At 44.5% G+C, this 57,671-nt stretch carries 41 protein-coding genes (1 of these 41 running past the window's edge); 21 read left to right on the top strand and 20 right to left on the bottom strand.

Going from position 1 to position 57,671, the window contains the following annotated elements:
• The 6 genes from L2717_RS13495 to L2717_RS13470 all read left to right on the top strand — a co-directional run.
• Nucleotides 1-949, top strand: the 3' portion of a protein-coding gene (locus L2717_RS13495) for an HlyD family secretion protein (RefSeq protein ID WP_220774735.1). 110 nt of this gene lie to the left of the window's left edge; only the last 949 of its 1,059 coding nucleotides appear in the window; its start codon lies beyond the left edge, outside the window; its stop codon occupies nucleotides 947-949.
• Between the two features lie 207 nt (nucleotides 950-1,156).
• The gene (locus L2717_RS13490) at nucleotides 1,157-2,185 is read left to right on the top strand and encodes a DUF2955 domain-containing protein (RefSeq protein ID WP_220774741.1); all 1,029 of its coding nucleotides are present in this window, start codon (nucleotides 1,157-1,159) and stop codon (nucleotides 2,183-2,185) included.
• A gap of 173 nt (nucleotides 2,186-2,358) precedes the next feature.
• Nucleotides 2,359-2,982, top strand: a complete 624-nt coding sequence (locus L2717_RS13485; RefSeq protein WP_220774736.1) for a c-type cytochrome — start codon at nucleotides 2,359-2,361, stop codon at nucleotides 2,980-2,982.
• Nucleotides 2,983-2,992: 10 nt separating this feature from the next.
• On the top strand, nucleotides 2,993-4,063 hold the full coding sequence (locus L2717_RS13480; protein WP_220774737.1) for a c-type cytochrome: 1,071 nt from the start codon (nucleotides 2,993-2,995) through the stop codon (nucleotides 4,061-4,063).
• Nucleotides 4,064-4,680: 617 nt separating this feature from the next.
• Nucleotides 4,681-5,898 (top strand): class I SAM-dependent methyltransferase, encoded by a 1,218-nt coding sequence (locus L2717_RS13475; RefSeq protein ID WP_220774738.1) that lies wholly within the window; start codon nucleotides 4,681-4,683, stop codon nucleotides 5,896-5,898.
• Between the two features lie 170 nt (nucleotides 5,899-6,068).
• Nucleotides 6,069-6,395 carry a cysteine-rich CWC family protein gene (locus L2717_RS13470; protein WP_220774739.1) on the top strand — a complete coding sequence of 109 codons (327 nt, stop codon included), beginning with the start codon at nucleotides 6,069-6,071 and terminating at the stop codon, nucleotides 6,393-6,395.
• Between the two features lie 16 nt (nucleotides 6,396-6,411).
• On the opposite strand, the gene L2717_RS13465 is transcribed toward L2717_RS13470, so the two are convergent.
• Nucleotides 6,412-7,524 (bottom strand): energy transducer TonB, encoded by a 1,113-nt coding sequence (locus tag L2717_RS13465; protein ID WP_248938072.1) that lies wholly within the window; start codon nucleotides 7,522-7,524, stop codon nucleotides 6,412-6,414.
• 204 nt (nucleotides 7,525-7,728) lie between these two features.
• Complete coding sequence (locus L2717_RS13460; protein WP_220774714.1) at nucleotides 7,729-8,535, bottom strand: hydratase; 807 nt, start codon at nucleotides 8,533-8,535, stop codon at nucleotides 7,729-7,731.
• 336 nt (nucleotides 8,536-8,871) lie between these two features.
• Here L2717_RS13460 and L2717_RS13455 point away from each other — a divergent pair, with 336 nt between their 5' ends.
• Both L2717_RS13455 and L2717_RS13450 read left to right on the top strand, forming a co-directional pair.
• The gene (locus tag L2717_RS13455; RefSeq protein WP_220774713.1) at nucleotides 8,872-9,846 is read left to right on the top strand and encodes a DMT family transporter; all 975 of its coding nucleotides are present in this window, start codon (nucleotides 8,872-8,874) and stop codon (nucleotides 9,844-9,846) included.
• A gap of 34 nt (nucleotides 9,847-9,880) precedes the next feature.
• A complete protein-coding gene (locus L2717_RS13450) occupies nucleotides 9,881-10,495 on the top strand; it encodes an HAD family hydrolase (RefSeq protein WP_220774712.1) in 615 nt (204 codons plus the stop codon).
• 176 nt (nucleotides 10,496-10,671) lie between these two features.
• Here the strand turns inward: L2717_RS13450 and L2717_RS13445 are convergent, their stop codons facing one another.
• The 4 genes from L2717_RS13445 to uvrA form a co-directional block, all read right to left on the bottom strand.
• Complete coding sequence (locus tag L2717_RS13445) at nucleotides 10,672-11,046, bottom strand: DUF6677 family protein (protein ID WP_220774711.1); 375 nt, start codon at nucleotides 11,044-11,046, stop codon at nucleotides 10,672-10,674.
• Nucleotides 11,047-11,182: 136 nt separating this feature from the next.
• Nucleotides 11,183-13,117: a DEAD/DEAH box helicase gene (locus L2717_RS13440; protein ID WP_220774715.1), complete on the bottom strand. Its 1,935-nt coding sequence runs from the start codon at nucleotides 13,115-13,117 to the stop codon at nucleotides 11,183-11,185.
• Nucleotides 13,118-13,311: 194 nt separating this feature from the next.
• A complete protein-coding gene (locus L2717_RS13435; protein WP_220774710.1) occupies nucleotides 13,312-14,442 on the bottom strand; it encodes a M28 family peptidase in 1,131 nt (376 codons plus the stop codon).
• A 511-nt stretch (nucleotides 14,443-14,953) separates the two neighbouring features.
• Nucleotides 14,954-17,836: an excinuclease ABC subunit UvrA gene (uvrA, locus tag L2717_RS13430; protein WP_220774230.1), complete on the bottom strand. Its 2,883-nt coding sequence runs from the start codon at nucleotides 17,834-17,836 to the stop codon at nucleotides 14,954-14,956.
• Between the two features lie 426 nt (nucleotides 17,837-18,262).
• Here uvrA and L2717_RS13425 point away from each other — a divergent pair, with 426 nt between their 5' ends.
• Nucleotides 18,263-19,630 carry an MFS transporter gene (locus L2717_RS13425; protein WP_220774229.1) on the top strand — a complete coding sequence of 456 codons (1,368 nt, stop codon included), beginning with the start codon at nucleotides 18,263-18,265 and terminating at the stop codon, nucleotides 19,628-19,630.
• 108 nt (nucleotides 19,631-19,738) lie between these two features.
• The gene (ssb, locus tag L2717_RS13420; RefSeq protein WP_220774228.1) at nucleotides 19,739-20,449 is read left to right on the top strand and encodes a single-stranded DNA-binding protein; all 711 of its coding nucleotides are present in this window, start codon (nucleotides 19,739-19,741) and stop codon (nucleotides 20,447-20,449) included.
• A gap of 171 nt (nucleotides 20,450-20,620) precedes the next feature.
• Here ssb and L2717_RS13415 read toward each other — a convergent pair whose 3' ends face one another.
• From L2717_RS13415 to aspA, 6 genes are all read right to left on the bottom strand, one after another.
• The gene (locus L2717_RS13415) at nucleotides 20,621-21,676 is read right to left on the bottom strand and encodes a porin (protein WP_220774227.1); all 1,056 of its coding nucleotides are present in this window, start codon (nucleotides 21,674-21,676) and stop codon (nucleotides 20,621-20,623) included.
• Between the two features lie 226 nt (nucleotides 21,677-21,902).
• Nucleotides 21,903-22,628: a fumarate reductase iron-sulfur subunit gene (locus tag L2717_RS13410; protein ID WP_076499102.1), complete on the bottom strand. Its 726-nt coding sequence runs from the start codon at nucleotides 22,626-22,628 to the stop codon at nucleotides 21,903-21,905.
• On the bottom strand, nucleotides 22,625-24,634 hold the full coding sequence (locus L2717_RS13405; protein WP_220774225.1) for a fumarate reductase flavoprotein subunit: 2,010 nt from the start codon (nucleotides 24,632-24,634) through the stop codon (nucleotides 22,625-22,627). The genes L2717_RS13410 and L2717_RS13405 overlap by 4 nt, the downstream gene beginning before the upstream one ends.
• Nucleotides 24,635-24,791: 157 nt before the next feature.
• Nucleotides 24,792-25,517, bottom strand: coding sequence for a fumarate reductase cytochrome b subunit (locus L2717_RS13400; RefSeq protein ID WP_220774224.1), 726 nt, complete (start codon nucleotides 25,515-25,517; stop codon nucleotides 24,792-24,794).
• A 137-nt stretch (nucleotides 25,518-25,654) separates the two neighbouring features.
• Nucleotides 25,655-26,956 (bottom strand): anaerobic C4-dicarboxylate transporter, encoded by a 1,302-nt coding sequence (locus tag L2717_RS13395; RefSeq protein WP_220774223.1) that lies wholly within the window; start codon nucleotides 26,954-26,956, stop codon nucleotides 25,655-25,657.
• A gap of 116 nt (nucleotides 26,957-27,072) precedes the next feature.
• Nucleotides 27,073-28,515: an aspartate ammonia-lyase gene (gene aspA / locus L2717_RS13390; RefSeq protein ID WP_220774222.1), complete on the bottom strand. Its 1,443-nt coding sequence runs from the start codon at nucleotides 28,513-28,515 to the stop codon at nucleotides 27,073-27,075.
• Nucleotides 28,516-29,075: 560 nt separating this feature from the next.
• Here aspA and ansB point away from each other — a divergent pair.
• A complete protein-coding gene (gene ansB / locus L2717_RS13385; RefSeq protein ID WP_220773593.1) occupies nucleotides 29,076-30,134 on the top strand; it encodes an L-asparaginase 2 in 1,059 nt (352 codons plus the stop codon).
• A gap of 596 nt (nucleotides 30,135-30,730) precedes the next feature.
• Nucleotides 30,731-32,389 (top strand): methyl-accepting chemotaxis protein, encoded by a 1,659-nt coding sequence (locus tag L2717_RS13380; protein WP_220773592.1) that lies wholly within the window; start codon nucleotides 30,731-30,733, stop codon nucleotides 32,387-32,389.
• Nucleotides 32,390-32,532: 143 nt separating this feature from the next.
• Here the strand turns inward: L2717_RS13380 and L2717_RS13375 are convergent, their stop codons facing one another.
• A complete protein-coding gene (locus L2717_RS13375; protein WP_220773591.1) occupies nucleotides 32,533-33,972 on the bottom strand; it encodes a LysM peptidoglycan-binding domain-containing protein in 1,440 nt (479 codons plus the stop codon).
• 187 nt (nucleotides 33,973-34,159) lie between these two features.
• On the opposite strand from L2717_RS13375, the gene L2717_RS13370 reads away from it, so the two are divergent.
• From L2717_RS13370 to L2717_RS13350, 5 genes are all read left to right on the top strand, one after another.
• The gene (locus tag L2717_RS13370; RefSeq protein WP_220773590.1) at nucleotides 34,160-35,485 is read left to right on the top strand and encodes a leucine-rich repeat-containing protein kinase family protein; all 1,326 of its coding nucleotides are present in this window, start codon (nucleotides 34,160-34,162) and stop codon (nucleotides 35,483-35,485) included.
• Between the two features lie 297 nt (nucleotides 35,486-35,782).
• Complete coding sequence (locus L2717_RS13365; protein ID WP_220773589.1) at nucleotides 35,783-37,042, top strand: efflux RND transporter periplasmic adaptor subunit; 1,260 nt, start codon at nucleotides 35,783-35,785, stop codon at nucleotides 37,040-37,042.
• Entirely contained in the window at nucleotides 37,042-40,113 is a 3,072-nt protein-coding gene (locus L2717_RS13360; protein WP_220773588.1) for an efflux RND transporter permease subunit, read from the top strand. Before L2717_RS13365 ends, L2717_RS13360 begins: the two co-directional genes overlap by 1 nt.
• 332 nt (nucleotides 40,114-40,445) lie before the next feature.
• Nucleotides 40,446-41,447, top strand: coding sequence for an NAD(P)H-quinone oxidoreductase (locus L2717_RS13355; protein WP_220773587.1), 1,002 nt, complete (start codon nucleotides 40,446-40,448; stop codon nucleotides 41,445-41,447).
• A gap of 327 nt (nucleotides 41,448-41,774) precedes the next feature.
• A complete protein-coding gene (locus L2717_RS13350) occupies nucleotides 41,775-42,179 on the top strand; it encodes a hypothetical protein (RefSeq protein ID WP_220773586.1) in 405 nt (134 codons plus the stop codon).
• A gap of 237 nt (nucleotides 42,180-42,416) precedes the next feature.
• Here L2717_RS13350 and galK read toward each other — a convergent pair whose 3' ends face one another.
• The 4 genes from galK to cutA all read right to left on the bottom strand — a co-directional run bounded on the left by galK (nucleotide 42,417) and on the right by cutA (nucleotide 47,867).
• A complete protein-coding gene (galK, locus tag L2717_RS13345; protein ID WP_220773585.1) occupies nucleotides 42,417-43,562 on the bottom strand; it encodes a galactokinase in 1,146 nt (381 codons plus the stop codon).
• A gap of 282 nt (nucleotides 43,563-43,844) precedes the next feature.
• Nucleotides 43,845-45,509, bottom strand: coding sequence for a cation:proton antiporter domain-containing protein (locus L2717_RS13340; RefSeq protein ID WP_220773584.1), 1,665 nt, complete (start codon nucleotides 45,507-45,509; stop codon nucleotides 43,845-43,847).
• Between the two features lie 208 nt (nucleotides 45,510-45,717).
• Entirely contained in the window at nucleotides 45,718-47,547 is a 1,830-nt protein-coding gene (locus L2717_RS13335; protein ID WP_220773583.1) for a protein-disulfide reductase DsbD, read from the bottom strand.
• Nucleotides 47,544-47,867, bottom strand: coding sequence for a divalent-cation tolerance protein CutA (cutA, locus tag L2717_RS13330; RefSeq protein WP_220773594.1), 324 nt, complete (start codon nucleotides 47,865-47,867; stop codon nucleotides 47,544-47,546). Before cutA ends, L2717_RS13335 begins: the two co-directional genes overlap by 4 nt.
• A 225-nt stretch (nucleotides 47,868-48,092) precedes the next feature.
• On the opposite strand from cutA, the gene L2717_RS13325 reads away from it, so the two are divergent.
• Entirely contained in the window at nucleotides 48,093-48,680 is a 588-nt protein-coding gene (locus L2717_RS13325) for an FxsA family protein (RefSeq protein ID WP_220773582.1), read from the top strand.
• Between the two features lie 211 nt (nucleotides 48,681-48,891).
• Nucleotides 48,892-49,869, top strand: coding sequence for a LysR family transcriptional regulator (locus L2717_RS13320; RefSeq protein ID WP_220773581.1), 978 nt, complete (start codon nucleotides 48,892-48,894; stop codon nucleotides 49,867-49,869).
• A 19-nt stretch (nucleotides 49,870-49,888) separates the two neighbouring features.
• Here the strand turns inward: L2717_RS13320 and L2717_RS13315 are convergent, their stop codons facing one another.
• A complete protein-coding gene (locus L2717_RS13315) occupies nucleotides 49,889-51,244 on the bottom strand; it encodes an MATE family efflux transporter (RefSeq protein WP_220773580.1) in 1,356 nt (451 codons plus the stop codon).
• Nucleotides 51,245-51,469: 225 nt separating this feature from the next.
• Between L2717_RS13315 and L2717_RS13310 the strand changes: the two genes are divergently transcribed.
• Both L2717_RS13310 and groL read left to right on the top strand, forming a co-directional pair.
• Nucleotides 51,470-51,760 (top strand): co-chaperone GroES, encoded by a 291-nt coding sequence (locus L2717_RS13310; protein ID WP_006086113.1) that lies wholly within the window; start codon nucleotides 51,470-51,472, stop codon nucleotides 51,758-51,760.
• 57 nt (nucleotides 51,761-51,817) lie between these two features.
• Complete coding sequence (gene groL / locus L2717_RS13305; RefSeq protein WP_248938071.1) at nucleotides 51,818-53,455, top strand: chaperonin GroEL; 1,638 nt, start codon at nucleotides 51,818-51,820, stop codon at nucleotides 53,453-53,455.
• A gap of 712 nt (nucleotides 53,456-54,167) precedes the next feature.
• Here the strand turns inward: groL and L2717_RS13300 are convergent.
• Together L2717_RS13300 and L2717_RS13295 are read right to left on the bottom strand one after the other, a co-directional pair.
• Nucleotides 54,168-55,352: a hypothetical protein gene (locus L2717_RS13300; protein WP_248938070.1), complete on the bottom strand. Its 1,185-nt coding sequence runs from the start codon at nucleotides 55,350-55,352 to the stop codon at nucleotides 54,168-54,170.
• A 570-nt stretch (nucleotides 55,353-55,922) separates the two neighbouring features.
• On the bottom strand, nucleotides 55,923-56,729 hold the full coding sequence (locus L2717_RS13295) for an NYN domain-containing protein (protein ID WP_248938069.1): 807 nt from the start codon (nucleotides 56,727-56,729) through the stop codon (nucleotides 55,923-55,925).
• Between the last annotated feature and the right edge of the window lie 942 nt (nucleotides 56,730-57,671).

Raw genomic sequence — 57,671 nt, 5'->3', positions numbered from 1 at the left:
GGCTATGGCGACTCGTGTAGTGACAAAAGTCACGCCACAAATTAATGGTAAAATTCAAACAATAGCGGTAACTAATAATCAGACCGTCGTGAAAGGGGATTTATTATTCGAGGTCGATCCTGCGCCTTATTTATTGGCAGCATCCCAAGCTAAGTTAGCATTAGAGCAAGTTTGGCAAGATAACGCAGAGTTAGATGCTTCACTTTTAGCCGCTAAAGCGGATGTGAATGCCAGTATGACGACGGCGCAGCAAAAACGCAGTGAAGCTAAACGTCTTGATACCTTATATGTCACCCACGGTATTTCTTTACAGCAACGCGATCAGGCCAGTAGTGATGCTGCTACCGCGGAAGCGAATTTACTCGCGGCGCAAGCCCGTTTAGAAAAGTTAAAAGTGAGCCGTGGCGTTTATGGTGACGGCAATCTTAAAGTGCGCCAAGCACAAAATCACTTAGAACAAGCTGAACTTAACTTATCCTATACGCAAATCCATGCTGATCAGGATGGTGTGGTAACGAATCTACAACTTGAAGTGGGTAGCTTTGCTTCTGTTGGACAGCCACTTCTCGCATTGGTATCAGATAAAGTTGATATTATTGCTGATTTTCGTGAAAAAAGTTTACGCGGTATTACAGCTTCTTCTATTGCTTTGATTGCTTTTGATGGTGAGCCTGGCCGACTTTATCGTGCGCAAGTGAGCAGTGTTGATGCTGGGGTGAGTGCAGGGCAGTTTGATGCGAATGGTCGTTTAGCTGCGCCACAAGAATCAGATCGTTGGGTACGCGATGCGCAACGTTTAAGGTTGCACTTAGTATTAGAGGGTAATGCATTGAATAACTTACCCGCCGGAGCGCGCGCGACGGTACAGCTACTACCTGAAAATAGTCTATTTAGCCTGTTAGCTAAGCTACAAATAAAAGTCATTAGTGTGCTGCATTATATCTACTAAATTTATGCTTCATGTTGGCCGCGGAAATAGGTTATTTCTAAAAAACTGACCTAATTAATGGGTTCAGCTTTCCCCTAAATGCAGGGGGTTACCCCAAGCATGATCAATTTAAATGAGTTGTAATGTAGATGAGTACCAATCTAGGTAAGCTGCACTGTGGATATAGATTTACGATGAAAATAAATTTAATACAAGGCGAGCTGTATGTTGTTATTACGCCATAGTCCACTGACTGCCAACGATTTACGCCAGTGCTTGCGCATTGCAACCGGAGGCACCATTGGTTTTACCCTGTGCAAAATTTTTGGCTGGAGTAATGGCGTATTTTTTACGGTCACACCTATGCTATTGCTTGGATTAGTGCCGGTGATGAGCGGCCATGCTATGCGTCAGCTATTAGCTTCATCGGTAATGGCGGGTATTGAAGTCGGATTACTCGGTGGTTTTTTTGGTAGCCATCCAGGATTAATGACGCCGATTGTTTTTTTACTGTTTTTATATCGTTTTGCCGCCATGTCACGCGGCAGTTTATTTCTATTTGGTGCCAATGGTGTGCTGAGTTTGAGCATTATGCTGCATTTCTCCAGTTATCCTAATACCGATTTAAATGACTTAGTATTCAGTAATTTCTGGGCCACGGTACTCTCAGTGGTGATAGCTTATTTAATGATGGCACTTTGGCCAGATGTAGAGCCCAGAGTGCCTTATAAGCCCGGACCTAAGGCGCCACACCGGATGCGACATGAGGCGTTGCTTGGGGCCAGTATTGCGACGGCTTCCTTTCTAATATTTCAAATATTCGATTTACGAGACTCTATGTCAGCCCAAGCGACAACTTTATTATTGTTGTTTCCTATGCACTGGGATGGCGCCTTAGATTATGCCCGTAAACGTGCCATTGGTACGTTACTTGGCGTGTCATTTGGGGTGTTAGTACAGTTTTTTCTTTATGATTGGTCTGGGTTATTGCTATTGATTGTGCCCTTGTTGTGGATAGGATTAATGCTATTTAGCCAAGCACACGTTAGGGAAGCCAATGGCTCAGGAGTGGGGTTTGGCGCGCTGACAACCTTAGGTATTTTATTTGGGCAATATCTTACCCCAGGCAATGATCTTATCTTTAGCGCCCTTTATCGGGTGAGCAGTATTTTTATTGCCATCGTCGCCACATTATTTATGTGTTATTTAATCCATAAAATATTGAATCGTTTTGAATCAACTCGTTTTGGTTATTAGTGTGTATTAAACTAGTGAGACTATTTTGCAGTTGATGACTGCAAAAATAAATCAATTCGGTTTTTACTGCATAATAAATAAGACGTAATTGTACTTTATGCTTAGCTGAAAATAAGCATAAACAATAATAACCACCTATGCTTTAGAGCTTCACCCCTTTTAAAGGAACGCAAATGAAGATTAACACATTGGTCATTAGCCTGACGCTTGTCAGTGGCTATGCTGCCGCCTCGGATACTCCTGTGCAACCCACAGGCGCTATGCCTCCATCAGCACAACTTTGTGTGAGCTGTCATGGCGCACAAGGTGAGGGTATTGAACCGCTTGGCCCACGATTGGCTGGACTCTCATCGGAATACATTTCAACGCAGCTACACCATTTTCAAAAGGGCATACGCCAAAATGCCACTATGATGCCAATGGCTATGACGCTTCAAGGCGACGGGATTGAGCAAGTCGCCAGCTATTTTTCAGCCCAGCAAGTTAAGACCCAGGTTACGCCATTGATCCGCGGTAAACAGGTTACTTTTGCTGACGATACTGCACGTTTAGCTTACCAAGGTGATTGGTCTCGTGGTTTACCAGCCTGCGTGACATGTCATGGCCCTTCGGGATTAGGCGGTGGTTTATTTCCTCGCTTAGCAGGTCAACAAGCCAGTTATATCAAAACACAGTTATTGGCATGGCAAGATGGCGCGCGTAAAGGTGATGTTGATGGCATGATGGCGAATGTTGCCAACAAGCTTACCGCTGCTGAGGTTGACGCTTTAGCAACTTACTTTGCCAATTTGAAATAAGGAACCGGCCATGAAATATTCTGCAATGTTATTACTGGCTGCGACGGGATTATTTACCCTTCAGGCGCAAGCATCTTCAACGGAACAGGCACCGGAGCGTCCTGATAAACAAGCACCGTTACCTTCTTTCCCTAAAATGCCAGAGCAAACCTATTTAACGCCTAGACCTTTAAGTGCAATCCCTGATGGGGCTTTTGGCGATAAGGTGCGTTTAGGTTATCAACTGTTTGTTAATACGCAGCAGCTGCGCGACAAGTATGTGGGTAATGAACTTAACTGTACTAATTGCCATATGGATGCTGGCCGCAAGGCTAATGCCTCACCGTTATGGGGCGCTTATTTTGCCTATCCGGCTTATCGTAAAAAAGACGATAAAGTCAGTAGCTTTGAAGAGCGCATCCAAGGTTGCTTTAACTATTCTATGAATGGCAAAGCCCCAGCTTCGGGTAGTCCTGAGTTAGTGGCACTTTCTGCCTACGCTTATTGGTTAGGTATGGGCGGCTTGATGGATGAAGCCAAAATCAGTGGTCCAGTCCCTGAGCTGAGTGATACTGAACTGCTTAAAGGCGCCAAACGTGAAGATTTCCCACTACCAGAGGGATTAGCTAAGGTGATGACCGTTGAGCAGCGTGCCAACTTGCCGGGTCGAGCTTATCCTGAAATACCAAAACCTGAACTCGCCTATTCGCCAGAACGGGGTAAAGAGGTGTATGTAGCCCATTGCCAAACTTGCCACAGTGTTGATGGTCAAGGTCAAGCGATTGCTGGCGTGTATGCACTACCGCCGCTGTGGGGACCTAAAAGTTACAACTGGGGTGCGGGTATGCACAGAGTCAACACCGCTGCATTTTTCATTTATGAGAATATGCCCTTTGGTAAGAGCATGCAGTTGACTCACCAACAAGCTTGGGATGTTGCCGCTTATATCAACTCTCACGAGCGTCCACAGGATCCGCGTAGCAAAGGTGATGTCAAACAGGCTCAAGAGAAATACCATAATGACAGTGACTATTATGGGCTGAGTGTTGATGGCAAAGTGTTAGGCACTGAGTCTTACCCTGTTTTTCCTAAAAAGTCATAGCCTAAAGCGTTAGGTCTGAGTTAGGCCTAGTTTGGATGAGTTGGGATTCGTTGGAGTGAGTTAGATATAAATCTAGACTTATTACCATGAACCAAAAAGCCAGTAGAGGTTATCTTTACTGGCTTTTTAATTGGTCAAAAGGCGTTGATCAATTCTACTGAGTCATCTGTGAGTTCAGTTGTTGGGATTTTCGTGATTGCAGGTATCAACGTATAGGTGAGTCATGGCATTCATTCGTCGGCAGAGTGAATATAAATCTAAGGTTTCTATGTTTATAAACGAGAGCAATAGAGTACGGATAGTTTGCTAAATATGGAGGCTGTTCAAGTTACATTCCAACGATGTCGACTTAGGCTTGAAAAGACGTTTACCCCATAGACTAGACATCGGCATCTGCTGTAAGTCTTTTTAATTGTGAGTATTAGGTTTAATAGACAGGTGCAGGCCTAACCATTATCTTGTAGCCACCAAGAAGAATGCTAGCTAGCGGCCTCAAGCCTATGTAGGCAAAGGGATATCGGCTTTTTATGGCGAGATATGGGTGCTGCATCTAAATTTAAATCAGTCCCAATGACCAGCACAGGCCGCATGGTGTGCAAAATTGAAGGAGAGACCGAATGGATCCTGTGACTCAAAGTGTACAGCAGATGTATGAGCAATACCCTTACCCATCTGGGTTACCCAATATGACGGCGGGATTCGATATTCGGCTGCTGCTTAGTTATGTTGAGCAAAGCCCCAAAGATAGTCGGCCATATCATGCCTTAGAGGCAGGATGTGGTCGGGGCCCCGCTGTATTGGCCGCCGCAACATTGCAACCTGAAGTCACCTTTAGTGCTATGGATATCAATACTGTAGGCCTTAAAGAGGCCACCCTTAATGCTGAGCAAAGAGGGCTTAATAATCTTACGTTTCATCAGGTCGATTTAATGGCGCTTACAGGTATAACTGTGCCTGAAGGTGGTTTTGATGTTATTCATTGCGCAGGAGTATTGCATCACACAGCAGATCCACAGCTAGGGCTTAACAACTTGGCTGAGATATTAGCCCCCCATGGGGTAATGTCAATTATGCTCTATGGTACCTATGGCAGGCAGGCACTCTATCGACTGATTGATTGCATCGATATTTTAAGTCCCATACAGGCACAGATTTCTGAGCGAATAGCACCGGGGCGTTTATTAGCAGAGGCCGCAGAGGACAGCCTATTTAAGGATAATTATTGGTCATCCACTTACCTAAACCCAGACGTCGAATTTGTCGATACTTGCTTAAATGTCAAAGAAACCAGTTTCGATGTTACAGGTTTATGGCAATTTATTGAAAATGCAGGGATGAAGTTTGTCCGTTGGGTAGAGCCCGATGTCTGGTCTGTAGACAAGCGCATTAAAAATCCTGAATTGAGGGCCAGGCTTAAAGCATTAAGTGAGTTTGAGCAATATAAGATTATGGAACGCCTATTTGAAATCCCTAAACTCGAATTTATTATCTGTAAAAATACCAATCAGCAGCGCGTTCCCACAACTGCAGCCGCGGTTGAGGCTAGTGGATTTGCTGTTAATCCCGAGGTTTCATTTCAGGTCACCAAACGGAATTTAAATAACGCTCAACGTATCGAATCTGTGGCTTATAAGGTGAGGGGGCGTGAAGCAGTTATAGAAGCGGATCCAATCCTAGGATCTATTCTCTTATTGCTTAGCGAGCAAAATAGCCATTTTAGTGGTGCAGATATGCTCAATGTGCTTATACAGCATGGGGCCAGTAGAGACTACGCCTATGAGTTAATCGACAGCTTGCTACAAAAAGAAGTAATCTTTGTTCCTCATTGCAGGTAACGGCTCTTACATTATTAGTGAAGAACTCAAGTTGTTGTATTAAATTACAACACTTTTAATTTATATCGTAAAAGTTGGTTGTAACCTCGATAAAAACTCCGTTTGAGTGGCTATAAACCGTTATGATAATCCCTAAAAATTCATTACCTATGTTATTTACGAGGATATTGATGCCTAAGTCGTTACAAGATTTAAGTGTTACGGAATCACAAATTTGCCCTTTGTGCCAAGGCGTGAATCAGTGTGCTGTAACTTTAGGTAAGGGCATTGAGGATTGTTGGTGCGCGCAGCAGGTGTTCCCACCTTTGGCCGCCTTGCAAGCGCAAGCTTTAGATGAGCCTCAGGTATTAAGTTTACAACTAGCGTCTACTGATGCATGTATTTGCCAAGTCTGTTTAAGCCTACTAAAACAAGGGGGAAATCCGCGTTTATTTAGAACGCAAGATGAACAAAGCCCATCGAGAGTGGTCGATGGGCTAGGCTATGAGCTAACGTAACGGACTACTTAGATGGTTACTTATCAATCTTGTATTCGACTCGAATCATAGTTTGTGCCGTGACTGGTTTACCATCCTCAAACTTAGGTGCGTAGCGCCACTTATCGATCATTTTCAATGTTTCTTTTTCGAATAACGCGCCCCCTTCAGAGTTAGTTATTTCGGGATTTTTAACAAACCCCATCTCATCGATAGTGAGATTCAACTCTACCCAGCCACTTTTTTTGCGTTGGGCATAGGACATTGGATAGTCAGGTACGGTACGGAAAATAGGTTGTTGTTCCTGTGCGTCGGCCCATGGGCGCATTTTACCGATAGCAATACAATGGGCTGTGGATTGCTCGCGTTTATTCTGACGCTCGTAAAGCTCGACTAAATAAGCATGGGCACTTAAGGCATAGGGATGACTGAAATTAAGTGCATCGAACTGTTTAACCACTTCGAGTAATAAAGGTTCGGCTTTATTGTCATGTTTGTCTGCAAACTCAACTGCGCCAACAATATAGGTGGCCTTAACCCTCTCTAATGCATTTTCGGGTAAAATTTCTTTATAAATATCATAAGCATCGAAGGCATAGTTTCTTACGTCTCGAGTGTAGAGTTCGGTTTTGGATAAGCGACTGAACGCGGCCATTTTCACATCGGCTAGAACTTTTTTATTATCAGATTTTTCTGCAACCGCCATAGCATCAAGGAAATAGTCTTTCGCTACTTTGGCTTTGGCGGCTGTTTGCGCTGCGCCAAGTAAGGGGTCGATAAGCTCAAGTGCTTGCTTACCATAATGGATTTTATAGTTAGCAAGCGCGAGTTTATATAATTCATTAGCCTTGGCGGTTTGCTGAAAATGGGTTTCTATAAATGGGTTTGGCGCGACTTGATTTTCTATCGCACTGGCCCAGTTTATAGCGAGATTGGCTAAGTCGATACTATCTTTGGCATACTGAGCCTCACCGAGTTGGTAAGCCGTTTTAGCACTCGCTTCAATGTTCGCAGTATCGCCTTTTTCCACCGCGGCTTGATAGTCGCTATAGGCTTTAGCAAAGCTATTCTCAGAGGCGTGTAAGATAAAAGAGGTGCCTAAAGTGAGGGCAAAAAAGTAGGCGATTGGCAGCATTTTTCCATGCGACATAATGTATATCCTTATTATTGATGAATCTAGATGATACACAGGAGCTCTTTTTGATACAAATTTGTTTTGTTTTTGTTGCGCCTTGAGGGGGCGAGAAAAGATTGATTTGACCAATAGGCGATCCGAGTGAAGCGTAGGCTCGCCTATTGGTCTTTTAAGAGGTTATTTAACCCGTAGCGCCGCAGAGATTATTCTGATTACAGGTTATTTAGTGATAAATTCGACTGAAAACTGCCCAAGTGCGCCGTATTCAAAATGACAGATTTGCGCCAATGGCAAGTCAAGTACGCCCGCGTAGGAGCCGGTAATCACATATTGGCCTTGAGTTAAGCCAACACCTTGGGTTGATAAAAAATTAACCAGCCAGTAGAGCCCAGCTTTAGCGGAGCCATTGGGATGAATGGCGGTTTTTTGCAGTGTGTCGCCATCTTGAATATTAACCTTGAGCTCAAAACCACTCGTATCTACCCCCTCTAGCGCGTTAAGCACTGGGCCTAACCACAAGCCTTGATTAACTAAGCCATCGGCTAGGGCATCAAAATAGGTCGCTTCACTGGGCGTGTGGTAGCGGCTTTTTATCAATTCAAGCGCTAAGCGAGTGTTACCTAAAGCCGCATTGATTTCAGCTTCGGTATAAGGCGTCGCTCTTGGCGGCAAATCGCGAGCTATTTCAAAAGCCAGTTCAGGTTCGACGCGAGCCAGTTGTTGATTCGATGCATACAGTGGGCAAGTGGCCGATTGTTGATACACATCATGTTGATATATAGGCGCAACGACAGTTTTTTCGGCAGTGGGCAGTAAGCATTTCCACGCTGCGATAGGATTGTTGTCGGTAGTGTTAAATATTTCTGCCACGGCTTGTTGAATGGCGAAGGCCTGCTCGAAGTTTGTTGGTCTCAGTTCTGAGTTAAGTAAATCTCCGTTTGTGCCAGCAGCACGGCGCATGGCGAGTTCTTTTGCGGCGGGCTTGATACACCTTTGTACTTGCTCGAGAGTGACGGTAGATAACATTAACTTTCCTATTTAAACAGTTAGCCTATAGATGTGGCATAAAAGAAGGTGGCCGATAAGCCATTCTAGTCGGCCAAATATACTCGGTTAATGCTATCACTGGAAATGGCAATGTCCGCATAGATTTAAAATCAATCGCTGCAGAATTAAGGATGAGGGCTAAAACCCCAAAAACGTTAAGCGATTTAAACTCATATCGCACATATTACTCATATAACAGCAATGTCAGTTAAAGTATCCAACCTAGCACTTATCTTTCCATAATAAGAGGCTAGATATTGGCTTAACTCAGTGCCAGAATGGCAGCCCATTTCGTGGTCTCTATTGGACTCATCCGTGAATCTCAACCTTAATGCCCCACAGGCAAATAATCATGCTCAACTCGGGCTTATTTTTATCTCCGTTGCCGTGTTGTTTTGGGGCATATTGCCGATAGCCTTAAAACTATCAGGTGCTTTTATCGATCCGGTAACACTAACGTGGTTCCGCTTTCTGGTTGCGTTGTTAGTCAGTATATTGATCCAATGGAGCGCGGGCAGCCTTAAGCAATTTGCCGCGCTCGATGCCAAAGTTTGGTTAAGATTGGGGCTGGCGGGCATGTTCTTGATGTTTAATTATGTTTCTTTTGTTTACTCCCTCGATTATCTCGCGCCTGGTGCTGCCCAGCTAAATTTCCAAACATCGCCTTTCTTCTTAGCTTTTGGTGGTGTGCTATTTTTCAAGGAACGGCTTAACGCAGTGCAACTCAGCTGTTTTGCGACCTTAGCTTTAGGTATGCTGATGTTTTTCCATCCTAATTTAAACTTTTCAGCCACGAACAATCATCAAGTTTGGATTGGAGTGATGATTATTCAATTCTCGGCGTTGTCTTGGACCAGTTATGCCTTATTGCAAAAGTCATTATTAAATCGATTATCACCTGCCAATGTGCTTTTAGTGCTCTATGCCTTAGGTATTTTCGTAATGGCTCCCTTTAGCGATCTTAGTCAGTTTGCCGAGATGGACAGCTTTGAGTGGCAGATAGCGTTATTTTGCGCCGCCAATACCTTAATAGCTTATGGCTGTTTTGGACAATCAATGAAATATTGGCCGACGGCGCAGGTGAGCGCAATGTTAGCCTTAACGCCAGTATTTAGTTTTAGTGCGACAGCTATCGTGGTCGCGGTGGGCTGGTGGCCTGAGGTCTTTCATGCCGATGAATTAGATGGATTATCGCTGTTGGGGATTGGTGTAATCATAATGTCGGTGATAGTGGTTCAGTTATTACCGCTTTATCGCAATCGTCAGCTAAAGCGTATGCAAGTAATCTAACGTTTAGATAAATTTTTACCTATGGGAAAGGTCTGTGATTACACGACTCAGTGATGTAAAACTTAAAGATATCCGTGGCGTCATCTTCGATCTTGACGGCACTTTGGCGCATTCAAATCCTGATTTTGCCGGGCTGCGCCGCGAGCTAGGCATTCATTCTGGTACGGATATTTTGGCCCATATTAATAGCCTCAGTGAAGGCGAGACGCGTAATAAAGCATTTGAGATAGTCCATGAGTATGAAAGACAAAGCTCACTTAACGCCAGTTGGATAGATGGCGCTAAGGAGCTTATCGAATACTTACAGGCTAAATCGCTGCCCTTGGCTATTTTGACCCGCAATATGCCAGAAGCAGCGCAAATCACTATCAATAAGCTCGGCATCGATATCGCATTGGTGTTAACCCGCGATGATGCGCAGCCTAAGCCGCACCCTGAAGGTATTGAGCTTATTTGCCAGCAGTGGCAATTAGATCCTGCAGATATTTTATATGTGGGCGATTATCTATTTGATCTGCAAACTGCCCAAAATGCAGGTAGCCGCTGCGCCCTTTATTGCCCCGAAACTATCCCCGATTATGCCCTTGATGCCGACATGCTAGTAGCTTGTTACCATAGCTTTATTGAAGCGTGGGCAATAGACGATTAGCCAATCGACACCATTGCACCTAATGAGCCGCGCTTATCGTCATAAAGGTTTGTTATTAAAAGTTTGGCTATTAAAGTACGGTGTGTAAAAGGTGAAGGGCTTTTATTAAAAGTAAGTAAAGTCTGTCTGTTATTTCTCGATGGGATTTGAGCCGCGCGTGATTTGTGGCAAATACCTTACCGCAGCGCGTTGTTAGCGGTAAGTGCATCTTGCTTATCTTGCTTTAGTCCCAAGCGCACGCTATCTAATATGGCAATCAGCCAGCAGAGGATAAACCCGTACATCAGCTTATCTGCACCATCACGAATGGTTGCGGTGGTTTGCTTGGTCACTTCGGCCGCAATTACGCCTATATCTAATGGCAACACGCCAGTTTGAATATCAAGCGAGATAACTTGTGCGACTTGCATTACTTGTTGCAGCAACAGACCGAGGCTCAGTATTGCCAGTACAAAAAACACTAGGGCTCGGCGTTTATGTTGCAGGTAAAAATGACCGCTGCCGGGAGCCACTAAGGCGGATAATAAGCCGGCGGTAAGGGCTTTTTTCATGGTGGATGATTGTTCAAGTCGTTAAGCTGTAAGGCAATTAGACACTAAGCATGAGGTTCGGTAAAGAAATTTAAACCAATAAAAAAGGAGCCTAGGCTCCTTTTTTAGTCTCTAGCTTAGCTAGATAATCGTTAGATTAATCTTCACGTGGTTTACGTGGCTTACGCTCACCGGCAGGTTTGTCTGCACGAGGTTTACGGTCAGCAAATGGCTTATCACCAGTAGACGCAGCGCGAGGCTTACGGTCACCCGCTGGGCGGTCGCCAGTTGGACGATCACCAGTAGGACGGTCGCCACGAGGCTTACGGTCAGCGGCGGGGCGGTCTGAACGAGCACTACGGCCAGAATCAACAAATACTTGATCGCCAGCTTCGCGGATGTTCAATGGCTTGCCACAAACACGCACTTTGCGTAAGTGCTGTAACACGTCTTTTGGCATGCCATCTGGCAGGTCAACAGTGGTCACTGCATCGTAAAGTTGGATTGCGCCAATGTAACGGCTGTCGATGTTCGCTTCGTTTGCGATAGCGCCAACGATGTTACCAACACCTACACCATTCTCACGACCTACGTCGATAACGTAACGGCACATTTTTAAATCTGGGTTGTCTTTTAATGCTTCAGCGCTGCCTAGGCTCGCTGGCATTGGACGCGGTTCGCGACTTCTGCGCTCACCACCACGGTCACTTCCGCGGTCACCACGATCACTGCTGCTACGTTCAGGGCGCTCACTACGTTCATCACGAGCACGTTCTTGAATCGCTGGCAATTGCAGCGGACGCTCTTGCTGAACTTGCTGTAATAATGCTGCGGCTAGAAGATCGGTATCGACTTCTAACTGTTGGCATAATTGGGCAACAGCTTCTTTCATGAAATCTAAATCGCCGCTGATTGTTTCAGCCAGTTGCTCACCTAAGCGAGATAGACGACGCTCTGCAACACTCTCAGGGCTTGGAATTTTCATCGGTGAAATACGGCTGTTAGTTGAGCGCTCGATAGTGCGCAGCATGCGCATTTCACGGCTAGTCACAAACAGGATCGCCATACCAGTACGGCCAGCACGGCCAGTACGGCCAATACGGTGTACATAAGCTTCAGCATCATACGGAATATCGTAGTTGACAACGTGACCGATACGTTCAACGTCAAGACCACGGGCCGCAACGTCAGTCGCGATCAGGATGTCTAATTTGCCACGTTTCAGTTGATCAACTGCGCGCTCACGGGCTTGCTGGTTCATGTCACCATGTAAAGGTGATGAAGCATAACCACGAGCCTCTAACTTTTCAGCTAACTCAACACATGAGTTACGAGTACGGACGAATATGATAACACCTTCAGTGTTTTCAACTTCTAATACACGTACTAACGCTTCAAGTTTGTTGTGTTGTGATACTTGTACAAAACGCTGCTCGATTGACTCAACCGTTGTTTGGCTTGATTCAATACGAACATGTACTGGATTGCGCAAGTATTGGTTAGCAACACGCTTAATTTGCTCTGGCATAGTGGCAGAGAATAGCGCTAACTGGCGCTCGCTTGGCGTGTGCTCAAGGATCCACTCGATATCATCGATGAAGCCCATTTTTAACATTTCATCGGCTTCATCAAGTACAAGTGCTTGTAATGAATCGAGTTTCAACGTGCCGCGACGCATATGGTCCATAACACGACCAGGCGTACCAACAATAACCTGTGGGCCACGTTTTAGGGCATTCAACTGTTGTTGCATGCTTTGACCGCCGTAAATTGGCAGTACGTGGAAATTCTTCATGAATTTGGCATAACTACTGAAAGCTTCTGCAACCTGAACCGCTAGTTCGCGTGTTGGCGCTAATACTAAAATTTGCGGTGTTGTTTGGGTGGTGACTTTATTTAGCAGGGGTAAAGCGAAGGCACCAGTTTTACCTGTACCTGTTTGCGCTTGACCTAAAATATCTTTGCCAGCCATAAGAGGGTCGATACTGGCTGATTGGATTGGCGTCGGTTTTTCATAACCTAGCTCGTCAAGAGCACGCAACAAATTCTCGGATAGGCCGAGTTCACGGAAAGTTCTTTCATCGGATGACATTGGGTTGTAGCCTTGTGGATGCGCGCGCAAAATGGCGCTAAAGTTGCACAGACAGAAAATCAACCCCGTGTCGATTTCCCGCGAAGGACGGATTATAGCAGCATAGCGCACACTTTACCAACCTGAGTCACACTATTTACGCTGTTTCCTGCATTTTTTTCGCTAAAACTGAGCAAGAAACGCGCCACTTCCCATTAATTCTTTAAATATTCGGCATTTAATTGAATAAGTTCAAATGCTGATTCAGTCACCGCGGCTAGAAAAGTGATGTCGATTGTCGCAACGGTATCCTCAGGCGTGTGATATTGCCGATGGATTGGCACGCCTAAATATAACCAAGGGATATTCGCTTTATTGAACGGATAATGATCCGACGCTTGCAACCAATTAGTATTTTGTATGCTGCGGCCAATGGGCTTGGGGTGACTCAGTTTAATGCATAATCGGTTTTGCTCACTCAAGAGCGGTTTGAATTGGTTGAACTGATTGAAGTTTTGACTACCTTCGAGATAAATGGCATAGGGTTTACTCGGGTGACTTACCATGTCGAGATTAAGCATTAATTCAAACGTTGCCTCTGGCAAGCGGGTTTTGAGTTGCTCGACTAAGGCAGTGCTGCCATAGAGTCCGGGTTCTTCGGCATCCGTCGCAACAAACATTAAATTGACGTTAGGCAAAGTATGGGCTGGCAAGCCCAGTTGCTGTTGCCAGCGAGCGGCAATGGCTAACATTGTCGCGACACCCGAAGCGTTATCATCGGCGCCGTGGTAAATATGACTACCGCTCATGCCTAAATGATCATAATGAGCGACAACAATACGCCACCTATTGGTCGGCGTTTGCGCCATGGCGATAGCGACCACATTGGCGCCGCTATTTTGGGTGAAAAGAGTGTGATACTCAAACGGCACTACAAAGTCCGTTCCCCAAGGCTGTAAACCTAATGTTTGAAATGTCTGCTTTATATAGTCACGACTTTTAGCCGCGCCTTGGGTTTGGGTTTTTCTGCCTTCAAATTCTGCTGAACTGAGTTTGGTGACTGTCGCTTGCAGCTCGCTAGGGTTGGCCCACGTCAGTTTGAGCTCGCTTGGTGCACAGGTTTCCAGTGAATTAGCACAACCACTGAGATTTGCGCTAACCAAGCAGACAAGTATGAACATACTAATGCCTTGCAACTGATGGCCTAAAATACGTGCATTCTTGAGATTAGCCAGCCGTTGGCGAATGCGACGGTGGTTGAGTAAAGGCGATGTGCTTATATAGCAGGCTTGATACAGGCTTAGAAAAATACGGCGAGTCACAGGCCATTGAATGCTATCGCGCATGGATGATGCTTGTCCTTATGGATAAAACCTTCATCTGAAGATGGCTTTCATCTTTGCTCAAAGCCGAGTTTAATACCAGTCGTATTAAATATCTGTTCATTCAGCGGGAGTTCAACGCGCTTTAGACAAGGCGAAGGATTGAAGACATAGTGGTGCTCTGTCGAAAGCCTTAAACGCAGTATAAAGCGCTTTGAAACCCGCCCTTTGGGAGCCCCACAGGTATTCCACTCCCGTGTTGCATTGACTTAAAAGGGAATAACCATTTCTACGTCAATACGCCTCGGATTGAAATACCTGTGAGGCTCTGAACTGATTAGATATTTAATGTGATTGGTATAATTCAACCCATGTTAAATGTAGTGAAAGCCTAAGCGTATTTGAATGTAGCTTGGAGGGCATGAGATTGAGTGATTTGAGCTAATCGTTAACAACAATCCGCAAAATGTGGGACAAAAAAAGCGCAGTGCCTAGGCGACTGCGCTTTTTTTATTTTGATACAAACGGCTGGCTTTTAAGCCTTAGCTTTATTGGCCTTTGCCATTTCAATATCTCGCTTTAACAGTGGCTTTAAAAAGCGTGCCGTGTGGGAGGTTGGATGCTCGGCGACTTCTTCTGGTGTGCCTGTGGCTAAAATCATACCGCCGCCACCACCACCTTCTGGCCCTAAGTCGATAATCCAGTCCGCCGTTTTGATCACGTCCAGATTATGCTCAATCACCACAATGGTGTTGCCGTGGGATTTAAGACGATGCAATACGTCGAGCAGCAGTTGGATATCAGCAAAATGTAAGCCAGTGGTTGGTTCATCCAAGATATACAAGGTTTGGCCTGTGTCACGCTTAGATAACTCTTTGGCAAGTTTCACCCTTTGGGCTTCACCGCCCGACAATGTGGTTGCACTTTGACCAAGGCGCACGTAGGACAAACCCACATCCATCAAGGTTTGCAGCTTACGGGCTATCGCGGGTACGGCATCGAAGAACTGACGCGCATCTTCCACTGTCATTTGCAATACTTCGTGAATATTCTTGCCTTTATAGCGTACTTCTAAGGTTTCGCGGTTATAGCGCTTACCTTTACAGGAATCGCAGGGCACATACACGTCTGGTAAGAAGTGCATTTCGACCTTGATTAAACCGTCGCCTTGGCACGCTTCGCAGCGGCCACCTTTAACGTTAAAGGAGAAGCGGCCGACTTGATAACCTCGGGTGCGCGACTCTTGAGTGCCGGTAAATATTTCACGAATAGGAGTGAAAATACCTGTATAAGTGGCGGGGTTTGATCGCGGTGTGCGGCCAATTGGGCTTTGGTCAATATCGACCACTTTGTCACACAGCTCCATGCCTTCAATACGATCATAGGGGGACGGTTCATCCACCGTTGCGCCGTTAAGCATCCTATGGGCAATTTTGAAGAAGGTGTCGTTGATTAAAGTCGATTTACCCGAGCCAGACACGCCCGTCACGCAAGTGAACAAGCCAATCGGAATGGTTAAATCAACATTGCGCAGGTTGTTGCCGCGTGCGCCAAATAACTTAATCACTTGAGTTTTGTCGAACGGAATGCGCGGTGTATCGATATGAATGCAGCGCTTACCAGAAATATATTGGCCAGTGACTGACTCTTCACAGGCGATGATTTTCTCAATTGGGCCGTCGCAAATCACTTCACCGCCGTGTACGCCAGCGCCAGGGCCGATGTCGATCACGTGATCCGCCATGCGGATCGCATCTTCATCGTGCTCAACCACAATCACAGTGTTGCCTAAATCCCGCAGATGAATAAGCGTTTGCAGCAGGCGTTCATTATCCCGTTGATGCAGGCCGATTGAAGGTTCGTCGAGCACGTACATCACGCCAACGAGTCCGGCGCCTATTTGGCTGGCGAGTCGAATACGTTGGGCTTCACCACCCGAGAGGGTTTCTGCCGAGCGTGATAGGCTCAAATAATTGAGGCCGACGTTAACGAGGAAGCCCAAGCGATCGCGGATTTCCTTTAAAATCTTTTCAGCGATTTGCGCCTTTTGGCCGCTAAACTCGACTTTCTCGAAGTAATCTAAGGCTTCGCCAATCGACCATGTGGTGAGTTGCGGCAGGTTAATGTCGCCTAAAAACACGTTACGGGCTTCTTCACGCAGGCGCGAGCCACCACAGCTTTGACAGGCTTGGGTGTTGATAAACTTGGCTAATTCGTCACGTACCGAATTACTTTCAGTTTCACGATAACGCCTGTCCATATTATTTAAAATGCCTTCGAAGGGGTGATTACGTACCACCACATCGCCGCGATCGTTGATGTACTTAAAGGCAATGCTGTCTTTGCCTGAACCGTACAGAACGATTTTACGGATTTTTTCGCTGAGCTGCTCGTAGGGCACTTCGACGTCGAACTTATAGTGTTCGGCGAGTGAACTAAGCATTTGGAAATAATAGAAGTTACGTCTATCCCAACCACGAATTGCGCCGCCAGCCAATGAAAGCTCGGTATTGCTGATCACGCGCTCAGGATCGAAAAACTGTTGTACGCCTAAACCATCACAGGTTTGGCATGCTCCGGCTGGATTGTTAAAGGAGAAAATTCTTGGCTCTAATTCCGCCATCGAATAACCGCAGTGCGGACAGGCAAAGTTAGCTGAGAATATCAGTTCTTCACCTTTTGGCTTACCCGAACCTGTGTCGTCATCCATGGTGGCCACGGTTGCGATACCGCCAGAGAGTTCGAGCGCGGTTTCAAAGGATTCGGCCAAACGTTGCTTGATATCATCACGTACTTTAAAACGGTCGACGACCACTTCAATGGTATGTTTTACGTGTAAATCTAAGGTTGGTGGATCGGTTAAATCACACACTTCACCGTCGATACGTGCACGGATATAACCCTGTGCGGATAAACCTTCAAGTAATTTAACGTGCTCACCTTTACGGGCGTTGACCACAGGCGCGAGCAGCATCAAGCGGCTATCTTGGGGCATTTCGAGCACTTTATCGACCATTTGGCTGACGGTTTGCGCCGCCAACGGTTGATTGTGCGTCGGGCAACGCGGCTCGCCTACACGGGCGAACATCAAGCGTAGGTAATCGTAAATTTCGGTTATGGTGCCCACTGTCGAACGTGGGTTATGGGAAGTGGACTTTTGTTCGATGGATATCGCAGGGCTTAAGCCTTCGATATGATCAACATCGGGTTTTTCCATTAAACTTAAAAATTGGCGAGCATAGGCAGACAGAGACTCGACGTAACGTCTTTGGCCCTCGGCATATAAAGTATCAAAAGCAAGGGAGGACTTACCGGATCCCGATAAGCCCGTGATGACAATCAGTTTATCCCTAGGGATAGTCAGGTTGATATTCTTGAGATTGTGGGTGCGTGCGCCGCGTATTTCAATCTTATCCATCTATCGCTCTAATGCCATATGCTTAAAAAAAATGAGCACAAGTATCGCACAGATCGGCGGCTGAGTTTAGTTGATTCTGTGATCTGCACCAATCCTAGGCTGGCAGTGGTTTTTAGTCCGCTGACTTAAGTGGCTGTGAGCGATTGAGTGGATTAATTAAGATTAATGCCGTTGTTGCGCACTGACTCACAGGACAAATGTGAACACTATGTTAGACTCACTTATCTGTGCCTGAGTATTAAATTGGGCAGAAAAATAAAGGCGTTAACCCGAGTACTGCCAGGATTACGGATAATATAGGTCTGTGATTATCGGGATAAAAGCTAACGATATCGGTAGTGGTTTAGGCCACTATTTCCTTTTGAGTAAATCCTTTTGGGTGTGGTAACATGCGCCCCTTAAAAGACTTCAATCCAGGGCAAAATCATGGGTAACAACGGACTTTCGAGTACGGAAAAAAAAGTCGCGTTTTCTTTAGCCAGTGTATTTGGTTTGCGCATGATGGGCTTGTTTATGATCATGCCCGTCTTTGCACTTTATGGTCAGCACCTCGAGGGCTTCTCGCCTCTGTGGGTGGGTATTGCTATTGGCGCCTATGGCTTAACCCAAGCCGCGCTACAAATCCCCATGGGGATTTTATCTGACAAATATGGTCGTAAGCCGATTATTTTGGCGGGCTTAGTGGTGTTTGCTATTGGTAGTTTGATTGCTGCTAATGCTGAGACGATTTATGGTGTGGTGTTTGGCCGCGCAGTGCAGGGTATGGGTGCGATTGCGGCTGCTGTATTAGCCTTGGCCGCAGATTTAACCCGCGACGAACAGCGTACTAAGGTGATGGCGATTATTGGTATGTGTATCGGCGCCTCCTTTGCGCTGTCTTTACTGGTCGGGCCGATTGTTGCGCAACATGTGGGTTTATCGGGTCTGTTTTACCTCACGGCCATCCTCGCTGTGTTGGGCATGTTGATTGTGCAGCTTTTAGTGCCGAATCCGATTAGCCATGCGCCTAAGGGCGACACGTTAGCTACGCCTGCCAGACTCAAGCGAATGTTAACTGATCCGCAGTTGTTTAGATTAGACGCGGGGATTTTTATCCTGCATTTAGTGTTAACTGCGGTATTTGTGGCTTTGCCGCTGGATCTTGTTGATGCCGGTTTAGTGAAGGAAAAACACTGGATGCTATATTTCCCTGCTTTTGTGGGGGCGTTTTTCCTGATGGTGCCGTTAATCATCATCGGCGTTAAGCGTAAAAATACCAAGGCCATGTTCCAAATCGCTCTTGTGATCATGATAGTGGCATTACTGGCGATGGCCGCATTCTCTAGCAACCTTTGGGTATTAAGCTTTGCCGTGGTGCTATTTTTTACCGGCTTTAATTACTTAGAAGCCTCTTTGCCCAGTTTGATTGCTAAATTCTGCCCCGTCGGCGAAAAAGGCTCAGCCATGGGTGTCTATTCCACTAGTCAGTTTTTAGGGGCTTTTTGTGGTGGTATGCTGGGCGGCGGCGCTTTCCAATTAGTGGGCGCGGTCGGGGTATTTATCGTTGCCGTGATCTTAATGTCTATCTGGTTATTCCTGACATTAGGTATGGAAAATCCAGTGCTGTTAAAGAGCTACACCTTAGAAGCCGAAGTCAAAGACAAGGCGCAGGCGCGGGATATGGCAGCACAGTTATCAGCGCTGATGGGCGTGGTCGAAGCGATCGTCGTGCTCGATGAGAAAGTGGCCTACTTAAAGGTTGATGAGCATTTCGATTTAAGAGAAGCACGAGCTGTGTTAGGCTCTGCTCAATAATGTCTGGTCTGCCGTGTAATATTTGGGGAAGCCGATTTTCCTCTGTGGCGACATAGATAAACAACATACTGAATTAATAGATTATTTAAAGAATCGCAGGAGATTTCAATGGCCAGTCGTGGTGTTAACAAGGTAATTTTGGTTGGCAATTTGGGACAAGATCCAGAAGTGCGTTATATGCCAAACGGTAATGCAGTCGCAAACATCACAGTAGCGACCAGCGAATCGTGGAAAGACCAACAGGGTCAACAGCAAGAGCGTACTGAATGGCATCGTGTGGTTCTGTTCGGTAAATTAGCTGAAATTACAGGTGAATACCTGCGTAAAGGTTCTCAGGTTTACCTTGAAGGTAAATTGCAAACTCGTAAGTGGAAAGACCAAAGTGGTCAAGAGCGTTACAGTACTGAAGTGGTTATCGACCAAAGTGGTAGCATGCAAATGCTAGGTAGCCGTGGTCAAGGTGGCCAAGCACAAGGCGCGCCAATGGGCGGCGGCATGCCACAAAACGCAGGTTATCAGTCTGCACCACAACAAGCGGCACCAGCGCAAAATCAATATGCTCCAGCTCCTCAAGCTGCACCAGCTTACCAAGCGCCAGCTCAGCAACAATATGCCGCGCAAGCACCTGCCCAGCAGCAAGGTTATGGTCAACCGCAGTCCCAACCACCACAGCAGGGTGGTTATGCGCCTAAGCCACAAGCTGCTCCAGCGCCAGCTTATCAAGCACCTGCAGCACCAGCACAGCGCCCAGCACCGCAACCTCAGCAAAACTTCACTCCAGATTTGGATGATGGTTGGGATGATGATATCCCGTTTTGAGGAATACATAAGTCGTAAAGACGAGATAGTCTGAAATGAATAAAGCCACGCAAGTCGTGGCTTTATTGTTTCTAGCGTTAATGCTTTGGGTCTTTCTATTGTATAAGCAGACTGAGAGCGTTAAAGCATTCGTCTAGCTTATAGATTCAACCATTTGATTTAGGTAAAAGCTTAAAACTTATAATCGAAGTTATAACGCATGCCGATCATGATTTGGTCATTGGTTTCACGGTAGTCGTAATCAGTTTTTTGATATTCGACAAAGGTTCTGAACATAGGCGTTAAATGCCATTCAAGCGTAGTGTTGTAGGCATTATAGGTTTTAGAGGTCACATCGTTGCCACCATCATCATATTGAGATACACCTAGCTTAACTTTATAGCTTTCATTGATGGCGTAGCTTGCTACGACGTCAAGTGTGGATCCATCGGCGTCATCTTTGTCTATATCTTGATAGGCTGCGGCGAGGTATAAAGAGTCAAAGCTCTTTGATAGGGTCACACCTACAGTATTTTCATCGGTGCCATCTTCTAACTCTTTGTTATAAAAAGCTGCAGCGATGTAGATAAAGTCAGTTTTGTAGCGAACACCAGCGTTGACAAAATCGCTACCATCACTGCCTTTATCGCCATCAAATTGTCCATCAGCCGAAAATAAGAAATCGCCGAATTGCTTACGATAGGTGACTAGATTATTCACTCTGAACGGGCTCGCACTGTCATAGGCGAGGGGGGTTCCTGAGCGGTTAAATATATCGACAGGATCAGAAATAATTTCTTGAGTAACGGCTTGCTTACCGATGGCGAACCGACCAAATAATCCTTCAATACCGACATACGCTAGACGTGCGTCGCCAAAATCACCGTCGTTTTTAATGTCGACTTTAAATTCGCCTTTAGCAAAGCCGGTTAGGCCATGACTGAGCTTTTGCTCTGCGGCAAAACCAATTCGTGAGCTGGCATCACCCACATCCCATACTTCGTCTGAACTTAAGTTGCTCACTCCGAATGTAGGGCGTAAAGAACCATAAAAATTAAACTGAGTGTCTGATGATGTTGGGGTCGAAGCTGTGCTCTCTTGGGTTTCTAGCGTCGCAAGTCTTTGTTGTATTTGTTGTAATTCAGCCCGTAACTCATCATTCGTCGCAGTATCATTGGCTTGAGCGGCGAATAGGGGGGCGGTAAAGCTTAGCATCATCATTGCTGCTGTTATTTTTGATAGCTTCATTTATATTTCCTTACATAACAACTACTAACGCTCTGTTAATGGTTTTGTTATCCATAAAGCAGTACTGCATAGTAGTAAGGATGCGCACGTTTGATTGTGCTGGGTTCGGGATCTTGTTGAAATGAAAGATCCCGCATGTCTTTACTGGTAAATAATTTTTGCCAGCCTAATTTTGGAAAATGCTCCCCCATCCCACCCAGTGGCGGGATCGATGAAGGCGTTCGCATTAGAGTATGGTTGCGGCCATTTTCCGGCGTAGGTAAGCAATTTGTTGCATGTGCGGCAAATCTTTGGGGCAATTATCTTGGCAGCCAAGCAATGTCATACAGCCAAATACGCCGTCTTGATTACCGATAACATGGTAAAAATCATCCGCAGTACGAGCGTCTCTGCTATCCATTTCGAAGCGAGCAATTTTCATCATGCCAACCGCACCGACAAAGGTCTCGCGCATTTGTTTGGTGGCGCAGGCAGATACACAAACCCCGCATTCAACGCAGCGTTCTAGCTCATAAATGCGTGCAGCTTCTTCGGGAGCCATTGGGTTTTCAAGACGATGCATGTCGTGATCATCGGCTTTAGGATGCAGCCATAGCTTTAATCGTTCGGCTAATTCACGCATAAATTTACCCGTGTTAACGGATAAGTCACCAATCAGCTCAAAGCCAGGTAATGGCATTAAAGTGATTTCACCATCGGGGTAATTTGCCGTTAGCGTGCGACAGGCAAGGGTTGGGAAACCATTGATGACCATGGCGCAACTGCCACAAATACCCGCGCGGCAAACAAAGTCGAATTGCAATGAGGGATCTTGTTGTTCACGCAGTTGATTAAGTGCAATAAACACTGTCATACCGGGTGTTTCAGTCAACTGATAACGTTCCATTTTCGGCTTGTCTTGGCCATCTTGTGGATCGTAACGGAAGATATTAAAGCTGATTTGACGGCTCATAATGGTTTGTTTCCTACCGGTTGAGATGGCATGGTTTTTAAAGTATCAGTGAGACGCTCATTGCGAGGTTGCAGATGGCTTGGCAACTCAAATGGCATCAATGCGTGCTGAAGCGTGTGTCTATCAGGGTTGTCGCCTAAGCTTGCGATCACTTCATTGATCTGTTGCACGCGCTTTTCCGTGTCTGGGTGAGGGATGGTGTTATCGTTACCATAGCCTCGGTATCCCGGTGGTAATTCCATTTTCATTACATCGAGTGCTTCGTAACGCAATACTGGCTCTAGTGACTCGGCGTCTGGCCAAGTTGCTAGCGTACGGTTAAGCCAATCTTTATCGTTGCGTTGTGGATAATCTTCCCGTGAATGGGCGCCGCGACTTTCTGTCCGAGCGGCAGCGCCGCAGGCAACAGTTAAGGCGACTCTTAACATACGGCTGACGCGCAGTGCTTCAACTAACTCTGGGTTTGAGTGACGTTTTTTACATTTGAGACCCAGATTCTTAGATCGTACGAGTAATGCTTTAAGCTCTTTGATGGATTTTTCTAATTCGGGTCCGTTACGGAAAATGCCGACGTAATTCATCATAATACGTTGCATTTCAATCTTGATTTCAAAAGGATTTTCTTTGCCGTCGCCATCAATAAGATGATCAATTTCTGCCTGTAATTTATCGATACATTTCTGCGTGAGGGCAGTATCGATTTCTAGGCTGTTTTGCTCACAAAAATCAGCAACATATTTACCAATAATCATGCCGCCAACGACTGTTTCAGCGACCGAGTTACCACCTAGGCGGTTAAAGCCGTGCATGTCCCAACAGGCCGCTTCGCCGACACTGAACAATCCTTTGAGCTGTGGGCTTTCGCCAGTGGCATTGGTGCGTACGCCGCCCATAGAATAATGCTGGGTAGGTCTTACTGGGATCCAATCTTTACAGGGGTCGATACCCAGAAAATACTCACAAATCTCTTTCACTTCGCGCAAGTTGGTTTCGATATGCTCGCGGCCTAACAGGGTGATATCTAGCCATAGATGCGGGCCGTAAGGGCTGTCAACGCCTTTACCTTTACGCATGTGCTCTGTCATGCGGCGCGAGACCACATCACGGGAGGCAAGTTCTTTTTTCTCTGGTTCGTAATCTGGCATAAAGCGGTGACCGTCTTTATCACGTAAAATACCGCCATCACCACGACACCCTTCAGTGGTTAAAATACCCGCTGGCACGATGGCGGTAGGGTGGAACTGCACCGCTTCCATGTTGCCTAAAGTGGCAACGCCGGTGTCGAGTGCTAATGCTTGACCAATACCTTCGCAGATAGTGGCGTTGGTGGATATTTCATAAATTTTGCCGTAACCACCGGTGGCGATTGTGGTGGATTTAGCCACATAAGCACGTAGCTCGCCGGTGATTAAGCAGCGTGCGATTACGCCATGGCAACGCTTACCGTCATGGATTAGCGACAGCGCTTCAATCCGCTCGTGTACTGGAATACCCATTGATATGGCTTGGTTATCGACCGCATACAGTAAAGAGTGGCCTGTGCCATCGGCGGTATAACAAGTACGCCATTTCTTGGTGCCGCCAAAGTCTCGGGCATTAATCAGGCCGTGAGCTTCTTCAGCTTCATTGAGGGTGACTTTTTGCGCGTTCATGATGACTTCACGCGGGCCGGCAGAAATCCTGGACCAAGGCACGCCCCAGTTGGTGAGTTCGCGAATCGCTTTAGGCGCGCAGTGTGTAAACATGCGCGCTACATCTTGGTCGCAGCCCCAGTCGGAGCCTTTTACTGTGTCTTGGAAATGCACATCTTCGTTGTCGCCCATGCCTTTAACTGTGTTACCAAGGCTGGCTTGCATACCGCCTTGTGCAGCAGCTGAATGTGAACGTTTTGCGGGAATTAACGATAGCACTAAGGTATCGAGTCCGCGTTCTTTGGTGGCAATGGCGACTCTAAGGCCCGCGAGTCCGGCGCCAATCACTAATGAGTCAGTATAAATAAGTTTCAAATGAGCTCCTTATCTAATTATCTAGATAACATTCATAGATTTATCATTGCGCTCCTCGGTATAGATGCGCTGCAACTATGTATCGAGGAGGATCCGTATATTGTTTGTGTTGCTCTACAGGCTAGGTGCGCCGATAGCGCTAGCTTGTCTGTTGTTATTAATTGGGAATAAACGGTTGCACCGGCAATACTAATTCCATACCAATATTGATATAGGTCACTAGGCTTAATGTGCCTAAGCATAATAAATAGACGATCAATACATGGGCGATGGTGCGGATAAGTGGGCGGTTACTGCTCACACCCCATTTTAAGATCACTCGATATAAGCCAACGATGCCGTGGAATAAAACGATTGGTAGAAACACCACGTATAAGAGCCAAGCGTTATCGTGGTAAACCCGTTCAGCCGAAAGGTGAGGGCCAATCTCTGGGTTTAAAATCATGGTTGCAAGGTGGGCTGACACTAAGAAAAAGAGTAAAAACCCAGTAATCATCTGCCAGAACCATAATTGGGTATCTTTATGTTTGATACTCGACATGAAGCCACGCATTGCGCGCCATTGGCCCAGTTGTGTGGGAAAGCGGCGTAATGCTGTGGCGGCATGTACCGCAACAATCACGAGCATAATCACTGAAATGATCTTGGTTACAATCGGGAAGCCATGATCAGTCGAGCTAAACATGCTGCCTTCTAAGAATTGCACCATGTGAAAGAAGGTTTCTTTCCCTAATAAAATGCTCGCCTCAAAATGCATATGAAATAAAAGAAAAATACCCAATATAAGCCCAGTCACACTTTGTAAGCAGTCTGCTTTAGCCGACCAAGCTTGCCCATACGGCCCACCATTAATGGCGGTAGGAACACGCGTTTTCGCTGACATTAATTCACTCCTTACTAGGTTTGTCATAGTGTGGATGCGTCTGCACTACACCAAACTACCCCTTGAAATACAGATTAAAATAAGAGGGCTAAGCCATTTATTAGCATCACCCTCGGATAACGTTAGGGAATATGGCGCTATAACATCATGCCGCCAAATAGGAACGCTAATGCCACACTGGTAGCAATCGTCACGACGCCCGGAATAAGGAAAGGATGGTTAAATACCGCCTTACCAATTCGAGTTGAGCCGGTATCATCCATCTCAACCGCGGCGAGTAACGTAGGGTAAGTCGGCAATACGAACAAGGCACTTACTGCGGCAAAAGAGGCCACTGCAGTTAAAGGACTCACGCCAATCGCTAATGCTGCAGGCATCAGTGCTTTAGTCGTCGCGCCCTGTGAATAGAGCAACATAGAAGCAAAGAACAGGGTGACCGATAATAACCAAGGCTGACTTTGCAGTAAGTTACCAGCAAGGTCTTTGATTTCATTAATATGATTAGAAACAAAAGTATCACCCAACCAAGCCACACCTAATACACAAACACAGGCGGACATACCTGATTTAAAGGTGCCGGCATTGGAGATTTCGCTTGCGTCTAATTTACAAAAAATGGTGATAGCCGCAGCAGCTGTCAGCATCAACACCATAATGGCGGCATCGCGTGGTAGAACTGGGTTAACAATTAATCCTACTTTGTCAGAAATTGCAGTGGCATAAACCATCACAGCCGCAATCGCCATAAGGAAAATCATTACTGAACGCTTGGCACCTGGTTTAATGGTGATCTGGGTTGTACCGCGCTTTTTAACTAAACCCTTAGCCAAGCGATCTTGATAGATTGGATCGTCAGCAAGCTCTTTGCCCATTAAATTAGCGACAACAGCCCCAACCATACAGGCAAGAAAAGTTGATGGAATACATACGGCTAACAGCACTAAGTAATCGACACCAAAGGGATCTAAGATGCCAGAGAAGAACACTACCGCTGCTGAAATGGGTGAGGCAGTAATAGCGACCTGTGAGGCGACTACGGCGATAGATAAAGGACGAGAAGGACGAATACCTTGTTCTTTTGCGACTTCGGCAATAACAGGTAAGGTGGAGAATGCGGTGTGGCCAGTACCCGCAAAGAGTGTCATGAAGTAAGTCACAACGGGGGCCAAAAAGGTGATTTGTTTTGGATGTTTACGTAATAATTTTTCAGCCAGTGACACTAAGTAATCCATCCCACCCGACACTTGCATAGCTGCAATGGCGGTGATTACTGACATAATGATGAGGATCACATCAATGGGGATATTACCCGGTTTGAGTCCTAGTCCTGCGGTCAGTATCAATACTCCAACACCACCCGCAAAGCCGACACCCATGCTACCCATCCTAGCACCTAGATAAATCGCCCCGAGCACAATTGCTATCTCTAATATAATCATAGTGTTAACTCTTTTTTGTTTTTAATTGCCATAGCCTAGTTCAGTGTCAATTGTGCATAGGCTTATTGTTGAATTATTGAGTTTGGGCTGGGGAGTCTTCCCCCAGCCCCACCTAGTTACACTTTGTTTTTGCTGGTATTTTTCTTCGGCTGATATTTAGGATGCATCAGGTTTTCAACTGAGAGGATGTCATCCAGTTCTTCAACTGTTAACAAGCCGCGCTCAAGTACCACTTCACGGACATTTTTACCCGTTTGGGCGCAAATCTTGCCGATGATGTCACCTTCATGGTGGCCGATGTACGGGTTAAGGTAGGTCACGATACCGATAGAATTGAGCACATGATTCATACAGATTTCTGGGTTGGCGGTGATGCCTTCAACGCATTTTTCGCGCAGGGCGATACAGGCATTACCCATTAAACTGAGTGACTCAAACATTGCTTGGCCAATCACAGGCTCCATCACGTTTAGCTGTAACTGACCCGCTTCGGCGGCCATAGTAATCGTGATGTCGTTGCCGACAATCTTGAAGGCAACCTGATTCACCACCTCTGGGATCACAGGGTTAACCTTGGCAGGCATGATGGATGAACCCGCTTGCAGTTCAGGAAGATTAATTTCTTTAAGGCCCGTGCGTGGACCTGATGACAGTAGGCGTAGGTCGTTACAAATTTTGGACATTTTAATCGCCATACGTTTAATCGCACTGTGCAACATAACGTAGGCACCGCAATCTGACGTGGCCTCGATTAAATCTTCAGCCGGTACATAAGCACGGCCAGTAATTTCTGCCAGACGTTTAATGGCCAGTGAGGAATATCCCTCTGGCGTATTAAGACCCGTACCAATGGCAGTAGCACCTAAGTTCACTTCTAACAATAATTCTTGGCAACGCGTGATAGATTTAATTTCTTCTCGTAACGTGACCGCAAAGGCATGAAACTCTTGGCCTAATGTCATAGGCACTGCATCTTGTAGCTGGGTACGGCCCATCTTTAAGATCGTTTTAAACTCTGTGGCTTTAGTTTCGAAAGCAGCGATAAGGTCAGTTAATGTATCTAGCAGGATATCGGTGCTGTTGATGACCGCAATACGGAAACCCGTTGGATAGGCGTCGTTGGTCGATTGACACTTGTTGACGTGATCATTTGGGTTGATGACATCGTAACGGCCTTTTTCTAGACCCATGATCTCCAGTGCAACGTTGGCTAATACCTCGTTGGTATTCATGTTGACTGAAGTGCCAGCTCCGCCTTGATAGACATCGACCGGAAATTGATCAACAAATCGGCCCGTTGTCAGTATCAGATCGCACGCTTCAATTATTTTGTCAGCGATCTCAGGACTTATTGCGCCTAATTCGCTATTTGCCATGGCAGCCGCTTTTTTAGTTAGCATCATGCCACGAACTAATTCAGGTACATCGGAAATTTTTTGATTACTCAGCTTAAAGTTTTCGATGGCACGTAATGTATGTATGCCGTAATAAAATTCATTGGAAACTTCTTTAGTACCCAATAGATCTTCTTCGATCCGTACGCTATTAGTATCTTTCATTTCGATCCTATCCAATCCAGTTAATAGTAAGATATATCTTCGAGTATTAATTTTTAGATGTGTATATCAGTATGCTCAACACATTAAAAATAATACCGAAAACATGAAGGAGAATCGTCTCCTTGACTATCGATACAAATCTTAACCCTTTAAGCGCAGGATAATTAGGATAGAGATCACTTAACTCGTTGAAATAGGTTATTTGTTTTGTTTGTTAGAGAGGCATCTCAATTCGATGACAGAGTGTGACTCGTTACTTTTTGATACAATCCGGATAAAAAAATGTTACTTTGTTAACAATCTAAAGGTGTATATATTAAGACGTATTAGATGCTAAATTAATTATGCTGAATTTAAGTTATTATGAGCGCGTATAACCATGCCGTCTTATTATTAATCTTAATTAAACTTATTTAAATGAGTGGATGACGTTCTGTTTAAAATAATTAAATTTATTAATACCATCTTGTATTGTTTATTATTAGTGAGGGTTGTCACTGTAAGGTATAAATAATGGTGCACACTATGGCTGAGTTTACTATTAATAAAAGGATATAAGCATGAATGTTTCGATGCGTAAGATTTTACTTTCCATCAGCTTAGGGTTATTTCTCTCATCTGCGGCGCAGGCACTGCCACAGGTACGTATTATTGCCACAGGAGGCACTATTGCGGGAGTAGGCCAATCGGCGACAGGATCTAATTATCAGGCGGGAGAAGTGGGTGTTAATAGTTTAATTGTAGCCGTACCTGAAATAAAGCAACTTGCGGATATTCAAGGTGAACAGCTGGTTAAAATCGGTTCACAGGACATGAACGATAAAGTGTGGCTTGCGCTTGCTAAGCGGATCAATATTTTACTGGCTGACAAAGATGTTGATGGCATAGTCATTACCCACGGCACCGATACTTTAGAAGAAACGGCTTATTTTTTAAATCTCACCGTGAAAAGTGACAAGCCCGTAGTGCTGGTTGGCGCAATGCGTCCATCAACTGCTATGAGTGCCGATGGTCCGATGAATTTGTATAATGCCGTTGCGACTGCTGCTAACCTAGAATCGAAAGGTCGAGGTGTACTAGTGGTGATGAACGATATGGTGCTTAACGCTCGCGACGTCACTAAGACCAATACCACAGGAGTACACACCTTTGCTGCGCCTAACTTTGGTCCGCTTGGCGTTATCCATAATAGCAAGATTGAATACATGGGCAAAACTGAGCGCCAACATACAACTCAAACGCCTTTTGATGTTAGTAAACTTGATAAATTACCACAGGTTGGCATCGTTTATAACTATGCTAACGCCAGTGATTTACCTGCCATAGCCATGGTTGAAGCAGGTTTTGACGGTATTGTCAGTGCGGGTGTGGGTAACGGAAATATGTACCAATCAATATTTGATACGTTAGCAAAGGCGAGTCAAAAAGGTGTGTTAGTAGTGCGTTCTAGCCGAGTACCCACAGGAGCCACCACGCTGGATGCTGAGATAGATGATATTAAATATGGTTTTGTGGCATCGGGTAATCTTAATCCGCAAAAATCTAGAATTTTATTGATGTTGTCTTTAACGCAAAGCAAAGATCCACAGCAGATCCAACGTTGGTTTCAGCAGTTTTAAATAATAATTAATTTTCAATGGTTTATGTTAGTTATTTGGCCGTGAGAATAAAAGCTCCTCAAGAAGTTGAGGAGCTTTTATTCGTTAACTCGGGATAAACTCTGAGGTTCTACAGGTTATTTTTCCCTTTATCTGCGTTAACTTTGCTACTAATAGCCCACTATTAGTTAGTGGTCGCAAACTTGTTTTGATAACGCAAAACTACCTCTGTAGAGTTAATTTTGTGGATAAGGTAATAAAGTTAATCAGTTACCACCGCCACTATCGCCAGTTCAGCTTAGTTAACCGTGTTGCATGCAAGGATTTTACTTTTTAAAAATCTAGATAAATAGATTGCGCTATACTGCAGTTTGATTATTTTCATTACAATATTACCGTTTTCTTTTTTGATAACTAAAATAAAATAAAACCGTATTTATCACTAGGTCGCTAATGCACGTTGGTGGATGTAAGTCATTGTTTGTAAAATGTTTTAGTGTTTTTCATAAAAAATAACACATTTATGTGATGGCTAATTGTTAACTTAAATAAACATGATTTATCCTAAACGGACATTACATGTACTCAATCACAGATAGATTTAATAGGATAATAAAATGGAATGGCTGGCTTCACTAAGTATTAAACGTAAGTTATTTGCCGTGATGTTGGTGTTGGGGTTAACTGGGTGTGCAATTTTATCCGAAGTGTTTTTTAGTACGATACGCGTTGAGCAACGGTTTAATGAATATGATCAGGCCGCAGTTAACAGCCAAAAATATTTATTATCAATTAGCCGTGATATGAACTATGTATCGCGTCTTTCTCGTAGCATCATGTTAGGAGATGATTTTAATAAAAATTTCGCATTACTCGAGACAAATATTGAAGAGATTTATCGCCATTTCGAAAACTTAGACGCCTCCATTGGCTTTATTGTGAAAGAATCGGATAAAAAAATCCTCAACCGACTTGCTGCTAACTCTACACAAGCCACCAAAGCCTTTTTAGAAGATGGGCGAGTGCGAATGTTAGAGCTTAAATCTGTTGAACGTACTCCTGAAACGTTGCAGATTGCATGGCGAGAATATAGCGAAGGAGCTAGCCCTTTTGCCAATGAGGCCAGGCGTACATTTAAAGAATTAACCGATGCGGAAGAGATACTGCGTTTACGGGTTCAGTCCGAGGCTATGAGCACTTTGGTATCTATGCGCTTGCAGTTATTGGGTCTCATACTAGGCTCATTTACTTTGGCGGGGATGATATTGTTCTTTGTCTCGCGAACTATTTTACGCTCTGTTAATCGTATGCATAGTTCCATCACGTCAATTGAAGCGAACTCAGATTTGACCCGTCGGATTGAAATCACTTCTCAAGATGAGTTTGGACAATTATCTCGTTCATTTAATGTGATGCTAGATAAATTTCACGTTAGCTTGCAAGGTGTTAATGAAACTTCAACTTCCTTGGCTGAGTCCTCCCAAGGCATGGCGACGATAACGGCCGACACCGCAAGGTTAGTGCAAACTCAGCGTAATGAGTTGGAGATGGTCGCAACTGCCATGAACGAAATGACTGCGACTGTGGCTGAAGTTGCGAAAAATGCGAGTGACGCGGCCGATGCGGCTATGCAGACCGATGTGAAATCAAAGGCTGGGCTTAACGTTGTGAGTAATACAATACAAGCGATTGAAAGCTTAGCAGCGGGTATTGAGCACGCATCACAGGTGGTTAAAAATTTAGAGCAAGATAGCAATCAAATTGGCACCATTTTGGATGTAATTAAAGGCATCGCTCAACAAACTAATTTATTAGCACTTAACGCGGCTATTGAAGCTGCGCGAGCAGGAGAACAGGGCCGTGGTTTCGCTGTGGTTGCCGATGAGGTGAGAACCTTAGCAAGTCGAACGCAGGAATCTACCGAAGAAATCCAAGTAATGATTGAGAGGTTACAAGGGGGAGCTAAACTGGCTACAAATGCCATGCAGGATAGCCGCCAGTATGTTGATGATAGCGTTAATCATACACGTAGCACTGGGGAAGTACTGCAGAGTATCGCCACCGCCATTGCTACGATTACGGATATGAATAGCCAGATAGCTACCGCAGCGGAAGAACAAAATGCGGTATCGGAAGAGATTAACACTAATATCGTTAATATCAGCAATGCGGCAGAACAGACCGCTGAGGGCGCAAACACTAGCTCGCAGCAGAGTGAAAACTTGGCCAACATGGCTAAACGTTTATCAGTGTTGGTTCAAGAGTTTAGGATTTAATCATCTCGCGCTTATTATTCGCCTAATGCGAGCTCGACATTAAGTGCTTTTATATTTGAAATAAAAAAATGCCGTTCACTTAAGTGAGCGGCATTTTAGTATCTCTAGCTGGCGGTTTTATTTTTGATAACTGCTACTTAAGTTTATTCTGTGACTTTTAACTCTTGGCCAGGCTTAATGATGCTCTTGGCATTAAGCTGGTTCCACTTCATTAAATCTGCCAGTTTAACCTTATTTTTACGGGCAATTTTATCCAAGGAATCGCCGGATTTTACCTTGTAGGTTGTCGCTTTTGCCGCAGTTTTATCGGCTGGCTTGGTGGGGGTTTTAGCCTTGGTTGATGATTTGCTGCTGACTTTTGTATCGACCTTGGCCTTATTGCTGCTAACTTTAACCGCTTCAGGTTGATTATCATTTGTCGCCATCGGCGTTAATAGCGTGAGCTCTTGACCAATTTTGAGGCGGTCAGAGGTCAGATTATTCGCTTGTTTTAATGCTTTTACTGACATACCAAATTTAGCTGCAATAGAGCCTAGGCTATCGCCAGATTTGACTGTGTAGCTTTGGCTGTCATAGCGTTTTTGAGCGTAGAGTTTATCTTGATTCTCTTGATACAGTCCTATGTTTTCCAGAGGTAGAGCGATTTGGTATTTACCTTTACTGGGGATCACTCCCTGGCGAAAGCCTGGGTTATAGGTTTTAAATTTTGCTTTGCTCAGGCCTGCGGCATCCGCTATCTGGCCGATATCTACCCCATTAGGAGCAGGAATTCTATCCAAGACAGGGCGATTATCAATCGCTGGTATTTTTAGGCCGTAATGATTTGGGGCGCGAATAATTTGAATAAATGCCAACCACTTAGGCACTGTTTGTACGCGTTTAGCTGGAATGCCTAGTGACCAAAAATCTGTAGGTTTGCCCTTGGCTTTATTTTTGTCTATGGCGGCTTTAATTACCAGTTCGCCGGTGTTGTAGGCGGCAACTGCGTTAATCCAGTCATTATCTAGGGTGTCGTATAAGTGCTGTAAATAGTCGAGCACAGCATCAGTAGATGCGAGTGCATCTTTGCGGCCGTCGTAAGCTGAATTAATGGTTAAGCCAAAATTACGCCCAGTGGCGGGGATCATTTGCCACAGTCCAGCTGGGCCGTTGGCTTGAGCTAGAGGATTGTAACCACTCTCAACTATGGGTAATAACGCCAATTCTAATGGCATGTTGCGCGCTTCGAGTTGACTCACAATATAATATAAAAAAGGTTCGGCGCGTTCACCCACTTGATTCATAAATCTTTGTTTGTCATCGAAAAAGTTACGCTGCTTGCGTACTTCTGCATCGTCATGGACGTCAATCGTATTAGCATGTTGAATTTTTGCCCACACATTGATGTATTGCTCAACGACTGGCGCAGCCTTGGCCTCGTGGGGTATTGCGTTGCTCAGCTCTGGCTGAACATTGTCAGGTGGGGTATTGAATTCTGTTACTGATGGGCTTGCTGATGTTGCTGCGCAACCCGTTAATAGGGCCATCAGCATGGTTAGCATGAGCGCTGTGAAAGAGTGCGTTTGGCGAAATGGTGTCCGCATAATAGTCCTGTAATTGAGTAGCCTAGCATTCCATATTGAGGCACATGCTAATCTGTTTTCACGTTTCTGGATAGATCCACACGGTTTTGATGCCAACCCAAGAGCCGTTTGGGTACTGATATTTCGTTTAGATTTACCAGTGAATACGCTACCATAGCCGTGTTTTTTCATTGATTTGGGTAATACAGTGCAGACGTTAGCGCAATTAAGGGCAGGGCAGTTACAGGGGATTATCCGTTTACAATTGGCAGAGAACTTAACCGAGTTTCCTCGGGAGATTTTTGACTTAGCCGATACGCTTGAAATTCTCGATTTGTCGAATAACCAACTGAGTACATTACCCGACGATTTACACCGTTTATCGCGTTTAAAAATCATTTTCGCTTCTAATAATCGCTTTGAACATTTGCCCGAGGCATTGGGGCGCTGTGCAAATTTAGAGATGATTGGCTTTAAGGCGAATCAAATCACCACAGTTGCAGCAACAGCATTACCCTTACAAACTCGTTGGTTGATTTTAACGGATAACCAGATTGACACGCTGCCTGCGGCTATGGGGGATTTGCATCGTTTACAAAAGCTAGCCTTAGCGGGCAACCGATTAACGACTCTGCCGGAGTCGATGGAAAATTGCCGTAACTTAGAGTTAGTGCGCTTATCTGCTAATCAACTGCAAGCACTGCCCACTTGGTTACTCAGTCTGCCTAAGCTCACTTGGCTCGCCTTTGCGGGTAATCCGTTTAGCCATACATTGGTAGACCCCCATAGCGATGTGACGACCGTGGCTAATGTGACGTTGGCTGATATTAAGTTAGCAGAACAGCTTGGTGAAGGTGCGTCAGGGGTGATTTATCGCGGTGATTGGTTAAATCAGGCCATGATAACCGCAACCGGTACGGCACAAATTGCAGTCAAACTTTTTAAGGGCGAAGTGACTAGCGATGGTTATCCTGCAGATGAACTTGATTGCTGCCTTACAACGGGCGATCACCCAAGTTTGATTAAGGTTGTGGCGCACATTAGCCAAAAAGACCAGTTAGGCTTAGTTATGGAGCTCATTCCGCCTGGATTTAGTAACTTAGGTTTACCTCCCAGCCTGCTGACCTGTACCCGCGATACCTTTAAAGTCGGCACTCAATTTAGCGTGGATGACGTTGTAAAAGTCGCCTATCAATTAACAGATGCAATGGCGCACATGCACGCCAAACAGGTGAGCCACGGCGATGTGTATGCCCATAACATTATGGTTAATCGGCAGATGCAGTTGTTATTTGGTGATTTTGGTGCGGCGTCGAACTTAGGTAATCTATCGGCAGCAGCGCGTTTAGTGATACAGGCCATTGAGGTACGTGCGCTAGGCTGCTTGATTGAGGATCTCTTGGCCTATGTAGATACGCAAATATGCCCTGATAAGTATGCCAAGCTCGGTGCGATTAAAACCCAGTGTATGTTAGAAGATGCTCACCAACGTCCCAGTTTTATTGCAATTAAACATCAACTTGAAAACTGTTGATTAATTGCACAATGCTGTCAATTTACATTTGTTGGTATTTTGTTGTGTTTATTTTTCCTGCGTGTGATTTAAGTTTTAGATGTTACTTATATGGTTAACTTATTGTTTTATTTGAATGTGTGATGGCATTTTTACTGGCGCTCACTCGGATTATGCCTATAGGCTGTATACCCAAATAATCTCAAAATGCTGAAATAGCCACTTTAGGTGATTTGGGTAAATCTTGGGTTCAATCCGGTGAGCTGCTGTCGGATAGGATGTCCGTTGAATAGTCAAAAACGATAGGTTTCATTAACTATGCTTACACAACTAGCGACTACACAAGTGCGTACTGCTTGCGATATTTCATTAACACACCACTCCCATCAGGATTTAAAACCCACCTTATTCGCTCCTGTAACCTTTTTTATAACCAGTCTGCTAGCTTTAAGCTCCTTAACGGCGGTGGCGGCTGACAAGGTTGATATTATCCCGGTTACCGTAGAGGCGGTAAAAGAGACCGCCTTTGACGATACCGTGAAAGAAGTCGGTAAAATCAATGCCATCGATTCAGCTGTACTGAATTTTAGTGCCAGCGAAAAAATTAGCGCGATTCACTTTAACCATGGCGATAAGGTTAAAAAAGGGCAAATCATTGCCGAGCTGGATAACGTTAAAGCTAAGGCGGATTTAGATAAGGCCAAGAGCACGTTAGCCTTAGCTAAAACTAAGCTTGAACGTATTGAAGATTTGTTGATTAAAGAGCCGTTCGCACTTGCCAAACAAGATGTGGATGAGCTGAGGGAAAATGTTAATCTGGCCGATGCCGATTTCAGGCAGAAGCAAGCGGTGATGAACGATTACCTGATTAAGGCTCCCTTCGATGGCCAGTTAACCAGCTTTAGTCAGTCGATTGGCAGCCAAATTGGCGCAGCTACTGCATTAGTCACCTTGTATAGCCTACATCCCGTCGAAGTCCGTTATGCCATTAGCCAGCATGATTTTGGTAAGGCAAAAAAAGGCCAAGAGGTTGATGTCACCGTGGAGGCCTACGGCGATAAAATTTTTACAGGAGTGGTGAATTATGTGGCGCCCGCCGTTGACATTAATTCAGGTCGAGTGGATATTCACGCTACCCTCGAAAACCCCGAATTTAAACTCGCCCCCGGTATGTTCGCCAATATCAAACAGTACTATAGCCGCGGTATCAAACGTTTATTAGTGCCGCAAAACTCGATTATTGCTAATAATGCCGAGCGCTTTGTTTGGTTAGTGCGCGGCGATAGCGCGGTCAAGCAAGTGGTTAAACTCGCGCAAAATACTAACGATGGTTATGCAGTGGTTATCGAAGGTTTAGCCGTAGGCGATTTGGTCGTGAAAACGGGTATGCAAAATCTTAAGTCCGATAGCCAGATAAAAGTCGTGCAGGATAAAAAGCTTAAAGATAGCCAGCTCGTGCCAAATATTGAATCAGCAGCTGAATCAACAGCAGAGCCAACAGCTGACTCAAATGCTGGCTCACACACTAAATCAACTGCCGCGGCAAACGCGAACTCAGTGAGTGAGGAGGCTGAATAATGCGTTTACCCGAAGTCTGTATCCGCCACCCTATCTTTGCCTCAGTTCTCAGCATCATGGCGGTATTACTGGGATTAATCGCCTTTCAAAAACTCGATATTCAATATTTTCCTGAGCACACCACTCACTCGGCCTCTGTTAATGCCTCAATTGCAGGGGCGAGCGCCGATTTTATGTCGAGCAATGTGGCCGATAAGCTCATTGCGGCGGCTTCGGGTATTGATAAGGTCGATACTATGTCGACCGACTGTAGCGAAGGGCGCTGCTCGTTAACGATTAAATTCAATGACGATACCAGTGATATCGACTACACCAACTTAATGAATAAGCTGCGCAGTAGTGTTGAAGGGATCAACGATTTCCCCCAGAGCATGATAGATAAACCTACCGTTACCGACGATACCTCGGCAACAGATGCTGCGAGTAATATCATCACCTTTGTCAATGCAGGCGGTATGGAAAAGCAGGTTATGTATGACTACATTAGCCAACAGTTAGTACCGCAACTTAAGCAAGTTCAAGGTGTTGGTGCTGTGTGGGGGCCGTATGGTGGTTCACAAAAGGCGGTGAGAGTTTGGCTTAACCCTGAGCAAATGAAGGCGTTAAACATTAAGGCCGCCGATGTAGTAGGCACCTTAGGTTCTTATAATGCCAGTTTTACCTCGGGGGCAATTAAGGGGAAGTCGCGGGATTTCTCAATTAACCCGTTAAATCAAGTTGAAACACTGGATGATGTGAAAGATCTGGTGATCAAAGTCAGCGAGGGCAAGATCATCCGCGTGGCTGATGTTGCCGATGTGGTAATGGGTGAAGAAAGTCTGTCGCCGAGTATGCTATCTATCGGTGGGCACAGTGCGATGTCACTGCAGATTTTGCCTTTGAGCAATGCAAACCCAGTGACAGTCGCGGTGAACATTAAGGCTGAAATTGCGCGCATGCAACAGCATTTACTCCAGGGATTAGAAATGACCTTGGCCTATAATCAGGCTGACTTTATTGAGGCTTCTATCGATGAAGGATTTTCTGCACTGATTGAGGCGGTGATTTTAGTCTCTTTGGTCGTAGTGTTATTTTTGGGCAGCCTACGCGCTGCATCAATCCCGATTATTACTATTCCCGTATGTGTGATTGGGGTGTTTGCCGTGATGTCGGCCCTAGGTTTTAGCATCAATGTGTTGACCATTCTGGCGATTATCTTGGCCATTGGCTTAGTGGTGGACGATGCCATTGTGGTGGTTGAAAATTGTTATCGGCATATTGAAAACGGTGAAACACCCTTTAACGCCGCGATTAAAGGGTGTCAGGAGATTATCTTCCCTATTATTGCCATGACGCTAACCTTAGTGGCGGTGTATTTACCGATTGGATTGATGTCAGGGTTAACCGCTGATTTGTTTAGGCAATTCTCCTTTACCTTAGCCGCTGCGGTAATAATCTCTGGCATGGTAGCGCTAACATTATCACCGATGATGAGTGCGTATCTTATCAATACCACAGCACAGCAGCCGCAATGGTTTAACCGAGTCGAGAATGCGCTACAGCAATTAAATTATTTATATATTAAAGAGCTGGAGAAGTGGTTTGTCCGTAAACGCTTAATGTTCGGTGCCGCTGTGGTTCTCGTCGGTCTTGCCGGTATCGCTTACTGGCAATTACCTAAAATACTGTTGCCTGCGGAAGATTCAGGCTTTATCGATGTGGCATCTAATGGCCCTACAGGCGTGGGACGTCAGTATCATCTTAATCACAATGCTGAGCTTAATGGCGTGATGGATGGTCATCCCGCCGTTGGCGCTAACTTGTCCTATATCGAGGGCGAACCTGTGAACCATGTGCTGCTTAAGCCTTGGGGTGAACGCAGTGAAGGTATTGATGATGTTATTAATGACTTGATGACTAAATCAAAGGCAAGCGTTTCTGCCTATAACATGTCCTTTAGCATTCGCTCGGCCAATAACCTCAGCATTGCCAATAACTTACGTTTAGAGCTGACGACCTTAGATCGTAACAAAGATGAGCTCAACGCCACTGCCGCCAAAGTCCAAAAACTACTGGAGGATTATTCTGGAGTGACTAACGTGGATAACTCTGTGCTGCGTGATCAGCTGCGCTACGATTTGTCTATCGATCGCAACGCGATTATTCTTTCAGGCGTGAGTTATGGCGACGTGACTAATGCGCTTTCGACCTTCCTTGGCTCGGTAAAAGCGGCGGATTTACATGCCACCGATGGCTTTACCTATCCAATACAAGTACAAGTTAACTTAGACAAGCTAAGTGATTTCAGTGTGTTGAATAAGCTTTATGTCACCTCCGAATCAGGACAAGCCTTACCTTTATCGCAATTCGTGTCGATTAAGCAAACAACGGCAGAATCTAACATTAAGACCTTTATGGGTCTTGATAGCGCTGAGCTGACGGCAGATATTATGCCCGGTTATTCTACCGACGAAATTAAAACCTACTTAGACGAGCAATTGCCATTGTTACTCAATGATGCCCAAGGTTTTAAATACAATGGAGTGGTGAAGGACTTAATGGATTCACAAGCGGGCACTCAGTCGTTATTTTTGTTAGCACTGGTGTTTATCTATCTGATTTTGGCCGCGCAGTTTGAAAGCTTTGTTGATCCCTTAATCATCTTACTGACGGTACCCTTGTGTATTGTTGGTGCATTGCTGACCTTAACCCTGTTCGGCCAGAGCATGAATATTTACTCACAAATTGGTCTACTCACCTTAGTGGGACTGGTGACAAAACACGGCATTTTGCTGGTGGAGTTTGCAAATAAGCAACAGGCTCAAGGTTTGAATGCGATTGAAGCGGCGCTCAGCAGTGCTAAATCTCGTTTAAGACCAATTTTAATGACTTCGCTGACGATGATTTTAAGTGCGATACCTTTAGCACTGGCTTCAGGGCCTGGCTCCTTAGGTTTAGCCAATATCGGTTTAGTGTTGGTTGGTGGATTACTGACAGGCACTTTTTTCTCGCTATTTGTGGTGCCAGTGGCCTATGTCGCAATGGCTGAGCTTAAAGAAAAAGATGTACTCGCTAAATTACGTCTAACTTAAATTACGCCTAGCACTAAATAGTGCGCGGCTAAACCTAAAGGCTTTAGGCCTAACTCTGGTTTAGCCGCACAAAAAGAGATTTAAAGCGTACTGTTGGCGGATTAAAACTGACATTACGCTATTGATGCTATTCATTTAGTTTGCCGTATTGATTGCCACGCCAATAGGTATGAAAATTTATCAATAATAGGAATAATGGTGGCTATTTGGTTTGAAATCACGCTAGCTTAAGCATATCAAGATTCACATCTATCATATCGATAATTAGACTCATACGGTTAATCCATCACAATCTGTTATTAAGCAAAAGTGCCATCCTCAAAGGAGCTTTTATGTCAGCTTTACCCCGCGATTACACCCATATTTATGTTGAGCAACCCGGTAGCCCTGAGGTGATGCAGCTATCGCGCTCGCCTTTGCCTGTGCCTGTCGCAGGGCAAGTCTTGATCCGCGTACATGCTGCTGGGGTGAATGGGCCCGATATAAAACAAAGAGTGGGCGCTTATCCACCTCCACCAGGGGCATCACCTATTATTGGACTTGAAGTTGCAGGGGATATTTGTGCTCTTGGAGAAGGAGTAAATCAATGGCAAATCAACGATAAAGTATGTGCCCTAGTGCCGGGCGGCGGTTATGGCGAGTATGTGCTCACCTATGCCGCCCACTGTTTACCTATTCCAACGGGCTTTAGCTATGTGCAAGCGGCTGCATTACCCGAAACCTTTTTCACCGTATGGGGTAACCTATTTATACGTGCGGGACTAAAAGCCGGTGAAACTGTGCTGATCCACGGCGGCTCAGGCGGTATCGGTAGTACGGCAATTCAGCTCGCCAGTGCATTAGGCGCTAAGGTCATCGCTACCACAGGACATGATGAAAAGCGTGATTACTGTTTAAGTCTGGGCGCTGAGGAAGTCATCAACTATCGTACTCAGAACTTTGTCGAACCTGTGATGGCGCTCACCCAAGATAAAGGCGTTAACGTGGTATTTGATATCGCCGGTGGCGATTTTATTAATCTCGATTTACAAGCCTTAGCGATGGACGGGCGTATGGTATCGGTGGCAATGCAGCGTGGCCCTAAGGCTGAGGTAGATATTTTCAGATTAATGGCAAAACGGATCATGTGGACAGGCTCAACGCTAAGGCCACAAAGTGTAGAGGCTAAAGCTACCATCGCCGCCGAATTATTTGAAAAAGTATGGCCATTATTAAATGCCCATAAAATAGTGCCACATATTTTTGCGACCTTTCCACTGGGGGAGGCGGCTAAAGCACATGCTTTGATGGAGTCAGGCCAGCACCGTGGAAAGATCGTTTTAACCTTAGTGTGATAATAAAATAAACATGACCGTCGATGATGACTTGTAGATTATTGTGCGCTTTGATGATTTTATGACAAGAATAAAACTTGCCGTGACGTTTTTTTCGGCTAAAGTCGATAAGGACAAGTCTTTTTCAGCACTTTGATTGAAATTAATACCAAATAAGTGAAAATTTCATGGTTTGAGGCATTGATTCTCGGCAATTTTCTGTAAAAATACCCACTTGAAAACGTCAGATATTTTTCGGCGCTATTAGTGGTTCAAAGCAAGTGATGTTTAGCTTATTCAACCTAAAAAACTCATAGTGTATGTGTTGATTTAAGGGTATTGGCATATATGTATAACACAGCAAAGAAACAGATTTGGTATGGTGAGCTGAGAACATCGAAAGGCAACGTGATTGTCGTCCATGATAACCAGTTGCCAGAAGCCTCTCCCGGCCGTATCTACTTATACAACACTGATCGTAATGCGATTATTGAGTATGTAGAAGATATCGTTAAAGGGAATCTCTATGACTTGGATGATGCGGCGTTAAAAGCGGCTGAGACTAAGTTTAGTGGTGCATGGAAGGCGGCGAGAGCCGAATTCATGAGTAAGCATCAAGCCCGTATTGACCTCAACAACGTCAAGGAAACTGCGCCTGTACGTAAGGCAAAACCTGAAGTTGAACCAGAAATTGAATCCGATGCCGTTGGCGTTGATTTTGATGATGATTGGAGCGACAGTTTTGATGATTAACACTGAGTCAGCGGCCTAAAAACTCAGTGAGTGTAAGGAGTAAAATAGTGCTTATTTTATTCCTTACCATTCTATTTACTCACCGCTATATTGCTTACCGTTAAAGCCCGCACTGACTACCTTTATCCGCTTATCATGATGCGTCAACGTCGAATTGATAATGGGCGTAATGGTTTATTCATCTTTTCATCACTTGCCACTAGAGCCATTATTAAATGGTTCTTGTTATACAATAACTTAATTATCTATTCGTCCCGCGCCTGCACTGGCAGAACATAAATAGACAGTGGCATCTATACCGGTTTTATCTAAAAATTCGCCTTCAACCGCCGCAACAACCGCATCGGTCAGTTCATGGTCGACTAAGGCAACCACGCAACCATCGGTCATACGTATGCCGCCACGTTCGCCGATAACTTGGCTGACAATCTCAACTAAGATATCAAATTCGGGGAGTGTGATGTCAAAATCATCACGCAGTGAAGCATGGGACTCTGCCATTAAGTGGCTTAATTTTTTAATGTTATTTTGTTCTAACGCGCGCGCTGCACTCTGAGTGCGTTGGTTCTCAGTGATGACATGCCTGGCACGGCGATATAGCACTTCATCTAGGTCAGCTTTTGCTCTTTCTAATCGGCGCAAGTCGAGATGGCGTAGCGCATTTAGACCAAAGTATTCGGCAGCTTGTGCGCATTCGTCGCGGCGCTGTTGATTGGCGGCGGCTAAACGCTGTTTCTCAATATGGGCGTCAATAATGATAAGACTTAAGTTTTCAGGAATGGGTATGGCTTCGCTATCAAGATCTAAGCAATCGATTAGCAGTGCATGGTCTTGTTCGCCCATGGCGCTGCACATTTGATCCATAATACCGCAGGCAGATTCGACGTATCTGTGCTCGCCTCGCTGTGCAAGCTGCGCCACCGCCATTGGGGATAAATGTAGTTGACTGGTATCACTGATGGCAGTGCCAAAGGCAACAACTAGAGCGCCGGATGAAGATAAACCCGCCGCTAGTGGTACATCGCCCACAATAGCTAAATCTAACCCCTTGGCTAATAAGCCCGTTTGCGCCATTGCCGCAGTCAAACCCTTAAGATAATTGACCCAACCGTCCTGCGGATCCATGTCATTTTCGTGGCTGAAGTTCCATTCTTTAATTTGCCCGGGAAATGCATCGGCAACGGCACGAAACTTAGTGTCGTCACGGCGTTTAACAGCAATAACCGTATGAAAATTAATGGCGGCGGGGAGTACAAAACCGTCGTTGTAATCAGTGTATTCACCGATCAGATTGACACGTCCAGGGGCTTGGTATAAATCATCGGGTTTAGTACCAAAGGTTTGGACAAATAACTTAGTGGCGCGCTGCGCAGGATTTGACATGCTGTAAAAAATTCCAAAAAGCTGAGCTAATTTCGTTCTTGTCTTCGATTTATATCATGACTGAGTCGGCTATGTAACTGCGATTTTGTGATGAAAAAACGATAGGTAATAATGAGAAAGCCAATACTGACAGTGAAAATGAGCACAATAGGATGACGACTTTTTGTAACATGTTGACTTGTAATAGTTTATGTTATTTTTGTAGCTGCCGCACAATGTTGCAGAAGATATAACTGCAACGTTATGCGGCTGATTTTAATTCAGTTAAATATTAGCGAGTGCTTAACTGTGGGGCCCGGTATTAATTTTAGGATCAGTGACTTGTACAATATCTTCTGCTAGCGGTAGTTGCGGCGCATTTTTCTCAGAGTTCTTTAGTAGCTCAGTAATGACATGATCAACAAAACCGGCACCTGCGGCTTCGTATAAGTTATAAACACTGTGCACACCTAATTCTCTGAGCGCAGTGGCGTCATCACTGTATTGCACTATCGCACTGATTTTGCCTTGATAATCGAGTTTTTTCAGTTGTTCGACCGCAAACATATTTCCCGTATGGTGGGGCATAGCTAACAGGACTAATTCAAGATTCGGTGCATTATCCAGTTTTTCCCAAAAATCGGTATCCGCCGCATCACCGCGTACAACATTACGGCCTAGGGAACGATGTAAATCAACTAAATCTTGCTTATGCTCAATACCGAGGATTTCGCCGTCAAATTGTGCTCTGAGTTCATCATAGGCACCGCTACCAATACGGCCCATACCTAAGATTAAGAAACGTGGATTACCAATAGCGATTGGCCTGTCTTCTGGGTGTAGCGGACGTTTTTCAAGTTTAATTAAGCGTCGCTGGAACCGTTGATAAATATCACCGACAGTGGCATTGAGCGGCGCCGCGAGTAAAAAGCTAAAACTTAATGCTACGGCAATAATCACCAGCCACTCAGGCGGGAGCCAGCCTTTATGGGTCGCAACCGCTGCAACAATTAAACCGAATTCACTGAAGTTACCTAAGTTAAACGAGCCTAACATAGAGGTACGTGAGCGTAGTTTAAAGCGGGTAAGAAGATAGACAAACATTAAAATCTTAAGCGGTATCAATAACACTAACAGCGCCGCGAGGACGACATCTGATATTGTCGGTAATCCATTAAGACCGATAGTTAAAAAGAAGGCTACAAGGAATAGCTCTTTAAAGTAGAACAGCGATTTTGCTAGTTCTGAGGACTTTTTATGGCCTGCAAGTAAAATACCGATGATCAGTGCGCCAAGATCAGGTTTTAAGCCAACAGATTCAAATAACCAAGCACCTACCACGAGTGCCATTACTAGGCCAAATAGCACTAAAAGTTCACCGTGGCCAACACGGTCGAAGATTTTATAGATAAGCGGTCTAGCAAATGGAAGCAACAACAGTGCAAAGGCCCATACCGAAGGGACATCGCCCTTAGAAATGGTTAAAAACAGCACTGCGAAGATATCCTGCATAATCAAGATACCAATGGCGACGCGGCCGTAGAGTGATTGCACGTCGCCCTTATCTTCTAGTACTTTGACCGCAAACACTGTGCTGGAAAAACTTAGTGCAAAGGCAATTAATGTCAGTTGCTCTAAGTTAAGGCTGGTGAGTTGGCTTAACCCGACCAGACCTAATAATTTAAGAAACGGAATAAAAATCAACATTGAGAGCACTAAATGTATGCTCGACCCCGCCCATACTTCAGCTTTAAATAGGCTGCGGATATCAAGTTTTAAGCCGATGGCAAATAAGAGGAGTGTGACACCAAGATTGGCGAGCTCTTGCAATAATGGCAGGCTTTCTTTATCGATCCCGAGTACAAATAGCACAAAACCCGCCACTAAGTAGCCGATGAGTGGTGGGAGTCCTATACGGCTGACCAGCATGCCGCAGATAAGTGTGATGATGAGGATGGCAGGTTCCATTACGCTCTAATCCAAAAAGTCTAAAATTCTCAGTGATTGTATAAGAAATCTATGACACTTGAACAAAAAAGCGGACTTTTAATGAAAAAAGTCCGCTTTTTATTGGTGTTGCAGTAAATCCCCTGTTGCTTAAAACAAGTGCGAGCTAAATTGCTCAAGGGTTTTATATCTCAGCGACCACATTTAAACGACGACACCTTAGTCGTGGCTATTTCACCAGATGATCTAAATGGGCTGCAAAATCTTTGGGGCCCATAAAGCCGGTGACACGTAAATCTTCCCTTTGCTCGCCTTGTTCGTTAAATATCAATAAAGTTGGCAGGCCAAGTACATGGTATTTTTCGAGTAAAGCCACATCCACCTTGTCACTCTTAGTCACATCCGCTTGTAGTAGCACGATTTTGTTCATGCGGGCTAATACAGCGGCATCCTTAAAGGTAATGGCTTCAAATTCTTTACAGGCCACACACCAATCAGCGTAGAGATCCAGCATCACGGGCTTACCTTGGGCGCTAGCGGCGGCGATTTCATACTCAAGATCTTCAATCGACTTAATACGTTTAAAGCCATGGACTTCTTCGGTGGTTGCCGTTGTGCCTACAGGATTGTGATTAAAGCCAAAGTGACCCATCACGGCTTGGAATCCATAGGAGAAACTCGCCAGTAGCATCAGAGTTAACAACACAGCACGGACCGTTTGTTTCCAATTAAAGGGGCTGAGTTTGTTTTGATGCATTAAGTAGCCGGTGAAGCTCACGCCCCACAGTGACCAGAGCACATCAGATATTACGCCCGTCCAAATACGGCCGAGCATTACGATAGACACAGCAATCAGCAAGAAGCCGAAGACAGTTTTGATTATGTCCATCCAAGCGCCGGCTCTAGGTAATAGTTTACCGCCTGAAGTCCCGATAATAAGTAGTGGTAGACCCATGCCCATACTCAGCACATATAAGGCTAAGAAACCTTGGAGTAGGTCGCCGGTTTGGGCGACATAAACCAGTGCGCCAGACAGTGGCGCGGTTGTACAAGGTGAAGCAACAAGACCAGAAATCACGCCCATAAAGAATACGCCAACTAAGTTGCCGCCTTTTTGGTTGTTTGATACAGAGTTCATCTTCTGCTGCCAGCTTGATGGCAGCTTTAAATCGTACAGGCCAAACATTGATAAGCTGAGTACAAAAAACAGAATGGCGAGTACCACTAACACCGCTGGGTGTTGCAATGCCGCTTGGTATTTAAGTCCCGCCGATGCCACCACTAACCCTAAAATAGAGTAAGTGATCGCCATACCTTGTACGTAAGCCATCGATAGCGTGAAGGCTTTCGCGGTGGAGAGTTTTTTCCCTTGGCCGACAATAATGCCTGACAAAATCGGGTACATGGGGAACACACAAGGCGTTAATGCCAGGCCGACCCCTAAACCAAAGAAGATGACTAAAGTCCAAATCAAGCTGTCGTTTGATAGCATTTGGCTTAGGGTATCTTGCTGAGTAATCGGCTGCGTATTAGATTTATCAGTAACACTTGGCTCTGCTATTGCGGCAGATTCTGTTGTTTTGGCACCTGCAATTAAACCATCATTGGCCGCGACTGCTTTTAAAACGACTTCACGTTTTGTTGGGGGATAACACAATTTACCTTCGGCACAGCCCATAAAAGTGACTGTGAGCGTGGCTTTCTCATCGGCTTGTTTTAGGCCTACGGGAATATCTACATAGGTGTAATAGACTTCTTGTTCGCCAAAATACTCATCATTATGGGGTTTACCCTTTGGCAGCGCTATTGTGCCTAATTCTGCGCCATTGACGCTAAATTTAAGTTTGTCACGGTACATATAGTAGCCGTCGGCAATCACCCAATTGAGCTTGACCTGATTACCTTCTTGCTTGAAATCGAAGGCAAAAGCTTGATCGACAGGCATCAATTCTGGTTCACTCTTCATGAAGTCGAATTTATTATCGAAAACTCCTTCACTGTGGGCTAAGGGCGTGAGGAACAATAAAGATGTAAAAATAAGGCTGAGTAGTTTTTTCATGGCTGCGTGTTGTCTTTTATCCAATCTAAGTAAGCTGGCAACCCGTGGGTCACAGGCACGGCAATAATTTCGGGTACTTGATAAGGGTGAAGCCTAAGCACAAGTTGCTCTAATTCTGTATATCGACTCTGTAAGCATTTAATCTGTAGGCTAAATTCTTGTTCGTCACAGGTTTTACCTTCCCAAATATACATGGAACGTATTGGGGCTGAGATATGCACACAAGCGGCAATACGTGATTCAATTAACGCCCGCGCCAAAGTATTCGCTTGTTCTTCATCGGGGCAGGTCGTGCTAACCACTAAATACTGATGCTGCATGTTGTTAGTTTTCATCTCTTAAGGCGCTTAAAATTCACTTAAGCTAACTCCGTTAAGCTACTTTACGTGTTTTAATGGTCTCATACATTAGCGCGTTCACAAAAGAGTGAGCTAAATAGCAGTTGTTTGTGTCCTTTAGAAGCGTCGTTGATTGCTTTAGCTTGAATTAAGACCGGATAGTCCCCATTTAGTTTACAGAAATAGTCAGAGAAAGCTGAGGTCGGTATGTTTTTTATTATTTTTTTACTGTTTGTGCTGATCCCGGTTATTGAGCTGTCGGTGCTTATTCGAGTGGGTGAAGTGCTAGGCACGTGGACGACCATAGGTTTAGTACTGTTTACTGCAGTGCTTGGTGTTTCTTTGGTCCGTAGTCAGGGCTTAAGCACGCTAATGCAAGTACAACAAAAACTCGCCCGTGGTGAAGCGCCGGGGCAAGAAATCGTCGAAGGCATGATGTTAGCTATGGCCGGTATCCTACTCGTGATCCCCGGTTTTGTGACCGACGCCATTGGCTTGTTATTCTTGACCCCACTCACCCGTAAGCCAATTGCGGCATTGTTATTTAAGCGTATGCAATTACGAGTTGTTGCAGGTTTACACGGTGGCTTTCAAGCGGGACAAAGTCCCTTCGGCCCTAAACCGCAGGACCCATTTGGCGGAGCACCATTTGATGATAGTGCTAAAAAAGACGGTAATGTGTTTGAGGGCGATTTTGAAGATAAGACCGAACATAACGTCGATGCTAGTGATATCAAACCGACTAGCCATCAAATCACGAATAAACCGATAGACACAGACCTTAACAATAAATGACCAACCAGCTCCTGTTATCGAGACTGGTCGGCCGCGCCGGGAAGCATTTGGGATAAAGCACTGAGTCGGTCTGTAGGGTAATGGTTAAATAACCCAGTCCGCATGGCCGACTCGAATAACAGGGCGTGAAGATAGCAGTAAAATTAGTTGCAATAAACGGAATGCTTTGGGAACATCAGTCTCACATAATGAGATTGAGTTTAAGGTAAAAATGAAGACAGAGGACTTGGCGTTATTTCACCGAATTGCTGAAACCGGTAGTTTGATTGAAGCGGCTGATTTACTTAACTTACCTAAATCGACTGTCAGTCGGCGTTTGCAGGCCTTGGAAGATGAGCTGAACATTAAATTGTTCCACCGTCAGAGTCGCTCTATGACGCTCACGTCGGCGGGCAGTCATTTCTACCAGCGTTCGCAGAATATTTTGGCTCAGCTCGACGAAACCCTATTCGAAATGACTAACGACGATGCTGAACTCAGTGGACATTTACGCATTCAAATGTTCCCTATCCACAGCATGAAAACCTTAATGCAAGCCATTTTTCGCTTTATGGATATGCATCCTAAACTTACGTTAGAAGTGATCCACAGTTCAGAATCGGTCGATATGGTCAAACACAATCTCGACGTCGCCTTTGTGGTTGAACCGGCTTTAGACACCTTAGATTTAGTGGTACGCACAATATTCACCACCGAACTGCGTTTTTATGCCAGCCCGCAATATCTAGCCGCACACGGTACGCCCACAACGCCTAAAGAAATTGAATCCCATAATGTGTCGTTATTTCGCTTATCAAATGGCAAAATTTTCAATGAATTATGGATAGGCTCAGAGCAAGAAGTGAAAGTGAAAGGCAACTTCTGCTCCAATAGTGTTGAAGTGGCAGTTGAGTTTGCGCTGCAAGGCCGCGGTATCGTTTATGCACCGGCTGAAGTGGTTGCTGAGTACCTTAAAAACGGTGAGCTCATCATGCTATTACCTGAGATAGATGCCTATCAAGGTGAGTGCTTTTTGGCTTATCCATCAAGGCGTTATGTAAGTTTGGCTAGCAGGCGCTTTATTGACTACATAATGCAAGAGTTAGCCCCTAATGGTGTACCGACCAATATGAGTACTGAGGTAGACAAGCGTTCATCTTGTCGCGCCTCTAAAAAAGCGTTTTCAGAGAATGTTCAGCTTTTTCCGTAGCATCCCCTGTTATGCCTTATTAAGCGTGGGTGGCGCTGACCTTTGTTGGCTCTGAAATCCGCAGTGCTAACCAATAACAGGCCGCCCCCATTAAAATATTCGTGATAGGTAACGCCAGTAATAAACCTTTTACATCGCCAATATACGATCCCAATGCCGCCAGTGGCAGCATCAACAGCACTAAGCGGCACAGATTAATTACTAATGAACTCATCGGTCTATGGTAGGCATTGAGCGAGGTTGCGACAATAATCACCATCCCTAATGGCCCATAGGCGCAGGGCAGCACCAAGATGTAAAAACTTAGCCACTCGATAACCTGCGGATCGGTACTGAATAAATGTGCAATAGGTTCGGCTAAAAAAATCAGTGGAATATAAAGTAAGGTTTGAAAAATAAAGATAAATTTTATCGACAACAACAGCGCTGCTTTCGCTCTGTGTGGTTGCCCTGCACCTAAGTTTTGCGCAATGAAGGGCATTAAGCTCGACGACAGTGCCATCACCACGATTAATAATACCGACTCTAAGCGAGTACCCGCACCAAAGGCCGCTACCGCGCTGTGATCGATATGTGCCAACATCGCCATAATAATGGCATTGGCTAACGGATTGATTAAGTTCATCAAGGCAGCAGGTTGTGCGATATGGGCTAAGGTGCTCCAGTTAGCGCGCATTCTATCGATATCAAAAGTAGTCCATTCGAGCATTTTACGCTTAACAATCAATAGATATCCCGATAAAGATAACGCCACTAACCAAGCTATAAGTGTCGCAATCGCAGCACCTTGAATTTCTAAACGTGGAAATGGCCCAATCCCAAAAATTAATAAAGGATCGAGGATCAGATTGATAATCGCCGCTAGCGTCATAATCATCGCCGGGGAGCGGGTATCGCCAGTGGCGCGTAATCCTTGGTTACCTACCATGAGCAATACCAGCAGCGGCGCACTGACATACCAAAAAATCATATAGTCGTGGATCAGCGGCAAGCTGTCATCGTTGGCGCCGAGCAGGCGAAACAATGGCTCGATAAAAATGCTACCAAGAGCCGCTAAACTGGCGATTAAGCTAAAGGTCAGCAGCAAAGCATCATGTAAGAATACCTTTGCCTTATGGGCGTTTCCCGAACCGATAAGCCGGCCTAAATTAGTCGACACCCCAGCGCCAATCCCAATGGCGATGCTGGATATCACTAAGGTCACTGGAAAAGTAAAACTGATGGCTGCTAAGGCTTCGGTGCCCAGTTGGCTAATAAAAAAAGTGTCAGCCAGGCTGAAACCTAAAATGGTCATAATGCCAATTAAGTTGGGGAGGCTCATGTTGAGCAGTACACGACCAATTGGCGCGGTGAGCAGCCCGTGTCTGTCTTTCATGGGAAAAATAGTGCCTTATTAGCGAGCGGAGGCGAGATTCTAGCAGGATTGTGCTCACTTGAAAAAACTGACATCAAAAAAGTGAAGTTTTTTTTATTAATGCCCTTGGATCTGGAGAGCATCAGCCCCATATCTCACACAAGAAAGAAGCAGGCTAAGGTGTCTGTTTTTTTAATCACAAATCGGCTCGTTTGTAGGGCATCAAATCATTAGGAGAGTTCATAGATGAATATTCGTCCATTACATGACCGCGTAATCGTTAAGCGTTTAGAAGTTGAATCAACCTCAGCGGGTGGCATAGTACTGACTGGTAGCGCCGCTGAAAAATCAACACGCGGTGAAATCCTCGCTGTGGGCAATGGCCGTATTTTAGAAAATGGCACAGTTAAACCACTGGATGTCAAAGTGGGCGACGTGGTGATCTTCAACGAAGGTTACGGCGTGAAGAAAGAAAAAATTGACGGTCAAGAAGTCTTGATCCTGTCAGAAGCTGACCTGATGGCAGTAGTGGGTTAATCCTCAGCATCAATTCGACATTCCAATTAATCATTAAAAATTTAAAGGATAATCAAGATGGCAGCTAAAGAAGTTGTATTTGGTAACGACGCACGCTTAAGAATGTTGGCTGGCGTAAATATTCTAGCAAACGCAGTTAAAGTGACTTTAGGCCCTAAAGGTCGTCACGTGGTATTAGATAAGAGCTTTGGCTCACCACTGATCACTAAAGACGGCGTATCTGTTGCCAAAGAAATCGAATTAGAAGATAAATTCGAAAACATGGGCGCGCAAATGGTGAAAGAAGTTGCTTCTAAAGCCAACGACGCTGCCGGTGATGGTACTACTACTGCAACAGTACTGGCCCAAGCCATTGTTGTTGAAGGCTTAAAAGCCGTTGCAGCCGGTATGAACCCAATGGATCTTAAGCGCGGTATCGACAAAGCGGTTATTGCAGCTGTTGCTGAATTAAAAGCTTTATCACAACCTTGTGCAGATTCAAAAGCGATTGCGCAAGTTGCCACTATCTCTGCAAACTCAGACGAATCTATCGGCGAAATCATCGCAACTGCGATGGAAAAAGTCGGTAAAGAAGGCGTAATCACCGTTGAAGAAGGCCAAGCGCTGGAAAACGAATTAGAAGTCGTAGAAGGTATGCAGTTTGATCGTGGCTACCTATCTCCTTACTTCATCAACAAGCCAGAAACTGGCAGCATTGAGTTAGACAGCCCATATGTACTGTTAGTAGACAAAAAAATCTCTAACATTCGCGAGCTGTTACCGATTCTTGAAGGTCTAGCAAAAACCGGTAAGCCATTGCTTATTATTGCTGAAGACGTTGAAGGTGAAGCATTAGCTACGTTAGTAGTTAACAACATGCGCGGTATCGTAAAAGTAGCCGCTGTTAAAGCTCCAGGCTTTGGCGATCGTCGTAAGGCAATGCTGCAAGACGTGGCTATCCTGACTGGCGGTACTGTTATTGCTGAAGAAATCGGCTTAGAGCTTGAAAAAGCGACCCTAGAAGATTTAGGTACGGCTAAGCGTGTTGTAATCACTAAAGATAACACCACCATCATCGATGGTAACGGCGAGCAAACACAAATTGCTGCTCGTGTAAGCCAAATCAAACAACAAATTGAAGAATCAACGTCAGACTACGACAAAGAAAAACTGCAAGAGCGTATGGCTAAATTAGCTGGCGGCGTAGCAGTCATCAAAGTTGGCGCAGCAACTGAAGTTGAAATGAAAGAGAAAAAAGCCCGCGTTGAAGATGCACTGCATGCAACTCGTGCAGCAGTAGAAGAAGGCGTAGTACCTGGCGGCGGTGTTGCTCTGGTTCGCGTAGCTTCTAAAATTGCTGAAGTTGAAGTATTGAACGAAGACCAAAAACACGGTGTGGTTATCGCACTGCGTGCAATGGAAGCGCCACTGCGCCAAATTGCGACTAACGCAGGTGAAGAAGCGTCAGTTGTTGCGAACACAGTGAAAAACGGTAGTGGTAACTTCGGTTACAACGCGGGTAACGACACCTACGGTGACATGTTAGAAATGGGTATTCTTGACCCAACTAAAGTGACCCGTTGTGCGTTGCAATTCGCTGCATCAATCGCAGGTCTGATGATCACAACTGAAGCAATGGTTGCTGAAATTCCACAAAATGCCGGCCAAGATATGGGCGGTATGGGTGGCATGGGTGGAATGGGCGGCATGATGTGATCCTAGCTGGTTAAAATCGTTTATAGCTGCGTTACTTTGTTACTCGTGTAGAAAAACACTACACGTCGCAACAAAAAGCCTTGCTCTAAAACGATTTTTCCTGCGCTAGATTGCGATAATTTATGCTGTTCTAAAGCTCTGCACTTTATTGAACAATGAAAACCCCGACTCGGGTAACTGAGTCGGGGTTTTGTTTTCTTGGTCTAACCACGTGAGTAAGTTTCAGGTGCACTTAGCTACACTTTTTGGGGTTTAAGCACTGAAATATTTCTAAAAGTGTAACATCGTATACTTTTGCTTTTGCTTTTGCTTTTGCTTTTGCTGTTGTTGCTGTTGCTGTTGCTGTTGTTGGTTAGATGGTTCCATCTTTCTACATTGTTAGTCATTGCGGCCTAACGGCCGAGGTGAATTAAAGTCGTGGGGTTTCAGCCCACACCCGACCAAGAGGGGATCAACAGCAATTCCCTCTTGGATCTCCCTTGCCGCCCCTAGCGAAGTTACATGCATTAGATACTGGCCTTGGGCTTATGGATAAATTGCTATCGCTTCCGAAGGCAACGTCCCTGTACCTACGAAAGCTAGCCGGACATCCATGTCCGGACTCACGCAATTTATTCCAACGCCCTTCAGCAACTTCGCAGGGTAGGGTGAACTTTTGTAATCTCGGTGTCGGCTGTTAAACCTAAAAGAGTTATCCTGTCCCATCTTTGCATTACTTTGAATTTAGCGCCTTCAAAGCCTCGATGATTAAATTATTATTATTTTTATTCAGTTCAGTATCATTTTTAGTAAAAACTTGTATGATTAACTTAATTTTTGTATCACGCTTAAATTCAAGTATATCTTGCTCACTCATGGCCTTACAATCAAGTGAGTTTGTAATTTGTTCTGCAAGAATTGCTGCTTTTAGCATTGTCATTTTTTCGGTGTTCAATGAAACAATATGTTTCACTAAGTAAATTAGTACACCAGATAACCCTCCAATTATTAAGATTGTAGCTGTGACAAGTGGAAGCCTACTTATAAGAATATCCAAAGTACTAATATTAGCTAGTAAAGGAATTAAAGAGACAAAATTCTCTCCATTTCTATAAATGTATTGAGCCATCCACGCCAAACCGGCGAATGTGAGTAGGGTTAATAGAATATAAGGTCTGAGTTGTTTTGATGTTTCATTTGAGTGTCCAACCATATCAAGGGTTGTGAGATTTTTCTCTTTATTGGCTTCTTTTAGTTCTTTGTTAATTAAAATCAAAGAGTCATTAGCCTTTAGCGACTCATCCATTACATTGATAAGTTTTTCTTTTTCACGTTTGTATTTCTCAGATTCTACATCGGTCTGTTGTTGAAGGTTGTGTAATTTATTCGTCAACTTTGATATGTCATTTTGTATTTTTTCATATGTTTTGCTTGATAATTCAAAATCATGACTCAATTGGCTAAGTGATTTTTGATTGTTTTCAAGACTATTTTCAGTATAGCTTTTCTTTTGTTCCAATAATTGTATGTCTTTCTCAATTAAACTAAACTTTTCGAACCCAAGATTTATTATTGAATTGATATCATTTAACTTTTCTACAATATTGTGATTTTCAATCAAAGAGTCATCAGTAGCTTTTTGTAAAGCTTTTTGTGTACGTTCAAGTTGATTATGATCTGTATGAAGTCTGTCAAAGCTAACAAGCTTTATAGAGTGGAAATTACATTTTCTTGGAAGAATAAAACCTAATACGACATCATGAACTTCATATTTTGTGATATCTTTATCATCAAATAGGTTTTTTTTGAATAATGTTCTCTTTGTTGTGATTTTTTTATCACTCCCAATGAAAGTGATAAGTCTAACTAAACTTGTTTTTTCATCGCTTGGAATGTCAGTGCAATTTAGTTCAGACACAATCATAGGGCTAGAGAATAAGATTACATTATCATCATTTAATGAATTTTCGTCATAGTTAGCGAAAAATAATGCTTCATTAATAAATTGGCTATTTTCTTTGTCATTAGCGTCAACTGTAAATTTTTGATAATAACGAAGGAATGAGTTTTTAGAATCTGATGTATATGTTGTATAAAAAGAATCTAAACTTACAATATACTCATTAAGTGATTTTATAGTGTTACTGATATTTATTTCATTAAAAGTTTCATTTAAGTCAAAACTTTTCCATTTTTCGCTATTATTTTTTTAATCATTTCATTAGCCATTGATTTATGTTTTTAGATTTTTAGTGGTTCTAACTTTATTGTCATTATTATTTTTTATACAGAAAATTAATCGAGGGTTTGCATATCTTTTGGTTTTTTGCATATTTAAACAGTGAATATAACGAGAAAGTCATTGTTAAATTTCTATTTTTCGTTATCAAAGTTGTCCGTTGATTTGCCTTTTTCGGGATGGTTTTGTTGTGATTTTGTAAGGTTGATTAATTTACACTTGTAATTTTTTGAAAGTTAATAGTAGGTTTTACTTCCTATTCTTCTTTGCTCTTTTTATATATCTTACCCATAGCACTGAGCCGTGGGTTTTACGCATTTCGAAGAGATCTATTGCGGCAAATAGGTCGCTGAGTTTTTTAAATCCATAGTTTCGCTGATCGAAAGAGCTGTGATTTGAGATATGTGAGCCTATTGGGCCGAGTTGCGCCCAGCCATCTTCCTCTTCTGTTGCTTCTATGGCTTGACGTAACATATTGAGCAGTTTGGAGTCACTTTTTAAATTACATTTCTGCGGTGTGGCGGTTTTAGGCTGAACTTGCTTGGTTTTACTAACTGATTCTGGTGCCGTTGATGGAAGCTGGGTTAATTCTGATATCACCTCTATTTCTTCAGAAGCTGCAACATGTTCTGCGTCAAGGTAGAGGAAGCGAGAGCAACTATTTACGAAAGCGGCTGGCGCTTTACGTTCTCCGAAACCAAAAACGGTTTTGCCGTCAGCTAAGGCTCGGGTTACCAAAGGGGTAAAGTCGCAATCCGAAGATATTAAACAAATAATGTCTATATCTTTAGTGTAAAGAATGTCCATAGCATCAATAACTAAAGCAATATCGCTGGCATTTTTACCTTTGGTTAAATCGAATTGTTGAATAGGCTGAATGGCATATTCATGCAGGATATCTTCCCATGGCTTTAGGTTCGGGCTTTTCCAGTTACCATAAGCCTTTCGAATACTGATTAATCCGTGTTTTGCAAGCTCAGCGAGTACCACATCAAACTTCTTGGCTGGCGCATTATCGGCATCAATAAACACCGCAATTTTTTCTTTATTCTGCATGTGGGTTCCAACGAATGTGGTTGTTTTACTCGTTCATAAGCAGGGAGGTCGGTTTTAGCTTTGAGTTAATGGCGGTGCTTTTATCCAAATCTGTAAGCACGCTACCGCCCATGGCACTTGCTACCAAACAGCATATAAATTATTAATTTTAATAAAAACAATAATAAAGCTATTAGCTTGTAGTTTCTGAAAACTTAGACTGAATCACAATTAGTTCAGAGGGGGAGCATCTTTAAGGAGAGGTATAGAAAGCTTTTCCTTGCCTTGTTCGCTTTTCTAGAGCGGATCTTCCCTGATTTATTTATATATCGCCATATTTTATTAGCGAGATTTTCGCTAACACCAAACTAGCGTTGATTGATTAAGTAATTGCTTAAGTGTTGTTTATCAATTAAAAATTTAAACTAGCGTACAGCATATGGTGAATCGCAACAATAGTGAGTTGTTGCCCAGTAAACCAAAGACGGAATATGCATCTTTTTATCAAATAGCACGCAACACCAAAGCGATAGACGTTAATTTAACGAGCCATCCATTGTTAAATTTGCAGAGTGTATGCTTATAAAAAGGCATACAGATAACTGGAGAGTTGGTTGAATTAAGCATTGGCATGTAAGTGACCGTTGACGGTATGGCCGCTCTTTCACATCCATGTGATCGCGGCATTTGCACTTCCGTATGCAGCAGATGCCGTCGTCGAGCCCTCATGGATACTTCTTGTGAAATAAAAGGGGTGGCGTGTCACTGGAATGGCAGTGCTTAAATCATCAGTTTGATTTACTTTGGCAGTTAAGCCGCAAACGAGTAGCAAAATAGTCTGCCAACCTTTGATAAGATCGAAAGCGAGGACTTATATGGTCACCTCGGGTTTAGCAAGGTCAATGTCCTACTTTGTTCAAACTACATTTACGTTAATCGATAATTCACCTTTCACAACGGGGT

This window comes from Shewanella glacialipiscicola (assembly GCF_023283485.1).
Lineage (GTDB): Bacteria > Pseudomonadota > Gammaproteobacteria > Enterobacterales > Shewanellaceae > Shewanella > Shewanella glacialipiscicola.
The sequence above is the reverse complement of the archived record's forward strand: the minus strand, read 5'-3'. Positions and strand labels throughout refer to the sequence as shown.

Excerpts from the sequence above, each read along its gene's own strand:
- L2717_RS13485 (WP_220774736.1), top strand. The coding sequence starts at position 2,359 with ATGAAGATTAACACATTGGTCATTAGCCTGACGCTTGTCAGTGGCTAT.
- L2717_RS13480 (WP_220774737.1), top strand. The coding sequence starts at position 2,993 with ATGAAATATTCTGCAATGTTATTACTGGCTGCGACGGGATTATTTACC.
- L2717_RS13475 (WP_220774738.1), top strand. The coding sequence starts at position 4,681 with ATGGATCCTGTGACTCAAAGTGTACAGCAGATGTATGAGCAATACCCT.
- L2717_RS13470 (WP_220774739.1), top strand. The coding sequence starts at position 6,069 with ATGCCTAAGTCGTTACAAGATTTAAGTGTTACGGAATCACAAATTTGC.
- L2717_RS13465 (WP_248938072.1), bottom strand. The coding sequence starts at position 7,524 with ATGTCGCATGGAAAAATGCTGCCAATCGCCTACTTTTTTGCCCTCACT.
- L2717_RS13460 (WP_220774714.1), bottom strand. The coding sequence starts at position 8,535 with ATGTTATCTACCGTCACTCTCGAGCAAGTACAAAGGTGTATCAAGCCC.
- L2717_RS13445 (WP_220774711.1), bottom strand. The coding sequence starts at position 11,046 with ATGAAAAAAGCCCTTACCGCCGGCTTATTATCCGCCTTAGTGGCTCCC.
- L2717_RS13440 (WP_220774715.1), bottom strand. The coding sequence starts at position 13,117 with ATGTCATCCGATGAAAGAACTTTCCGTGAACTCGGCCTATCCGAGAAT.
- L2717_RS13435 (WP_220774710.1), bottom strand. The coding sequence starts at position 14,442 with ATGCGCGATAGCATTCAATGGCCTGTGACTCGCCGTATTTTTCTAAGC.
- uvrA (WP_220774230.1), bottom strand. The coding sequence starts at position 17,836 with ATGGATAAGATTGAAATACGCGGCGCACGCACCCACAATCTCAAGAAT.
- L2717_RS13425 (WP_220774229.1), top strand. The coding sequence starts at position 18,263 with ATGGGTAACAACGGACTTTCGAGTACGGAAAAAAAAGTCGCGTTTTCT.
- ssb (WP_220774228.1), top strand. The coding sequence starts at position 19,739 with ATGGCCAGTCGTGGTGTTAACAAGGTAATTTTGGTTGGCAATTTGGGA.
- L2717_RS13415 (WP_220774227.1), bottom strand. The coding sequence starts at position 21,676 with ATGAAGCTATCAAAAATAACAGCAGCAATGATGATGCTAAGCTTTACC.
- L2717_RS13410 (WP_076499102.1), bottom strand. The coding sequence starts at position 22,628 with ATGAGCCGTCAAATCAGCTTTAATATCTTCCGTTACGATCCACAAGAT.
- L2717_RS13400 (WP_220774224.1), bottom strand. The coding sequence starts at position 25,517 with ATGTCAGCGAAAACGCGTGTTCCTACCGCCATTAATGGTGGGCCGTAT.
- L2717_RS13395 (WP_220774223.1), bottom strand. The coding sequence starts at position 26,956 with ATGATTATATTAGAGATAGCAATTGTGCTCGGGGCGATTTATCTAGGT.
- aspA (WP_220774222.1), bottom strand. The coding sequence starts at position 28,515 with ATGAAAGATACTAATAGCGTACGGATCGAAGAAGATCTATTGGGTACT.
- ansB (WP_220773593.1), top strand. The coding sequence starts at position 29,076 with ATGAATGTTTCGATGCGTAAGATTTTACTTTCCATCAGCTTAGGGTTA.
- L2717_RS13380 (WP_220773592.1), top strand. The coding sequence starts at position 30,731 with ATGGAATGGCTGGCTTCACTAAGTATTAAACGTAAGTTATTTGCCGTG.
- L2717_RS13375 (WP_220773591.1), bottom strand. The coding sequence starts at position 33,972 with ATGCGGACACCATTTCGCCAAACGCACTCTTTCACAGCGCTCATGCTA.
- L2717_RS13365 (WP_220773589.1), top strand. The coding sequence starts at position 35,783 with ATGCTTACACAACTAGCGACTACACAAGTGCGTACTGCTTGCGATATT.
- L2717_RS13360 (WP_220773588.1), top strand. The coding sequence starts at position 37,042 with ATGCGTTTACCCGAAGTCTGTATCCGCCACCCTATCTTTGCCTCAGTT.
- L2717_RS13355 (WP_220773587.1), top strand. The coding sequence starts at position 40,446 with ATGTCAGCTTTACCCCGCGATTACACCCATATTTATGTTGAGCAACCC.
- L2717_RS13350 (WP_220773586.1), top strand. The coding sequence starts at position 41,775 with ATGTATAACACAGCAAAGAAACAGATTTGGTATGGTGAGCTGAGAACA.
- galK (WP_220773585.1), bottom strand. The coding sequence starts at position 43,562 with ATGTCAAATCCTGCGCAGCGCGCCACTAAGTTATTTGTCCAAACCTTT.
- L2717_RS13340 (WP_220773584.1), bottom strand. The coding sequence starts at position 45,509 with ATGGAACCTGCCATCCTCATCATCACACTTATCTGCGGCATGCTGGTC.
- L2717_RS13335 (WP_220773583.1), bottom strand. The coding sequence starts at position 47,547 with ATGAAAAAACTACTCAGCCTTATTTTTACATCTTTATTGTTCCTCACG.
- cutA (WP_220773594.1), bottom strand. The coding sequence starts at position 47,867 with ATGCAGCATCAGTATTTAGTGGTTAGCACGACCTGCCCCGATGAAGAA.
- L2717_RS13325 (WP_220773582.1), top strand. The coding sequence starts at position 48,093 with ATGTTTTTTATTATTTTTTTACTGTTTGTGCTGATCCCGGTTATTGAG.
- L2717_RS13320 (WP_220773581.1), top strand. The coding sequence starts at position 48,892 with ATGAAGACAGAGGACTTGGCGTTATTTCACCGAATTGCTGAAACCGGT.
- L2717_RS13315 (WP_220773580.1), bottom strand. The coding sequence starts at position 51,244 with ATGAAAGACAGACACGGGCTGCTCACCGCGCCAATTGGTCGTGTACTG.
- L2717_RS13310 (WP_006086113.1), top strand. The coding sequence starts at position 51,470 with ATGAATATTCGTCCATTACATGACCGCGTAATCGTTAAGCGTTTAGAA.
- groL (WP_248938071.1), top strand. The coding sequence starts at position 51,818 with ATGGCAGCTAAAGAAGTTGTATTTGGTAACGACGCACGCTTAAGAATG.
- L2717_RS13295 (WP_248938069.1), bottom strand. The coding sequence starts at position 56,729 with ATGCAGAATAAAGAAAAAATTGCGGTGTTTATTGATGCCGATAATGCG.